Source organism: Chitinophaga horti, from assembly GCF_022867795.2.
Classification (GTDB): domain Bacteria; phylum Bacteroidota; class Bacteroidia; order Chitinophagales; family Chitinophagaceae; genus Chitinophaga; species Chitinophaga horti.
In genome coordinates, this window is the sequence record NZ_CP107006.1 from 2,536,749 (window position 1) to 2,594,419 (window position 57,671).

Consider the following 57,671-nt stretch of genomic DNA (forward strand, 5'->3'; position numbering starts at 1 on the left):
ACCCTCCCCGTAACACGCAAGTTCTTTACTACCTCCCATTCACCATAAAAGTTTTCGATGATCGTTGTGTAGTCCGTCTGGTCCTTGATGTTCAGCGTAGCATTGTACAGTGGATTAGCCACATTCCCGTCGAATACCGGGATGAGGTGGTTGGCGGAGTCTTTGATGCGCCAGTAGGGATTCAGTTTCGTATAGTCGCCGAACAAGCCGTAAGGCGAGTTACGGGAAGTGTTTTTATCGATCGACAGGTTATTACGGAAAGACACGTTGTTCTTACGGTAAGAAAGGTTCAACAGGCCCGAGATCGTGGTACGGTCAGAACCTTTCATCACACCGGCGATGCGGTTATAGTTGAGGCCCGCGGCATAACGCATGGCTTCATCACCACCATCCAGGTAGATGTTGTGCTTCTGCCCTACGCCGTTCTGCAACGGTTGTGACAACCAATAGGTATTGACCCCATCCAGCGCCGCCTGCCTGTTTTTACTGTACAGTTGCATGAGTTCGTACTGGCGTTCGGGATAGGCCGAGTAGTATTTGCCTGCGAGCAATTCCGCTTCCAGCTTTTGCGAGGAGTTGGTCATGTTGTAGCTGTTGAGGTCGGGCGCTGTAATATCCATGCTGCCTGTATAGGACAAGCGCAGTTTACCCGGCATGGGGCGCAGGGTTTCGATTACTACTACCCCATTGCCTGCTTTAGAACCGTAGATCGCTTTTGCAGAGGCGTCTTTCAGCAGCGTGATGCTGGCTACGATGTTCATGTTCAGGTCATATATCTTTTGGAGCGTTGTTTCAAATCCGTCCAGGATGAAGAGCGGCATGTTCGGCGCGTTCTGGTAAGTAGCGTTCACGTCCGGCAAACCGGTTGGACCACGCAGGATGATTTCCGGCAGTTTATTCGGATCAGACCCCAGTTGTACATTATCGACAATGCGGATCGATGGGTCAAGGATGGCCATGGCGGCCAGTACGTTCTGGTTGCTCACTCTTTTCAGTTCTGTACCACTAAACGTAGATACAGCACCCGTGAAGCTTTCGCGGGAACGGGTAAATAAACCGTTGCTGATCACCACATCCTTTAAAGATGCCGTAGCCGCGCCCAGTGTGATCATACCTAACTCCAGCGGCGCGTTGCCTGTTACGGTAATGCGCCTTACGAACGAATGAAAACCGATAAACGAAACCGCGATATTATAAGTACCTGGTTCCACTTTCGGGATCACGAATACGCCGTCGCTATTGGTAGATGCACCCTTACCGCCAGGCTGCAGCATCACCGTAGCACCTGGAATGGGCCTGCCGGAGCTGTCTTTCACAGTGCCGGATACGTTCTGCACGACCACCTGCGCCGGCCCCTGTAAGGGCTGCTGTGATAGTGGTTTGCGGGAAATCATGATCGTTTTATCCGCGATACGGTAGTTCAGCGGTAAATTCTTCATGGCAAGGTCGAGAAAGTCTTTCAACGGCATATCATACACCGTGAGTGTTACAGGCGTGCCTTCCTGTATAACATCGGCATTGCCGAAAATCACATAACCGGTTTGGTCTTTAACGGCCGTAAATACTTTTTTCAGCGGTACATTTTTACCCGAAAAGGTAATCGACTGGGAAACTCCGGTAGCATAAACATTTAGAAAGGCGACAGTCAGTATAAATGCGGTCAGCTTCATTACTAACGAGATTTTGGTTAGGCACCGGCGCCACTTTGGCTGGTCTGGACAGACCCCGCCCACGGCAAAGCCAGTGCAATTAGCGATTTTTTGCATACATTGCATTAGTTTGGTTGTCAAATAATTAAAGTTTACACGAACCGATATTAAAAGCATCCGAACTGTTCACCGGGAGTGCTGCAACATTCCCGGTTTTTTATTTCGGCGCCTTTATGTTCAGGCATAGTTTGCCCTGGAGCCTGCCTATTGCCTGCTCCGGACTGTTTAATACAACTCGTTTATTGGCTGCTACTAAAGTTTATAAATGGTTGACCTCTTATCTCGTTTTATGGTAATACAGTAAGTTTCCGTCCGTCTAACTTGAAATGCACCCCTGCGCCTTCCAGCCCTGCCAGTACATCGGCCAGCTTTACATTACGGCTCATTTCGCCGAAGAAGTGCAGGTTGGGTATACCTTTTTCGTATACCACTTCTATATCGTACCACCGTTCCAACTGGTTCATCACCTCTTGCACGCCCGCCCCTTCGAAGTTGAACAGGCCGTTTTTCCAGGCTAAAACCTTGTCGGTATCGGCATGGTTGATCAGTTTAATATTGTCGGTTACTTTCGCCTGCTGACCGGGCTTAAGTAACATGCTGTTTCCTGCGTGTTCCACTTTTACACTGCCTGCGAGTAAGGTAGTGTGCATAGCCGCCTCGTTCGCATAGGCGTTTACGTTAAAGCTCGTACCCAACACCTGTATTTTCGTATCGCCTATATTCACTAAGAACGGGCGTTGTGGATCTGCGGCCACTTCAAAGTAAGCCTCGCCGGTAATTTCAACGCTCCTTTCGCTGCCTGTAAACGCAGTAGGGAAACGTAATGTGGAGGCCGAGTTCAGCCAGATTTTCGTACCGTCGGGCAGCAGTAACTGGAACTGCCTGCTGCGGGGAATTGTAATAGTATTCATGCTTACCGCACCGGCATGCTGCGCATCGTAGGCCAGTTGCCCGTTCGCCAGTGTCACTGTTGTTCCATTCTGGGTGGCGATGGTGCCATTGCCCAGGCTGTCCAGCACTACCTGCGATCCGTTGGCCAGGGTCAGGATGGCGCCCTCCCTTCCCGGCTCAATTTCGGTTGGTTGCTGTGCGGTATTACCCGCTATGGTTGGTTGGTTTTTAACGGAATATTGATAGGCGAAGTAACTGCCCGTGCCGAGCAGCAATACGATAGCGGCCGCATAACGCCACCAGCCACGATTGATCGACCGCACCGGCGCTTCCACCATCCTTGCCTGCACGGCGGCCAGTGCGCGGTCCTCGCGCGCAGCGTCCGACAGCCCAGACACCTGCAGTTCATCCATCGCCTGTAACCACGCGGCTTCTGATTCCGGCTTGTCCAGCGTCTCCCAAAGTCGCCTGAACTCTGCTTCGGTCAGCTCGTCCGACAGGTATTTATCGATTAAATGTTGCAGTTCGCTGGATGTCATATCGCGGGAGTTTTATGCCCTTGTACCTATTAGTACCGCGGGGAAGTAAAAAGGAAGTGCCGGTCTTAAAATATTTTTTCACCGCTTCGTCAGCCAGTAGATCGTCAATATCACCGGCAGCCTGCTGTACTGCCCCAGGTGCACCCGCAGGAAGGCGATGGCCCTGACGATATAGTCCTTAACAGTTTTAGCACTCACGCCCATCTGCAGCCCGATCTCCTCATGCTTTAAGCCCTGCTCGCGGCTGAGGCGAAAGGCCCGTTGTTGCTGCGGGGGCAGCAAACGAATGCCTTCTTCCAGCACTTGCTGCAACTCTTTCAGCTGCATACTGGCTTCGGCATCGGTGGATTGAAGGCGGTGAGACTGGTAATGGAGATAGGCATCCTCCACCTTGAGGCGGCGGAGCTTTTTGTGTACGGCAAACTTGACGGCATTGAAGAGGAAAGCCTTCACGTTCAGGACGGCGGCCATCTTTTCCCGTTGCTTCCAGAAATCGACGAATACATCCTGGGCGATATCATCTGCCAGACCGGCATCTTTCATCATGACTAAAGCAAAGGAAAATACGGGGTCCCAGTAGTGGCGGAACAGCGTTTCGAAAGCCAAAGCATCCCCGGCTGCAATCATTTGCACTAATTCTCGCTCGTTATGCAGTTCGTTATTTCCGGGCTCGGGCATGCTTTCATTCACAATTTGGTAGGTTCGGCACGTGCAAAACTACCTAAAAATGAATTATTTTAATGAAAATGGCAAGAAGTATCGTCTTTCAGACAACGTTTAGAATTATTGATATAACTATTTTGCGAGGCGCTTGCGGTAGTCCGCTTCAATTTTGGAGAGGCGGGATTTAAATTCCGCTTTGTCCGTGAACAACGTTGGATTATAAGCATCCTGCTCCTTCCGTTTTTTGTGTAAGTCGAACTGGCTGGCGTGAGCGGCCACCCATATGTCGAAGTCGAGTTTCGGCATTGCTGCAAGTGTGTACGCGTAGTCCGCTGCCATGCCAGGATAGCTGTGTACCGCCTCGAAAGAACTATCGATAATGATAGTGGGCATGTTGGCAATCAGCACTTTGTACATCTTGCTTTCATCCTTCACATTCAGCATAAAACTACAGGAACCCTTCGTATGGCCGGGGTGGTGCAGCAGTGTGAGCGTCACATTTCCCAACTGAATTTTATCATTGTTATTTAACAGGCGATCGGCCTTCACGGGTGCGAACGCCGCCTGTTTCCCACCGAAGTAATAGTCAGACTTGCCGCCGTCTGCCAGCACGGCTGCATCTTTTGCATCGACCATTACTTTGGCGCCGGTCGCCTTTTTCAAAGCTGCCAGCGCGCCAACGTGGTCGAAATGCACCTGGTTGGTAGTCAGTATCTTTACATCCGTGAGCTTAAAGCCTAAAGTTTTAATATTCGCAGTGATGATCGGCGCAGAGTTGGCCAGACCAGTATTAATCAAAATATGCCCTTCCGAAGAAGTAATGAGATAACTGGCCAGATCGCGGGTGCCTACGTAATACACGTTGCCTGCAATACGAAACGGCTTGTACGGCTGGGACCAGTCGGCGCTCTGGGCTTTGGGTTCTTTTACCTGCTGCGCGCTGGTAATGAGTGGCAGCATGGCCAGCCAGGTAAGGAGGACAATGGTTTTAGTAGTCATATGTGCATGGTTTTAATAAATCAACCTGAGTCTCACCGTATCCACCCCTTCCCTTAATTCCTTCAACAAGCCAGGCTTGTAGCCGGTATCGATGTCTGTGATCACATAACCGATCTGCCGGTTGGACACCATAAACTGGGCAACAATGTTGATCTCATGCCGTGCAAACACAGCCTCAATCTTCGCCATCACGCCCGGTGCATTACGGTGGATATGTACCAGTCGGTGCGCATTTTCTGTACGCGGCGGATGGAAGCCGGTAAAGTTACAACTGCCGGAGGTACTGCCTTCGTTCATAAAGAAAACCACCTTTTCAGCGACGTCCCCGGCGGTTTGGTCAAATACGATGATGCCTTTTTCGCAGGCTGCCACCGCGAAGTCCGGCGAAGCCGCCTGTCCGAACAAGCCGATCGCTTTTAATCGTGTTGCCTGTTCCAGCGGCACCGCTACCCCTTCACCACAAAGCAGAATGCCCGCCGAAGCGATCGTTACCTCGTCCACATGCGCCCTTTCGATCACATTATACCCCTCTGCACGAAAACGTTCCGCCACCCGGGCATCGACCTTACCTATCACGAGGCAATTAATCCGGTGTTTGGGGTACGACATTGCCCTGGGCAGGTTATTGATATATAAGAACTCGTCGAGGCTGGGCGTAATGTAGTCCGCCTTTTCAACCACCGACTTCCGGGCGATATTTTCTGTAAAGGCGAAAAACTTCTTTACCAATCCCGATTCCTTCAGTTGAAAGTCGGAGTAACCGTCGCCGATACCATATACATCGCCGGGCAGCGCCAGCTCTTTCAGCAGGATCACCTTGCCGCCTTCTTTAGAAAGCGGGTTGTTACGATCGTAGCCGATAATGTTGCCGGCTTCGTCAAAAACGAAGGTATTGGCGTAAATATTTTCCGGTTTGATGTGATATTCCGTTACCACCGGCGTAATAAATTCTTTGAACCCGCCGGATACAATGAGCACGCCTTCCTGGTGATTCCGGAAAAAGATCGTGTTACGGGCGAAGGAAGGTGATACTTTACCTTTGAGGTGTTTCACCAGCTGTTCGAGGTGTGTGCGGTTAGCCTGTAGCAGCTTTACGCGGCCTTCCAGGCTTTCGCTAAAAGACAGTTTACCTTCCATGGCCAGGTTGGTAAAGTCTTCTATCTGTTTATAAATAGCTTCGCGGTCGGGATTATTTTCCAGGGAAATGCGGGCCAGTTCGTCGAGTGCCTCTACCTGTGTGAAGGTGCTATCAAAGTCAATTACAAAAAAGTCCATCTGATTTCGCTTTTGCGGATGCGAAATTTGCAAATTTTAGCGACTATTTCAGACTTATTTGTAAGGTGCGAGGTTGGCGAAGCCGGCTATTGATAACATTCCCCTGATCTGCCTTTTCATTTCGGCCATGGTATCCACTTTGCGCAGTACGGGCACTTTGCGCAGGGCGAACATACGTTCGGTGTGGCCGGTGGTGAAAATAACGGCGGGGATGGCCGACAGTTCGGTGTCACGGCGAATGAGATCGAGGGCTTCCATGCCGTTCACGCCGGGCATGTTGTAGTCCAGTACCACCAGGTCGGGCAGCGATTTGTTACGTTTGGCTTCATGAAGGCAGGCAAGGGCCGACTGCCCGCTGATCGCGTGCAGTAATTCAAATTGGCCTCCCATGGATTCCAGGGCTAGTTCGAAAAAGTCATAATCGTCGGCATCATCTTCGGCATACAGGATCTTAATCGGTGCTTCTGGCTGGGTTAAGGAATGGAAAGTGTCAATATGCATCGGGTCTACTTCAATTTTACTCATATCACAGCTGTTCAATCTCATGTATAACGACAGAATGGGGGCTTAGGGACCATATCAGGCAAAAAAACATCAGTATCGGCAGGAGTGTAATATCACGCTCCCGCCGATACCATAAATTATGGCTTTACCACCACGCAGTGCGTTACCAGGTGGGTTACGGACTTATACGATTTTCCGTTATGCGTACCGGGTGTTTTTTCGGTGCGTACCGCTTCCAGCAGGTAACGACCGCTTTCCAGTGGTGTGAAGCTGGTTTCGCCCGCCTTGTCGCTGTGCAGCGTTCTTACCCAGCCTGCAGGGGAAGATATTTCCACTTTCGCGGCATCCAGCGGCTGTTGCTCGTTCGATACCTTGAGGCCTACTTTCTGCCCCTTCTCAGGCGATTCTGTAGCAGGCGCAATAGCGAGCGCACTGGCAGCCTGTAATCCGGAGGCACTTGGTTTACCCGCGATCGTCGTTGCGGTAGCATAATAAATGATCTTCACCTCGCTGTATACTTCAGCCACGGCATGCGTTACAGACAGCGTATAGTTACCGTCCATCTTCGGCGTAAACGTACCAAGATAGTGGTTGCCGTTAGCTTTGAGGGTAATTTGCTGACGGTCGCCGTCGGGAGCGATCACGAACAACTGCACGTCCTTCATATTGCTGAACCATTTTTCTACCTGGTCGCGCTCATTGTCGGCAAACTCACCCAGGTACACCCGTACTTCCTGCGGCTTATTTTTGGTGGCGATAAGAGACGTTTCGATCCAAACCGCGTGTGCGGAGGCAGAAAGTGCAGATAACAGAAAGGCGATACTCAATAAGATGTTTTTCATCATGATGATTTGTGGTGTGAAACAGGCAGGCGTACTTTACACCTGCGGATTTGCGCGCCAAACTACATCACGCCGGCAGGAAACTACACGCCAATCGGGAAAATCTTTTACGTGAACAGGAAATAATGGTGAAATCTTTGCTGTAAGTTGCGGTATGGAACAATTACCAGCCGCTACCGACGGACCACGCAACTGGCGGGCCCGCCTGCATGAAGTAATTTATGAATCCCATTCACCAGCCGGCAAAGCGTTCGATATTACGCTGCTGGCTTTTATCATTACGAGTATCGTGGTAGTAATGCTCGACAGCGTTGCCTCGCTGCATGCCCGGTACGGACAAGTCTTCTTTATACTCGAGTGGTTCTTCACCATCACCTTTACCGCTGAATACATACTCCGCCTGGTTTGCATCCGCCGGCCGGCAAAATATATCTTTAGTGTACTGGGGCTCATCGACCTGCTGGCGATTATCCCTACCTACCTGAGTTTCATCATCGTGGGCTCACAATCCCTCATCGTATTCCGCGCGCTTCGCCTGTTAAGGGTGTTCAGGATATTCAGGCTGGTGCATTTCCTTTCGGAGATGCGTTTCCTGCATGTGGCCATCATCAACAGTATCCGCAAAGTGAGCATCTTCATCCTCTTCGTACTCAGCACCGTTGTCATACTCGGCTCCATCATTTACCTGGTAGAGGGGCCCGAAAATGGTTTTACCAGCATACCGCAGTCGGTGTACTGGGCCATTGTGACCATTACCACGGTGGGGTATGGCGACATTGCCCCGGGCACGCCGTTAGGGAAACTGATTGCCAGTTTCATCATGCTGCTTGGATATGGCATTATTGCGGTGCCTACGGGCATCGTAACGACAGAGATGGCCCTGGCGGCGAAAGATCAGCACCAGAACCACCAGGCCTGCCCGAACTGCGGCCGCGAAGGCCACGACCTGAATGCGAAGTTCTGTAAACACTGCGGCGCCAAATTATAGCTTTTGTACCAACGGCCATTTGTACAGCCAGCGATAACCGTAAGGACCCAGCTCAAACGAACCATTCGGCAGTTCGTATGGACGATCAGCCAGAATTTCCGTCAAACAACGTTTATCCTCTTCCGATAGTGGCAGCTCGACGCGACAGGCTTCGCCGGTGAAATTATGAAGTGCCATTGCCAACGTATTTTCACTCCGGCAGATGTGCGCGAGCACGCCCGGGTGGCCCGTCTCCACGATTTCGTACTCACCCCAGCCAAAAGCAGGGTAAGCCTTGCGAATGGCGATCATGTTCGAGATCGTATTCAATAACGAATGAGGGCGATTTGCCTGTGCAGCTACATTCACCTTCATATAGCTATAGGGGCCTTCGGTGACGAGCGGCCACACCCAGCCTTCCGATCCGGAGAAGCCGCCATGCCGGGCATCCGTCCATTGCATGGCCGTACGTACGCTGGCGCGCTCTTTCAAAGTGAGCAGATCGCCCATTCCTATTTCTTCCCCATAACGCAGCACGGGCGTACCAGGCATGGAAAACAGCAAGCTATAAGTGAGTTTGATGCAGTGTTCGTCATTATTGAGCATCGGCGGCAAACGCCGGCGGATACCGCGTTCGTATACACGCATATCCGGATCGGGCGCGAAGGCGGCCAGTACATCCTCCTGTTGCCCGGGCTCGAGCTGCGCAAGATTCAACTCATCATGGTTACGAACGAAGTTGGCGAACTGGTTACATACTGCCGAATGCGGCATCAGCTCATCCAGCGATTCGCATAGCGGCGCGGATTGTTTACGGGCCAGGGCCAGGAAGAGGTGATTGTTTACGTGAAAGTTGAGCAGCATATGCAGCTGATCGCGGTTACCGAAAAAGTCGTCATAGCTTTCATGTTCGGTGTCTGCCTCACCCATCAGCACAATGTCTTTCCCGTGCTCGTCGGTAAACCGGCGCAGGCGACGCAGTAGATCATGCGGATCGCCCTCCCGCCCTGGTTGCCCTTTTGCGCGTAACATATGTGGCACCGCATCTATCCTAAAGCCATTTACGCCTAAACGTATCCAAAACAGGATGATTTTTTTTATCTCTTCTTCTACGGCAGGATTAAATACATTTAAGTCTGGCTGAAAGTGGTAAAACGTATGGTAGAACCATGACTGCGACAACGTATCGTATGCCCAGTTGCTGGTTTCCACGCCTTTGAACACGACGTGCGCATCATGATTTGCCGGCCGCTCATCTGCCCAAATATAATAATCGCGGTATTTGCCGTGCTTATGCTGACGGGCGTCGCGGAACCAGGGATGCTCGGCCGAGGTGTGGTTCAATACCAGGTCCATCATAATACGAATGCCGCGTGCATTGGCTTTATCCACCAATTGCGTAAACTCCGCTAATGTTCCCAGTCGCCTGTCTATCGTAAAATGATCGGTAATGTCATAACCACCATCTTTCAAAGGAGAAGGGTGCATCGGCTGTAACCAGATGCAGTTGATACCCAGGCAGGCCAGGTAATCGAGGTTTTGCATCAGCCCCTGTAAATCGCCAATGCCGTCGCCATCACTGTCCGCGAACGTTTTCACGTCCAGCGAATAAATGATCGCATTTTTATACCAATACTTCGTTAACATGTTTCCTTTAGTTACTGTGGCTTCAGCAGTGGTAATACCTGCTGGCCGAAATCGTCAATAAATACTTCCTGGTGCGTGTTCACATTGTGCAGGATCACCGTATCGAAGCCAAGCTCCGCGTACTGCGAAAGGCGATCGAGGTGTTCCTGCGTTGAACTGGAGATATGCACAAACGGGTCGAGGTCTTCCGGCCTTACGAACATCCCCGCCTGCTCAAACTGGGCTACACTGCGCAGTTCCGACAGCAGCGCACTGCCAAATATGTTTGAGCGCCATTGTTCATAAGCGTCTTGTCGTGCAATTTTTATATCCGGGTGATACGACAACTGTATCTTTAAGATCATCTGTTTACCCTCGCCACCATTCTTCCGAAAAGCCTCCACCACCTTTTTAAGCGCGGGCAACGGCTGCGATACTGTAATGAGCGCATCCGCCCAGGTAGCGACCCAGCCGGCAGTTTCCGGTGTGATGGCCGCACCGGCGATCATGGGCGAACGCTTTGGCAGCGTATATAGTTTTGCTTCGGATACCGTCACCAAACCGTGGTGCGATACTGTTTCGCCATTCCACAAAGCGCGGATAATGGCAACACATTCTTCCAGCCGCGCATTCCTTTCCGCCTTCGCCGGCCAGCCCTGCCCGGTAATCGCCTCGTTCATCGCCTGCCCGCTACCCAGGGCCACCCAAAAGCGGTCCGGGTACATCTCGGCTAATGTAGCGCAGGCCTGGGCAATGATAGCAGGATGGTAGCGCTGCCCCGGCGCATTTACAATGCCGTACGACAGGCCTGTGGCCTGCAAAGCAGCGCCCAGCCACGACCAGGCAAATCCAGACTGTCCCTGGGCACCATTCCAGGGATGAAAATGATCGGACGACAAAGCCGCCGTAAAACCAGCCAGATCCGCCCGCATAGCATAGCGGAGTAATGCGCTGGGGGTATGTTGTTCGTGAGAAATGTGATAACCTACGTTCATGCGAACGATAGCTGCAAAATTGCGACCAATTGAGATGTGGCGGTTTTAACTCACCTTGCGGATCTTGTTGACTTCCAACCAGGAAAGGAAGTCGAACATATCCTCCGGGTAAAAACGGACGACCACCCGGTTCTTGAGCGCGAGCAAAAATAGTCCTTCGCCGGATTGAAAAAATGCAGAGATGTGTTGAGCGGTGTAGTCTAATCCAGGGTAATAAGTTGATACAGTGGATGCGGTTGTGGTTTTCATTGGTTTCCTTCAGTTAACGAAAACTCAGCTGCAAATTCCGTTCCGGAACACTATCGTTAACAAATACACGTAGTTATGCGGAAATGCTTTACTGTATTGTATTTTAACACACTAACAGTACATAAATTAGTGGTTTTACATACAATGATTTTAAGATCTTCCTGATAATCAGCACCATCTGGCTTCAAAGCTTTTTGCATGTGCCGGAGAGGATAGTTATGTTCATCTCCGCTACTTCGTACGCCCGCCGCCACCGGGCAGCATAAAAATAGCCCGCCATGGCTTACCATGACGGGCTATAATATAAAATTCTATTTAACTCTTCTTCGGTTGCTGCGCAAGTTCAACCATCGCTGCCACCTCTTCCACGGCTGCATCTTCACCACCCGCAAAACCTACAAAGCGGAAACGAATGTTACCTTCTTTGTCGATCACGAACTTAGTCGGAATACCTTTGACGCCGTAATCGCTGCACACTTTGTTTTTGCCCTGGTCATCCTTCAGGTCCATGAGTACCGTGAAGGGGAAACCGTTGCGTGTAACATATGCTTTTGCGCTATCGGTCGCGTTCTTCTCCTGTTCGAGTGTATGGATGAAAAGGAACTTCACATCCGGGTTATCCTTGTAACGGTCCTGCGCCATTTTCATGGACGGGAACGAGCGTTTGCAGGGTCCGCACCACGTGGCCCAGAAGTCGAGCACCAGTACTTTACCTTTCAGCGCGGCCAGCGATACCGTGTTGCCGTCTACATCCTTCAATTCGAAGGCCGGTGCCGGTTCATTGATCATCTGGCGGGCCAGCGTTTTACGCGTGGTTTCGGCCAGGCTTTTATTGACCGCTACGATGTAGTCGTCGTAACCGGCAGCACTGCCTTTTACTTTAGGGTACAGCGTTTTCAGGCTTTCCTTCATACCTGGCGTCGCCTGCCCGGCACGTACCGCAGCATCAATGAGATCGAACGCCTGCTGGTCTTTCCCCTGTTGCACCAACACCTTCGCGTAAGTAGAATATAAATCGCCGCTCACCCCTTTCGAGCTATCGAACGCCGCTTTAATATATTTCTCCGCGTTCGCGTAATCCTTCTTGTCGATATACAGGGCCGCAGCGCGGGTGCTGTAACCTACGTAACCCATGCCTGCAAAACCGGCACCCGGCTCGTTGCGATGCGTGGTGAGGTATTTGAAAGAGTTAGCCTGCGCTTTCTTATACAACTCCAGTGCTTCGTCTTTATGTCCGCGTGCTGCCAGGCGTTGTGCGGCACCCGCCCAGCCCTCACCTTTCCAGATCGGCGTTTCTATCATATTAGCGTATTCCACCGCCTTTTTTACGTTGTCCACATCCGCATAAGCGCTGGACACCGCGTTACGCACATAATCGTAAAGGATCGACTCCGCACCTGGTTTATTTGGCGGAAACTTCTTCACCAACGCTTTATACAGTGCTTCTTTCTTCACCGGGTCTTTTTCTGCATACACCTTTTTCGCTTCTTCCTGCAACATTTCCATACCTAAAGGAAAACGAGCTTTCACCGCGGCGTTGATAGAATCTACCACCTTGCCCTTGCCCAACTGGTAAAAGTAATTACGGGCCACCAGCCAGTCCTTTTCCTTATCGCTTTTCAGCAATTTATACAGGTGAGATTCGAGTGTCGCATGGTCGGCTGCATCTTTCGATGCTACCAGCCGGCTGTAATAACGCATGGTCGTGTCGCCGGCGGGTTGCTGTGCGTGGGCAACAGTGTAAGAGGCGGCGGACAGCATGCCTATCATCATTAACTTTTTCATGTATTGCTGCTTAATTATGATTTAACTAGTTATATCCCGGGTTGTCGGGTGCGAGTTTCGGGTTAGCCTGTAACTCCAGCGTTGGCAATGGATACAGCTTTTGCGTAGCGGTGTAGGCAGGTTTGATCAGCGGCAACACCACATCTGCCCTACCTGTTCTTTTTAAGTTCAGCCAACGATCACCGTACTCGGTGAACAGCTCTACCCAGCGCTCGTGCTCCAATGCCGCCAGCAAGGTAGTTTTATCGATCGTTTTAGCCAAACCGTTTATCCCTGCCCGTTGCCGTACCGCGTTAATATCGTCCACCGCATCACCGATCCTATCCTGATTAGCGCGGGCTTCCGAGCGGATGAGGAACATTTCGGCGAGGCGTAGCATCACAGCGTATTCGTTAGCAGCCGTGCCTGCGCGCACGCGATATTTATAAGGATAAAAATATTCTTTACCGCTGAACGTGATCGGGCGCGTCCATTGGGCTTTACGTTTGTCGCCCGGTTCAAATGTGCGGGCCAAGGTGTCGTACAATACTACGTTTGGCGTGGAGGCAGCCGGAATAAACTCCGCTCCGAAGCTGGTTACACCCGTTACATTCGCCGCCTGCAAAATCACTTCGGGGCTGGTGCGAATGAAAACAGAATCCATTCCATTCACAAGGCGATAAGTACCAGTAGTGCCTAATACCTCGCCAGCCTCTTTCTCAGCCTCCGGCCAGTTTTGCTGGTAGAAACGAACACGTGCCAGCATGGCGGCAGCCACCTTTCTGTTTACGCGCGCTCGTTCAGCGGAGGGATAAATATCAGTGAGATGGGCTTTGGCTTCTGTAAGATCTTTTACAATCTGTGCGTATACGTCCGCCGCGGTAGAACGTGGCAGCTGCGCATTGGTGAGCGCATCGGTATTTAACACCAAAGGTGCGGCGCCAAAGTAACTCGTCAGGTAAAAGTAATGCCAGGCTCTCCAGAACTTAGCTTCGCCCAACAGCTGGTTACGCACGGTTGGCGTGAGTTTGCTTTCAGCTTCCAGGTTGGTAATGATATAGTTGGTACGGCCGATATTCGTGTAAGCGGCCGCCCAGAATCCCTGGAGATCGTTACCTGACGCCAGCGTATTGTTTCGGAAATTATCCCACAAGCTGTTGGTGAGATAGTAAGCCTCATCGGCGCTCATCATCCCGTACTTCGTGACATTGAACAACACCGAAGTGTTTTGCGGATTCGTATTGGCCGCCTGTGTATACAATGTAAGCACAGTACTGGTAGCAGTGGCGGAGTCGGCAAATGCGCCTTCTTCACTTACAGCGTTTGCCGGCGTGCCTATTTCCAGAAACTTTTTGCAGGAGGTAAGCGAGAGGCTTCCGATAGCCACAATGGCGGCCAACCTGCTGAATATATGGTATGCTTTGTTTCGCATCGACTTAAGAATTAAAATGAACAATTAAGACCGGCAGTAATAACCCGCAATGGTGCCATCACCACAGACGCCTGGTTGATGGTAGATACTGTTTCCGGATCACTTACATATTTGTTCTTAGTCCAGGTAAACAGGTTCTGCCCCTGCAGATATACTCTCATATTGCTGATCTTTAAGGCAGAAAGTGCACCCTTGGGCAACGTGTAGCTAAGGTTCGCATTACGTAGCCGAACAAAAGACGCATCGCCCCAAATTGCATTGGAACTGCCATAGGAAGAATAGATACTTGTCGTCGTTGTGGCCCTTGGCCATGCAGCATTTTCACCCGGCTGTTGCCAGCGGTCCAGCCATAGGGTGGTCATGTTGCCGCTACCCAACGAACCTGGCGTGGAGGACGGATAAATATTGCCCTCCTGTTTCGTGAACTGGAAGAAGAAGCTGAAGTCGAAGTTCTTGTAGGTAAACGTATTACTCAGGCCTCCATACCACTCGGGAGCGGTGTAACCGATCACACGCCTGTCGGTGCTGAAGTTGGGCGTAAACGTGAGGCTGTCTTTCGAAAAGTCCTGGTAAAGCGGCCGGCCTGTTTGCGGATCTACACCTTTGTAAATAAAGCGCTGTTGGAAGCTTAACGGCTTGCCCAGTGCCTGTTGGGTGAAATAGAAATACTGCGGACTGGCCTCCAGCAATTTAGATTGCGGCACGGTGAGGTTGAACGCTGTTTTCCAGGTGAAATCGCCCTGCGAAATGTTCGTGGTATTGAGCTCAAACTCCCAACCGCTGTTCTGGATGAGCGCATCGAAGTTAGATGAGTAAGCGTTAAAACCGGCTTGCGAAGCCAGCGTGAGGAAACCGAGCTGGTTACCGGAACGATTGCGGTAATAATTCGTATTCAGCTGCAAACGATCGTTCAGGAAACCCAGTTCCAGTGCAAATTCCAGCTTCTGGTTCGTTTCCCAGCGCAGGTTCGGGTTGTTGATGCGGTTTGGCGACAACGTAGCACTACCCTGGTAGCCGAGGTTACCGGACGATACGCTGAACTGCGTTACGTACAGGTAATCCTGTATCTGATCACTACCGGTAAGACCATAGCTGGCGCGTAACTTACCGAACGACAGCCATGGCATTTTATCAGCCACCCATTCTTCATTACCAAATAACCAGGCAGCTCCCACGGAGCCAAAGTTACCAAAGCGGTTGTTGGAGCCGAAGCGGGAGGAACCGTCACGACGACCATTCAGGTTCAGGATATATTTTGAACGCCATTCGTAGTTAATCCTGGCGAAAACAGAGTTGTAGCGGTACTCTGTGAATGGGTTCTGCACCGAAGTGTAAGTCCCCGCACCTTGTAACGAACCCAGTAAAGCAGCATTGCTGTAGTTATTACCGGTGATGCTTACCGAGGTATTGGAAGATGCCTGTAACGTGCTACCCAAGAGTAAATTCAGGCGGCCTCCCCAGAGATTGCGGGTGTAAGTCGCCTGCGGTTCAATGGTGTACACCTTCTGATCGATATCTGCAAAACGTGCAGAGTTCGTAGGTGTGCTGCCGATCGGTGTTTTCGATATAGCAGGCGATTGCTGGTTCTGATTCATCCCCAGTGCGCTGTAACTTAACGAAGCCTTGAGGTCGAGCCCGGGCAACACGGTGTAACGCAGTACGGTATTGGCCAGCAGGTTGGAGGTTTTGCCGATATACATCTGGAGCAGGTAGGCATCCGGGTTCTCGAAGTTCGCATTCCAGAACAAAGAACCATCCGCATTACGGACCGGCATATTTGGCGGCAAATAATAGTAGTTGGCCAGGTCGGTGCTGGGCAGATTTGATTTATTGTAGGAATAGTTTGCGGAAACGGCTGCATTGAATTTTTTATCGAGCGAAGTATGGTCAGCATTAAAGCGAACGGATATACGCTGATCGGCAAAGTCGCCTGGATATACCGTTGTTTCGCGGTGATAACCTGCACCAAAGAGGAAACGTGTTCTGGCATCGCCGCCGGAAACGGTCGCTTGTGCATCGGTCGTTTGCGCCGTACCACCCAGGTATTTTTCCTGCCAGTTCGTGTTTTTGGTCGTATCCCACACGAACAGGTCGGGTGCCGTTACTGCGTTAGGCGTAATGCCGTCGTTGGCAAAGGCTTCGCGACGCATTTGCAGGTATTGCGAAATGTTCATCATAGGAACGAAACGGCTTACCTCCCCGGCACCCTGGTATACGTTCACATCTAATTTCGTTTTACCAGATTTACCTTTCTTAGTGGTGATGAGTACTACACCATTCGCTGCTTTTGTACCATAAATCGCCGTCGCATCCGCATCTTTCAATACGTCGATGCGTTCGATGTCGGAAGGGTTGATCAGGCTAAAAGGACTAATCCCGCGGTTAGCGGCAAACAAGGTGTTGATATCATTCGTAGCCGGTACGTTTTGGTCAATCGTATTAAACGGTACACCGTCGATGATAAACAATGGTTGCTGCCCGCTATTGAGCGAGTTCACGCCACGGATCTGTACTGTTACCCGGGAGCCAGGCAAGCCATTAGATTGATAAATAATCGCACCTGGTACGCGGCCCTGCAAAGCATTCAGCGGGTTGGCGACTGGTTGCTTTGCAATTTCTTCCGCCGTCACGGAAGCTACCGAACCGGTGTTTTTGCGTTTGGTGGTAGCACCGTAACCGATGATCACCATTTCATCCAGCCCCTTTGGTGCAACTTTCAACACCACGCTGATGCTGGTACGGCCGCCAATCTTCAGGCGCTGGGTTTCAAAACCTACATAACTGAAGATGAGGTCTGCAGAAGCAATGGCGTTCTCCAGCCGGTATTCGCCGGCATCATTGGTCATGGTGCCATAAGGCGTGCCTGGTATGACCACCGATACAGATGGGATCGGGTGACCCAATTCGTCCGTCACGCGGCCAGTAACGGTAATTCTCGGTTCCTGTTCTTCCGTTTTGGCCGGACGTGCCTGTACGGCGATGATGCGTCCGGACATGGCATAAGTAAACGGCTGGTTGCTGAAAATGGCGTCCAGCGCAGCCTTAAGCGTACCGTCCTGCATGGCTAAGGTGACAGGCAGCGCATCTTTCAACTGACTTTTTCCATAAACAATACTGTAGCCGGTTTGCTTTTCAATATCACGAAAAGCCCGGGCGATGTTGGCCGATTTCAGGTTCAGGGAAACTTTTTGTGCAGCCAGCGTAATCTGGCCTCCAATGAGCATCAATGCCATCAGCAGCGATACCCTTGTGCCTTTAAAGGCCAGGGATGCCATGCGGCTGCTTCGTAAAGACGAGATGCTTCGAAACACGACAAGCATAATTGGTTGATTTTGGTTAAGGAAATAGATTTTGCCCGTATTATTTATCTGATATGGTGACGGTGCGACCCGTTATCGTAAAACGGACCAGCTTCGTCATTTCGAGCGCTTTCAACACTTCAGACACCGGTACGTTACGCGGCATCCGCAGCACAAAGCGCTCATCGATTTTACTGTTATTGTTCACTGATATATCATAATAGCGTTCCAGTTCCTGCATAATGGCGGGCAGCTCCTCCCCTTCAAAAAGAAACAACCCCGACCTCCAGGCCATTACCTGTTCCAGGTTAGGCTGCTGCTGTAACCGCAGACCTTTACCGTCGCGCACAACGACCTGCTGCCCCGGCTCCATGACCAGTCCCTTCAGTTTAATGGCGCCGGACAACAATGTGACCATCGCATCGCGGCCGCCGGGGAAGCTTTTTACGTTAAAGGAAGTACCTAACACCTCCAGCCGGGTCTGGTCGTTTTCACTATAAACAAAGAAAGGTTGACCCGCCTTTGGCGCTACCTCGAAATACGCTTGTCCGTTCACCGTTACCTCCCGCGTTTTACCGGGAAAAACAGTAGGAAATTGCAGGGACGATCCCGCATCCACCCATATCTTAGTTCCATCTGTGAGCATCAACACCATTGGCCTGCTGCCTTTCGGTACGGAGAGCGTGTTGATGCTCACCTCGTCGTCGGTGCCCGAATATTGCAATTGTCCGCCAGCGCCGCCCGATACCGTTACATCGCCCTGGTGCGACAGCATGCCCGTACTGTTACTATCCAGCAGTATCTTTTGTCCGTTCGCCAGTGTTAACACCGCACGGTTGCCCGCAGGCGGCTGCACATCCTGTAATTGACGTTTAACTTTCACCACCTGCTTTGCAGGCTGCCTGTCTCCCGCTAACCAATAAATGCCTGCGCCGAGCAGCAACACCATACCGGCAGCCAATACCAGCCTGCGACGTACCTGCAAGCCAGCTGCCCTCCGGTAGCCTGTTTTAGCCAGGATGCCCTGGTGCAGGCGCTCCTCTACCTGGAGACGACTGCCTAGTACCGCAGTGTCCCAATCGTTGGTCGGCGGCGTAAACGACTGAAACACCCGGTTGTATAAAACCAGTTCTTCGTCCGTAGCGGTGCCGGAAACGACCTTGTCGGTAAGTGCGATGATCTCTTCTTTCGTCATAAACATTCATTTGCAGAGGGGCTGCATACTATAGGCACCTGGAAATACAGGAACCCTACCGGCGTGCCGGCATATTTTTTTTCCTCATATAATATTGCACTCCATGGGAGGAGACAGACGATAGAAAAAGGCTGAAAACTAGGGATGTAAGGCCCCCACCGCGCTGGATACCAATAACAGTTCGATGAGGTGAGGTTCAATGGCTGCACGGATAAGGCGCAGGGAAAGCGTCATTTGTTTTTCTACTGCTTTCACGGAGATCCCCAGCTGTTCGGCAATTTCCCGGTTAGAGAAATGTGCTTCCCGGCTGAGCAGGAACACCTCGCGTGCGCGGGCAGGCAGCGCATCGATGGCCTGCTGCACGAGCAATTTCAGATCGCTGAGCGCGATGAGTTCCTCCGTACTATTTCCTGCTTCTAATGGTTGCCTGGAGAGGTCTTCGAAGAAAGAGTCGCGTATTTTACCGGAACGGACCAGGTTTGCGACCTTAAACTTAACGGCAGTACGCAGATACGGTTGTAAGAGGGAGATGTCGAGACTTCTGCGTTTTTCCCATAACCATACGAAAATATCCTGCACGAGGTCGGAACAAGCCTGTTCGTCGCGAAGGATGTAGAAGGCAGCCCTGTACATCATGGGCGAATGCCTCCGGTAAAGCGTTTCGTATGCGTCAGGATCGCCGTTCTTCACCAGTTCCAACAACTGCTGATCACTGTATGCACTGAATGTAGCCAAGCGTTAGATTGTTCTGTACTGCGAAGCTAGAGAATTTAGGGGAGAATGCCTTATCCCCGTTACAAGATTTTTGCCTTACGGTACATTTCCGCCGCCCTGCCCAGCTGCTCTGTAAGCACCGCTTCGGAGGGCAGTACAAGGCTGTATTCGGAAGCGAACAACTGTTTGCTCTCTTCGAGCATGCTGTATTTGATCATACTGTGGTCTTTTTCCGAGCAAAGGATGATCCCTAATGTAGGCTTGTCGTCTGCCCTCCTTTTCATGGCTTCAAACATGCGCACATACATATCCATCTGCCCGATGTCCTGGTGCGTGAGTGCGGTGATTTTCAGGTCGAGCAGTACGAAACATTTCAGGATGAAGTGATAGAATACCAGGTCGATGAAAAACATCCTTGTATCCGTTTTAATGCGGTATTGACGGGCAACAAACGAGAAGCCAGTGCCCAGTTCGAGCAGGAAGGACTGGATATTGTTGATGATCGCAGCTTCTATATCGCTTTCGGAATAAATGGCCGGTTGTTCGAGGCCGAGAAATTCGAGGATGTAGGGATCGCGGACCACCTGATTAGCGGCAGCATGGTCTTTATCCAGGATCACACTGCCCGGGGATAATAAACGTTCGTAATGTTTGGTCGTAATATTTCTTTCCAGCAGCCGGGAACTCCACGCATTGTCAGCAGCAGCCAGCATGTACCAGTTCCTTGCGACAGGGTCTTCGACGCGGATGACGATACGGTAATGCGTCCAGCTTAATTCGGGACGCAGTGCGTCCCGAATTGGGAACGCCTGGTAAAACTGGCGTATACGGCGTAACTCCCGCTCTTCGAAACCTTTGCCAAATTCGCCGGTCAGATGAACGGCCAGTTCTGCGAGCAGTGCATCGCCGTAGCCCGCACGGTTGCTCCCGTGTTGTTCTTCTTCGAGGATGCGGTGGCCAATACTCCAATAGGCCTGCACCATGGCGAAGTTGATCGCGCGGTAAGTATGCCGGAGTGCGCCTTGTAGTATCTGCCTGATTTCTGAGATGAAAGTTTTCCTGATCATAGTTAAGTGTTTTACATAAAAAATCCGGGGCGTGGATACGCCCCGGTGGTTTCCGTTAGTAACGTTATGCCAGCACCACTTCGGTGGTGGTAATATTGCCCGGCATGTCGACCGCCGTTGCTACTACCCGGCAACCCGCCACATCTGTGTTCGGCAGCGTGGTGGTGTAAGTCCAGTCCTCCGCATCGGTACCGCCTGTTGCCGCACCACTTTCCAGCAGGTCGCCTGCCGGGCTGAAGATTTCGACGTTTACACCAGTTACCCGTACATCATCTGTGGCTTCGACCATGATGATGTCGCCGGCATTACCCGTGTACGTTTCTGTGAGTACGCCGGTAATTTTTGGGGCCTTGCAATAATCGGCTACCGCCGCATTGTACGCAGTAGCACCGGCTTTGGCTGCTGCCTGGTACAGTTTGCGCAGGTCGAGATCCCTGATCGCCTTTTTAGCGTATGCCGCAGCGCGTTTGAACATACTCATCACGCCTTGCTGGGCCTCGGTGGGGGGCACACTGCTCGCACCCTTGTTTTTGCAGATAAACAACTTACCCGCTTTGTTACGCAGGGTTACCTGGTTGGAAAACTTACCGCTTGCGCCGGTGGAAATCGCATTGAACTCTTTCTGAATCATAAAACATGGTTTAAAGGTGAAAAAATAATTGGGGATGCAAAGATGGGGTGGTGCAAGGCGTTTTCATGCGACACTTTCGGGCAGAAAAGGGACAGTTTCGGGCAAAATAAATCAGGGCATAAAAAAAGCACGCTAAGCGTGCCTGATGTCTATCGCAAATTCCAGTTGCCGAAATATATAATTTAAACCGGAAGATGGCCAGTTTCGCCAGTGTGTATTGGGTGGCAGCGAGGGTTTATATGCTTCCGGGTTGCCCGTTGCCAGTACTTCCGCAAACAGCCACCAGGCTTCGTCCAGTTCCGGAAAATTAGCAGGTAGTGGTACTGCCTGCCAGACAATCCGTTCCGTTTCTCCACGCAGGAGTGCTGCTTTCGCGTTCTCAAGGGCTATGTTCATTTCCTTTAAGGAAGTACCAACGGTGCCATAACATACATCCGGAGATTCATACCTGTTAACGAGCTTAAATTCGCGATGATCGCGGTGATGCCATTCGTCCAGCACCAATATTTTTTCCATATCAGCAGGTATCTGGCGGTGCAGCTCCTTATCGGTGGCATGAAACAAAGCACCGTACCTGTCAGATTGCAAACGTAGCGCCTCGTGCAGGAGAATATACTCCGGATCCAGCAGCTGTATGCCTGCTTTAAAGTAGGCATCCCTATCAAGGATGATTGGTATACGCCAGCGACGCACCTTTAGGAAACGTTCATCGCCCGTTACCATTTCATAGATTGCTACCTCATCGTAATCCTCATCGTCTACGGGGGACACCCTATAATAATTAGGCATTCCGGGTTTAAGACAATTGCCGAAACATTTCAGTTCCAGTACCAGATTATAAACTACATGATCGAATATCAGCTTTTCGAATATCACGGCCCACTGATCACGGTCGTTGCGAAACAGGTTTACCCTTGCGCTGATCAAAAAAACATCCGGGCTATTGAACTGTGGCCAGAAGTTTTGTTCATTGCTTTTCATTTCTTTTAGCGTTTCAAATATTTGGTTTACTGTAAGCATAAAACAGATTTTTGGTGTATTGTAAAGATGACGAAACCTATGTATGCTCCGCAGGACACTTTCGGGCATAAAGGATACATTTTCGGGCAAAGAAATTTTTTGGCTGATTCATGACCGATGATTAACTTCGGACTCATCAACAAAGTCTGACCTAACCGTATAAGCAGTTATCCCATTTTAAAAATAACTGCCCATGATTTTTGAGTTCCCCATTGCCGTGCACCCCGATGTACGTGAATATTCCAGGAGTTGCCCACATGGCTTTTCCAGCATGATCGATCATGCCCCGATTTCCGAAAGCGTATGCGCTGCCGGACGCCTGTTGCAACAAACTGAAAACGCTATTTATACAGCGCTCAGCCAACACCGGTTCGAGCTCGGCTTGTCATCTCCTTTAGTGGTAAGGTGCCCTGCCCCTGTTATCGTGCTATTCTACATCGTTAGAGGAGAGGCACAGGTATCGCAGGAGCAGCTGGGTAGTTTGCTTATGAAGGAGGGCACCTATTGCCTCTACTTCGTACCGAAGGGCGAGCACCAGTTGCAGGTAGAGGCCAGCCATTTTACCGCCGTAAAGGTGGAGGTAGATCTGAAGATGGTCGAAGTACTGGCCAGGCATCAACCCTATTTCCGAAAGCTATTGATGCACGCGAATCGTACACCCGATAGCGGATGGAGGCTTCCTGCCTTCGAAACGCCCCCCGGGGCGCGGCAACTGTTGACTGATATTGCCCAATGTATAAAAGAGAAAGATAAGCGGGCCATGTTTATGCATGAATGTGTGGCCAGGCTGCTGGCGGCGTCGCTGTATGACATCAGGCGTACACAGGCTAACAAACGTCAACGATATAATTATACAGAACACGAAATTGCTGCCGTAAAAATGATAGAATCTATACTTGCTGACGACAAACATCGAAACATCCCCTTGTCTAAACTGATTAAAAAATTCGGCATCGGGGCCAACAAAGCCAGGGAGCTGTTCTTTTTGCAATTTGGCCGGGATATGCGCACCCACAGAACGGAAAAGATAGCTAAGGAAATATGCGAGCGCTTACTGAATACAGACCATTCGGTGGAGCAAATTGCTATCGATATGGAGTTTAAGGAACCCTCGATTATGAGAAGGCTCTTTAAAAAGAAATGGGGTTATACACCGTCGGCTTACCGGAGAATTTTTGGCCGGCGCAACCAATAGCGCCGGCTCAAACAGCTGTTACACTACAAATTCCCTGACGGTGATGTTGCCGGGCATATCGGCGGCTGTCACTTCTATGCGTCCGCCTCTGGCCCCGGGGTTCCTTTCCGTGGCCGTATATACCCATATCGGGCTCTCTCCTTCTATGATGGCCGGTCCACCTTCAATTAATTCGCCCTTTGCGTTATAGATACAAACACTCACCGCGGTTACCATCGTATCATCTTCCACCAGCATGCCAATCCGATCGCCCACCTCTCCCCTGTACCGCTTCAGCCTGGCCTTGCGAATGACGGGTACGTTGAAGAAATCGGAGATCGCGCGGGCATAAGGGCTACGCCGCCCCCGGCACAGCGAACTATAAATGGACTTGAAATTGAAGTTGGCGATCACATTTTTCGCATACGCCACCGCCTTCGCCAAGGTGCGTGTTACCTTGCCCTTGTAATCGATTACCGGGAGCACACATTCGAGCGGCAGTTCGCATACCAGCATTTTGCCTTCCCGGCCGCGGTATACACATTTGGTGCTGTGGTTACGTAGAGGGTTATTCATATCAGTCCGATTTTAAAAGTGGCCAATGTATAGTTATGCGTCATGTCGGCCGCCAGCACTTCTACGCGGGAGCCCAGGAATGCCGTGTTGCGACGTTTAGTCGTGTAGATGAAAAAACGGGAATCGTCCTGCAGCAGCGCCTCCCCTTTTTCGACCAGCTTGTCCTTGGCATTGTAGATACTTACCTGGACGAACCGCACGATAAAATCGTCCTGTACATCGAGCAACAGGTGCTCACCCGGCACACCGGTGTAGTCGCCATCTACGCTTAATACATCAGGCGGTACATTGTAGTCGGATACAATGCGGTCGTACGTATTGGAACCAGGGCGCACCGCCAGGTCGTACAACGCCTTCAGCTCCTTTAATTCCGGCCTGAATACCTGTTTAGCGTAAGCGGCAGCTGTGAGATAGCGCCTGTTGAGCCAGCGTTTGCCTTTTCTTTCGATCACTTCCTGCCCACGTTGGCTGAAGTCGAGTACCTGTAAGCCACATTCGGGATTGCGGTACAATACCCTACCAGACACCACGTGGCTGGAGATGAAACTTGAAACAGTCATTGTCATAAGATATGTTTTTGAGGTGAAGAATTTCGTTGGAATCATGGGGGGCCGCATAGTCAACGAATTCGCCTTCCAGCGCCAGTTCCTGCACTGTTTCGTTGCCGGGAAGATCATTCGCCGTCACCACCAGGCGGCAGCCTCTTAAATCGCGCCTTTCTGGGTTGTAGCACCAGGATTTTTCATCGTCCTGCGTGGCCACACCGGTTTCTATCAGCTTGCCATTGGAGTTGTATATGCTGACTTTCACCGCTGCTACTTTCACATTATCCGTTGCCGTGATGATGATACCGGCATCATTCAGCTCAATGTCGTGGATCACCGGCGCCTGCAGGAAGTCCGCTATCGCCAGGTTGTGCACATTGAGGGCACCACGGCGTTTTGCTTTATACATTTCGTTTAGAATAACCGATTTACGCACCTTCGCGGACCATTGTGCGCCATTGCGGAAATTTGCTTTCGTACGCTCCTGCGCATCCGTACCACGGCCGGGACGTTTACGCGGCGCCTTGGCGATAATAAGCGCGCCGTAACGTACGTAAAGCACCACCTGCCGGCCGAACTGGCCGCGGGCACCGGTGGATATGGCGTTGTAAGAATGCTGGATCATGGTTTTTTCTTTTTTGCAAATATGCGGCAGCCGAAGCCGGATGCAAGAGACACTTTCGGGCAGAAAAGAGACAGTTTCGGGTAAGGTTTCTAATCGGATGGTTGCGTGACGGTTGGGTGTGGGTTGCGTGTTGGTTTTATTTGGTGGATTTGTAGCCGTTTGCTACATTCGTCCTCTCCATTTTAGCTCGCAACCCGACATTGTTACGATCAACCTCACCTTTTCAATCTTTTATTTATGGCAGATAATCTCAAGAACACTGGTAAACAGGATGATATTCGTATTAATGTAAACCAGTCATGGGAACTACGCGACTGGTGTCAGAAATTGGGCGTAACGCCCGAGCAGCTGAAAGATGCGGTGAGGGCGGTTGGGCCGGTGGTAAAGGATGTGAGGGCGTATCTTAAGCGATAGAAATTTTTTTTCTTTAGGGGAAATGATGACTGGGTTGTCTTGCCTGGTTTGAATTGCATGGAATCTATATCCTGGCGGGTATAGATTTATTTAGGTTGTTAGGGCCGGGTAGTCTTGCCTGGCTGATTATTTTTTGAAGTCAATGTTTACGAGGTCGGCCACTTTGACTTCCAGGGCAACCGCTAGTCTATACAGTGTCGTGAACGTTGGGTTTATCTGCCCGCTTTCAATTTTACTAATGATGCCTTGATCGATACCCGTGCGATCGGCAATTACCCTTTGTGTTACTTTCCTGAGCTTTCGGTGAGATCGGATACTCTCTCCCAAGGGTATCAAAATAAGCAAGTCATCCTCCTGAATCATTTAGTTGAATTTGATAGATAAATGAATATAATTTTATGGTAAATAAATCATAATTAGTTAGAAATTCAGTATATTCGTTTATACAAATAACATATTACTATGCCGACATTTGTTAACCACGAAGCCAATTATGAAAACCAGACAGCGAATATCATGGACTCCTTGACTCGTATCAAACTCCTGAAGATGCCAAACGCAAACTTTGGGAATTGTTGATCGCAGCTATGGGCAGTAGGCATGCGGATATGTGGAGCGGGGACGAACGGGCTGACATGCTTTTTTTCGTTGAACAATGTAATAATGTGTTTGATGCTGTTTATGTCTTTAAACGGCAATGTGAGGGGTGAAATTAGTGAAATTAAAGTGAATGGTGAATTTGGATAAGGAAATCGCTTGTTGGTAACAAAAGTAATGGATTGGTTTTAAATTACCAATACCTATTTGTTTTGCATAGCATCAATAAGTAACTTAAATTTGTTAACCCCTGCATTTACAGGGCATTTAAAGCACTTTTTTATGACTTTTGGCGAACGGATTGCCCTGCAACGTAAGCAGCTTAAACTATCTCAGGACGACCTGGCTAAAAAGGTCGGCACTTCCGCCCCCATCATCGGCAGGTACGAGCGCGGTGAGATTAAACCATCTATTGAGATAGCAAAAAAAATTGCTGACGAACTGGAGGTAACAATAGATTACCTGATGGGAGGAGCAGCTAACATGGTGCTGGATAAAAAGCTGCTTAAAAGAATGGAGGATATTGAGGCCCTACCGCCGGATGAGAAGGAGAAGATTTATTACTTCATTGACATGGCCATCACTTATAACAAAACTAAAAAAGCATATTCCAGATAAAAGCAAAAACCGCGCAGACTGGGCGGTTTTTGCTTTATTATATGCTATCTACATAAAGTTTACTTGCTGACCCTGGTAAAAGGCTGAAAATTTATGCGTCTCTGCCCAGATAACAATACTCGGAGAGCCATCAACATCAAACTTATACTCGACATTTACCCAGTCACTACCTACCCCTGCGTCTTTCTCATAGGGTAAAATCCTTAAGATCTCTCCAGGTGGTAAAGCAAAGATATCTCCTACAGGCTCAAAAACAACGAGAATATTCCTATTAAAGCCATTGGTTATTTTTAATCCTTCCATTCTTTTGCTAATTAAATAAAGTTAAAATTTCGCTCAATTGCTGATAACGTATATAAGCACTAGGATTATTGGAGCTATACTGGGCCACCTGATAATATGCCTTCGCTAAAGCCTCTAAAGCACTTTTTGTTATACCCGCATCTTTTAATGATTGCACCGTAAAATCAGCAGCAGTTTTAGTGTTAACACCACTACCCCAACCAAAAAATTTTCCCGCAGCTGCATTTGTCATATTTAACGCCTTAATGCTTGCATTAACATTTGCCGCGGCAATCATTGTGGAATTACTTGTACCTGCAGTCCAAACTACAGTTCCGGTTAACGCTCTGGTCACACCAGCGGCTCCCATACCTTGTAACCCCCCGCCGGCCACAGTTGTTACAACAGGGGCAAAGTAATTATTAATAAACTTAAATGACCGCTCCTGGCTTCTAACCCCATCTTGAAAAGCATTCCAACTTCCTTTATAGTAATTATACCCTCTTGCTTTCAAAACCATTTCGGCAGGAAAACCGCCTATTAAGCCCGGACTAACTGTTACTCCAGATAAAGTCACTGCACCCTGAGTTATTGTTCCATCGGAGTTATAATGATTGATATACCCACTCGATTCATCAATTCCGTATCCTTCTTGCCCTAAGTACGTTCCACTAATACCCTGATCTGTTAAATCTTTCTGACTATTGACTGTAGGACTAAAAACTGTAGCTCCAGTAGAATCTCCATACCAACCTTCGGAAAGGCCTAAATTATCAATAAAGCTAATTGGATTATTATAGCCATATCTAAACGGCGTAAGACTTTCTGCAAACTCAGCTAACGGGTCAATCACGTGCCACCTCCCAATTTGTGGGTCCATCATCCTTGCCCCGTAATCATACCATCCTAATCCCCCGGTCGAAAATTCTTTGCTTTGCAACTCTTTCCCATTATACAAATACCTATTCTCCAACGGCCCAAGCGCCTTAGTCGATATCCCACTCATCGTCAACCCAAACGGATAATAATGCGTTTCCTCCAACACCGGACCACTGGCCATCATTACCACCACGTCATCGAAATAAACGTCCTGCGGGGCTTCGTTACTGGCGTAAACATACAAAAATCCACTTTCCTTTATCACCATTTTATCGTGTGCCAGCACCTGCACTTCGTCGGGTGTTTCCTTTACTTGTTTGGTACCACTATTCTCTTCCACGAGCTTGAACTGATCGTTGAACAGCACATAATTCAGGTAGGCTTTGGGCCGGGTTAGTGACTTTCGGGATTCAGCATCTTTATCTTTCAGTCGCTGGTATTGACCATCGTAAAACTGGCCGCTGAAAGGTGATCTTCCCTCCGCTCCTGTTCCGCCGGCGTGTTCGCCCGTGCTTCCCGGAGCGCCGGCAAAGGCACTTAACAATGCGGCGGCCATGTCGCGGCCTGTTACTTGTTTACCGGGATCTTTCGGCGCCATTGATTTATAAAAAGCCCTGGCACCCAGTGATATGGTGTCGCCAGGCATTACTTTCAACACGAGCGATGGCCCGATACGGCGTGCGGGATCTTTGCCATTCAGCCTGGATACGAACGTGCTCTTTTGCTCGCCGTAGCCTACCGGGGCAGCGTTTCGTGTGGCATCGATATTGGAGAATAATGCATTCTCTAACGGGGCCGCGGCGGTTTCCATAGTGGCCAGGTAAAGTCCCTGGGTGGTGGCTTCCGTCAGCACCTGCCGGACGCTGCCCAGGTGATCTTTCACAAAATAATCGTAGATAAAAGAACGGGTACCGCCGGTGTAATCTGCGCGGATGCGGCCTTCCTCATGGGACACCAGGCGAAGGGTATCGTTCTCGTATACCATACCGGAAATATAATCGGTGCGATGGTGACGCACTACACCGCCGGTACTATCCAGTACCAATTTTGCATGCTTAACGCCTGCCGCGTCGTATACGTATTTTATCACACCTTTTCCGTCCATTGCCACCTTGTCCGGAAGGTTCAGATGGTTATAGAGGATGTCCGAGATTCCCTTATTACCATCCCCGATCATGTTGCCGCTGCTGTCGTAAGCATAATCATTCAAACCACCGGTTATGAGCTCTTTGAAATCACCCAAGGTGGACGTAGCGTTATTGAATGCATCTTTCACACCGGCCAGCTTATTGCCGCCGCCGATATAGGTATATCTGAGGTCGTCTATCTGCGAACTGGCTCCGCCGCTATACCCCCACTGCTGCATCCGGAGGATGTTGCCATTGGCGTCGTAGGCGGAGTCGTGGTGAAGACCATCACCCATTTTTATGTCGTAGTTGATATTGGCAGACTTATTCCAGGCACCGCCGGTCAGCTGATTAAATTCGGCGCTCATCAAACGGTTGCTGCGATCATAGGTGAAGCCATAGGCACGGCGTTCTCCCCCTGCTCCTCTCCATTTTGTACCTGTGATATTACCATTGTACTGCACTGCTTCAAAACCGTAATTGTAATTTAATTCCTGGCCAAAAAAGTGAGTGCCGCTGCCATTCGCGTAATCTTTATTGATGCCCGTCAACCATCCACGGATGTTGTAATGGTAATCCAGCGACTCCAGAAAGCTCCCGGATGACTTCTTAAAGGTCTTTTTATTAAGCTGACCTGCATTGTCGTACTCATTAGCGGCTATCTCTACAAGGGGACCAGTGTTTAATTTTTTGCGCATGCTGGCTACGCGGCCGGCATGATCGTAAGCATACATCGTAAGCAGGGTATCCCTGGTGGCCACGGCACTGCGCGGGTTATGATGAAAAAGTTGCGAGCGTAATGGCCGGTTGCTAAAATCGTATAATGTCGTGAGCACCTCGGTACCACTGGCGGCATTGTCTGCCAACACTTGTTTAATGCGGCCCTTGCTGTCATAATAGCTAGTTGTTACAAGCCATTGGTTACTTCCGTCCAGCAGCTTCACTTTAGTCCCGGTGATTATTCCCTTCACAGCCAGAGCAGTCGGCTGTACGTCGGGATTGTCAGCAGCATCGGCCGACAACGTTACGGCCTGCGAGGCTTTGGCACCCGCGTAGGCATAGTTGTCATAATAGGTATAGGTCAGTGGCTCTAACTGGGCCGACGGCAGTACTGGTGCCAATGACGCCACTATGGTTTCTGTGGTGGCGATGGCGTTAGGGTCCAGTAAAGTTTCTGTCTCCGCCCCGATGCCAGTATCAAAGCCATCACCGAAAACGATCTCCGTGCCGGCCTGGTAAACCGCCCGGCCATCGTGCGCGTCTACGGCCAGGGAAGAGGGTACTTTCACCTGCGAAGTGATGGTTTGCGAGCCCGTCGCGCTATTCATAACAAGTTGTAATGCGGCTGCCGTTTGGGAGGAGGTATAAAGCGCGGTCATCACCGAACGGTTTTGTTCGTCGTAGAAAGTAACCAGCCACTTGCCGGCGAACTTTAGGTTACCGTCCTGGGTAAACACCAGGCGATCACGTATATCATACACCAGGTAAACGGGATCTGCCCCGGGAACTTGCTTCAGGCGCATGCGGTTTCTGGCGTCATACTCATAGCGAAAACATAATTGTTTACGGAATACCGGGTCGGCCAGGCTCCAGCTGTTCGCTTTCACCATATCTGCAACCGCCTTAGGCGGGATCACAAAGCGCAAACGGTTCAGCTGGTCATACACATAATACGTGCTTAGCCAGCCTGTGTGATTATCGGCAGGCGTTGCATCTATCTGTACCTTCTTCAAAATGATCAGGCCCGACTTATCCTGGAACTCCACTACCTTGTTTCCCGCTTCATCGGTCGTTATGTGTTTAAATAAGCTGCCGGTTGCGTATGCCGAGGTGCTAGACGGATAACTGTCGTCTGCCAGGGCTATGTCCCAGCTACGTACATCGTCTGCCGCTGTGTTAACGAGGTATTGCTGTCCAACACCGCGATTACTGCCGGCCCAGCTGTTACCCGCTGCCATTTGCTTCAGGGGGCGATTAAGCGGCGAAGGTTCAAACTGTGTTTCGCTAAAAAAGACAGACTCGCCGGGGTACTGTAACTGCGCAAAAGAATCAACGCCCGCGAAAGGGTTCATTCTAAAAGCGCCGTTCCCTCCTGACGCGGCATAGGGAAGGTATTTGTACTCTTCACGGCCGTATGGGTCATATACCACTGGCGCTACAAGGTCTTTCTTACCAGGTGCCCCACCCTTAACAACGGTTTGCAACGGACGCCCCAGGCCATCGAGGTACTGGGTAGATTGTTTTACATCGGCCACATCTGTCGCGGCTATAACGCTCGCGGATACAGTGTAAGGCTTTGATGGTTCAAACGTCCGCACATAATTCACGCGGATCCCGGCAGGGTAAGCCGAAGGCGTGGCTGGCAGTTGACCGGCCGAACGTGTAGGAGCAGGGACTGTTTGTACCACTGGCTTTTGTGCCTTTACTGATGCGCAGCACAGCAGCACGACAAACAATATATTGATGAATTTCATAGCTTTTGCTTAGAGGGTTTACAACTGGTGATTATCGCACGTTTACTGTGCTGGTACACGGTATTGATATTCCATCAGTTTGAGGATATTGCCATGCTGATCTTTGATTAACTTTAGCCTGCCATGTTCATCATACTCATAGTAGATGATACGATGATTGGTATCAGAAACACTCGATATACCTGACATAGGCCGGTAGGTATAAGTACTCATCTGCGCATTGACCGGGCAAATCCTCACCTCGTCAATAATACCCGACCCACTCAATGTTGAAGACGTCACCCCTGTAACCTCGTGTTCGAAACAAGTCCAGGTGACGCCCCCAATCGTTACCGCCGCCCATTGCCGCGGCGAACCTGCTAATGAACCGGTTACATTATAAGCACCGTTACGGCTCCAATAGCTGACCTGGTATTTTTTACCCGTGGACAGCCCGGTTTTCGTTAAACTGAAGGCGCCGGAATAATACCGGTCTCCCGTAATGCCTGGCGTGGCCACAATCCCGCCTGTATTTACACCAGACCAGCCATTTCCCTGCTCCGTTTCGAAGCTGGTGTAAGCAATGTCGGCGGAGTCTGCATTGTTGGCTTCCGCTATCGGGTAGATACTTTTGTAATCCCAGATATAGGAGGTTACGATATCGTTTGTTTTCTGGATAGATACTACGTTGCCGAACCTGTCGTACTTCAGCATTTTTGCGCGGCTTTCATCGGGATTGGAAAGCGTACGGGCAAACATTTCAGAAGGATATATCCTGCCGCCAAACCAGCCGAAGTGGTTGCTGACACTGCTGAGCGGAGTGCCACTAAGCAGTTCCTCCGTTTTAACTACTGTGTTCAGCCTGTTGGCGTTTGTAAGCGCTGTTAACATACCCTGTTGTGCTACCGGCCATCCTGTGAGTGTAGCAGCGTCTGACGGATACCATATTTTCAGTTCCTTCGGCGCTCCTTTGCTGGTAGTAACGGTCTCTTTGTTACGCAAAAGCGTTACGGGATCGTACGTATAATTTTTAGCTACTATGATACTATCACCCAGGCCATCGTAGGTTGTTTCTTTTTCCTGCATAAGCCTGCGACCGCCGGTTTGTATCACGTAACTGATGTCATCCACCACATCGCGAATGTAGTTACCCTGGCAGTTATCGTACTCACTGTTGTTAACGGTTGATGTGTATTTCAGATAGGCGCTACCTGCCCGTAATGTATCTTTGTTGAAGTTGCCATTTATATACTCTACCTTCTTTATGAGCTGGTAAGTAGATGGACTGAGAGATTTATAGAAACTAACGCTTTGCAGGCCATTACGGCTCCATTCATCACGGTCCTTCACCTGTATGGGCGAGTTGGGTTTACGGCTACCGCCCGTTTGTACGTTGTACTTATAAACCGTTTTGCCCGGGCTTTGGCCAGGCTTACCGGTGTATTCCGTTACCTCGGGATAGTTGACCGCCGCACCTCCTGCGAACAACATACTGGAGAAGGGGTTAGACGTGATGGTCGTTACCTTTTGGACCACATTATCTATATCATACTGATTAGTACTATTAACCGTTTGCTGGTACACGAAATCCGACCGCTCGGGCAAAAACCGGATCAACCCATAACCACATTCATCTACGCCATAACGGTATGACTTCACTATTGAATCACGGTTCAGCGCGTCTTTGTAAGTGATTTGTTTGATCCGGACATTGCCGCCCTCTACGATCGTGGTATCCCAATACTGGAAACGATTTTTTTCATACAGAAAGTTGGCGCTGCCGCCGGTAGGTAAAGTAAGCGTCTTCAATAAAGGCACCCCAAAACTCGTAGGCTGACTACCCGGATTATATTTCTGGAAGGCCCTGGAACCCAGCTGAAGAATATTGGTCTCAACAGAATAAGGTGCATCCGGATGATACTGCCAGTGATAATTCTGTATTGGGTAATCCATTTGCGGGACCATGTCCGGCCGCTTGTACGAAGAAGCGAATCCGAAGAAATCAGATACAAAGTTGGCGGCCAGGTTGTGCGTACCGCCCGGGGTATAATCCATCTTGTATACTTCCTGCGGAGTGCCACTCTTATCACGTATCTGAACGGAGTCTAACAGAAAGCGGTTATCAGCGAACGTTGGGTCGACAGAGGGCTGATAGGTGTGGCCGGGCATTTGCGTACGAAACAAACGGGCACTTTTGATTATCTCATACTGATTATTCGCATTTTTGGTATACAATGTAATGGTAGATACCTTTGACGCGTCGTACGTAAGCGACACCTTTCCACCCCGGAACAAAATATCGGTAAGCTGGTGCTCGTCTACTTTACTTAGCTGGATCAGCCCTTCATCGACGTAATCTGAACCCACGTCTTCGGCGGTGGTGTTACCGGAAAGGCAAAGGTAAACAGACACATCCTTTGCTGTGGTAATTGTTGTACAATGGAACACCCCCCCAAGTGAGGAGCAAATCGTTTGATCATCCCACTGCGTATCGGTATACCAACCACAGCTCATTGGCATTGTACTGCCGCCGTAACAGGCCGATAGTGGCGTCGCCAGCGTGTACAACCCGGTAGGATTATACTCATAAGGCGGGAGATCATAAATATCGAACCAATTCACACTGCTGCTGTTCCAGGATGCGGCTCCTCCATAGGTACGCATGGCTGCCCAACCCGCCATTCCACTCATCGGAAAACAGCCGGACGTAAAACGAAACTCTGATTTATGAATCTTGGGTTGCATGTCGAAACGGTTCGGGTACTCCGTTATTCGCCACTGGTAATTATAGTACGGGATCTGCCGGCGGTTAGCGGTGCCTCCATATACAAACTGCACCGTGTCGGTTTTGTCATAGGAGATAATCTCCGTCAGCTTCCAGGCGGTCATCTTATACTTCTCGCTGGCATTGTAATTCTCGTCTTCCGTTACCTCTACCACATTCGTTGTGCCGGTCGAATAACGACCAAACTTATACAGCGTACCATCGTCATCAATGATCTCAAAAGCATTATCGTTAGGCCGCGATATTTTCACTGCCTCATAGGGATTCGGTGCAAAGCCACCGCCCCGCTTGTGCATAAAGCCACCGCTTTTACTAAGCAGGTTATAATAAAAATCATCGGGTTCTTCATCATACGCCCCTTTTGCCAGCAACGAAAGGTAGTAACAGTCGTTATGGATACCAAAATTCGAATTGGTTGCATTATAGCCAGTCCCAAGGTTATCGGACCGGCCATTTACCGAGCGACTGATCCCCAAGTTAGGCATGAGCGTCCAGCCAAAGCCAATAGGTCCATTCAGCTCACTCCCCTTCAGCCTGCCGATATGATAAGAAAGCGAAAAAGGGATTTTCCCCATTTTCGTGTTCACCTCGAACAGGGGAATATCTATCTGCGGCGCACCTGTCACAAAATCGATAGGATACTGCTGGTAGGTGGCGATGGCAGTAGCCGTAGGCGAGGCGGGTACAAACTTGCCGAAATTCTGCTTGAATATTTCGGTCTGGCCGAAAGCCTCTCCCGCTAAGCAACACACGCTTAACAACAACCAGGCAAAAGGGATAATTTTTTTCGCATAGTGAGTAGTGTCTTTAAATCCATTCAATATTTGGTTATCACTTTCTGGCGGCTTGCTGTAAGCCATTGAATTGTGGTAAGCCCCGTCGGCTTTGACTCCGGCCAGACGGCATCGTGGAATGTTACGGGGTAAAACTTATCGTAATCGCCGCTCACATTGAAGCTGCCGGATACCTGCGCCTTCGCCGGCAAATAGGTAAATAGGGTGATAAGCGCTATACATAATAGCACAACAAATTGCTTGTTCATATAAGGGATTAAATAAAATCAGGTAAATGGGCCGAAACAAAGTACATCATCGTTACGGCATCGGGAATTCATTTCATACTAAAAGGGATTACATCATATCACTAACAAAGATCGTTTTCGGGCATCACAGGTTAACATCTCGATCTTTATACAATTTTAGGAAAAAAAGCAGAGAAAGTCAAACACTTTCCCTACTTTTTTATGCAGCGCATTGCCGCATTTAAACTATCTACTACCGCAGCCTGCTCATTCAACTTTAACGTCAGCGATTCTATCTTTTTATGTTGATCGATCAGGTAAAGTGTTAGCTCTTCCACCTTCTGCAGCAACATTTTGTCCATTTCTCCCACATCCAACCCGTCTTCTTGAACTTCATTCCCGGAGGGAATATCCGGTAGATGCTGATGTGTTTTAATAAACGCCTCCACTTCAGGGATTGAACGCAATTTATACCCGGCGGCAAACACATAATCTGCCCAGGTGGCCTGGTCTACCTTAATCTTACGCGCTCCAATTGACCCCTCGACGGCAAGCCGGTGCCCGTTCAGCGATATCGTACCAATACCCAGGTTGCCGCCGAGATAGTTTAATCCGGGCCCGGTGTAAAACGCGGTGTACTGGCTATAAAGTCCGTTTTGATTAATATGCGGGTCTACTGAGGCCTTCGTATTCAGACTAAAGCTACCAGCCACGAATGGCAGGGCGTTTTGTATCCCATCATACACCACAGGATCGATATATACATTTGCGCGGTATTGATAGGTGGTATTTCCTCGCAACCAGACTACTATACGCTGCGACGCATTATCTGCGGTCACGTCCTGCCAGCCTGCAATCAAAGGGATGCCTGTAGAACCGCTGTTATGCGCTTGCGTGACATTGATGAACTGCGACCCATTTCCACCACTCGTGACATGGAAACTAAAACTGGCGATGACGCTGCCATGCCAACTGGCATCCTGGTGGGTAGACGAACGTCCCAAGATCATCTCGGATGGGATATTCATTGACCAGGCGGCATCGAGAAAACTGACAGGGTAAAATGTATTGGCGTTTCCATTCACGTGAAAGGAGCCAGTGGCCTGCCCCATCGTGCGGGCGCAGGCGAAGAGACAGATAACAAGAACAAATAGACGCATACTGTAAAACATAAGCTAAATTTTTGAAGATTTTAGTTCCTTCACCGCATCGAGTAGTGCGTCGATTTGCGCCTGTTGCCGTTGACTATTTTTATGCTGTTCCATGATGTCCAAGCTCAGCTCTTCCACCTTCTGCACTAACCTCTTGTTCATTTCGCCAACGTCAACGCCTTCAGTTGCTGTTTCGGAAGGTGTATCAACTTCTCTCCGCAATCCGTCTATCTGCTTTTGCTGTTCAATCATGTAAAGCGTTAACTCTTCAATCTTCTGTAAAAGTTTCCTGTTCATTTCGCCAAGATCGATACCGTCCGTCGCCACTTCACTTGCCGCCGGAATATCGGGTAAGCGCTTATGTTGTTTTATAAAAAATTCTAACTCGGGAATGGACCTGAGTTGATAACCGTCCTCAAAAACATAATCTGCCCAGCCATCTTGCGTTACGCGAACCTTTTTTGCGCCAATAGTCCCTTTCACTGACAATTCATGCTGGGGTTTAGACGTTCCAATTCCCACCTTCCCATCCCAGGTAATGCGCATCTTTTCAGTGAGTGACGCTATATCTCCCCCTGACGAAGTGCTAAAAGCAACGTCCATCGCCCGTATAAGCGCATTGTTAGGGGCGTAATTATTAATACGTTCTGCCCGGATGCGTGCACCCACTTGGTCAACATACATATCTCTCCAGCCATAGAAATCAATATTATAGCCGCCGCAAGCTGCGCCAAGTGGAACGTTTATGTTGCCGACATCATGCAGTTTACCGATCTTAATAGCAGTAGGCTGGCTCAGGAACGAGCCCACATGAAGGCTGGCCTGTGGATTACCCTCCGTAATGCCCATAAAACCATTGGAACGGTTGATCGTTAAGCGCTCCGCCAGGTAATTTCCATCGTCAGCATAAGCAAACATCGAAAAATTGCTACCGCTTCCTCCGCCCCCTTCCTCCGTACGTGTGCCCAGGCCCCACCTGTAAACGCCGGGCGTTTGCATCATCAATAAATGAACGTTACCGTGATTACTGGCCGCTTGTACCGTGCGGAAGTGATTCGCAGTCCCATAACCTCCAATGTTGAAATGAGCCCCGCCCTGGACGGTGTTAGGTTCGTTATCAATGTATTGTCCCATGATGGTAAGCGAAACCAGTGAACACGCAGTGAATGTGATAATATATTTCATAAAGAATGCGAAGATTTATTGTTTGGATGACTTCAACTTGTCAACGGCTTCTTTCAACGCATCGATCTGAGCCTGCTGTTGCTGACTATTTTTGTGTTGGCCGATGATATAAAGCGTTAACTCCTCCACCTTTTGCAAGAGTTTCCTGTTCATTTCGCCGAGGTCGAGCCCTTCCTCCGTCACTTCTGCAGCGGAGGGCATGTCGGGTAAGTGCTGGTGTGCCGATATATATTGCTCCACCTCCTGTATAGATGGGAGCCTGTAGTGCTTCGCAAAAACATAGTCTGGCCAGGGGTTTACAGAAGTAACCCTGACCTTCCGGGCGCTGATGGTTCCCTCCACCGCTAACTTACTTGTACCTGTATTTACCGTGCCAATCCCTACGCTCCCATCACTGTTGATCCGCATACGCTCTGTCATTTTGTGTGTACCTACATTATCCACTGCATTTGTATAGAACTTAATATTGGTATCCCAACTGCCCCCTCGGCTAAAACCAATAGCCGACGCACCACCACCAATAGCTGAATAGCCAACCGCCAGTTCACTTGCAATATCCGCTCCCTGCATCCAGATGCCTCGTACATCTTCAAAGCTGCCGGCGTACCCCGTTTTTTTTAAAGGCATGTAAATCGCCCCGGTGAAAATATCACTTCCCACATTCAAACCCAGTGGATCAGCTGACTGAAAGGGCTGAACATCCGAGACCATCTCGTTCGTTGCCAAAGACAGCACAGCATTTTCGGCATACCCGGTGAATGAAAAATAATAGAGGCTGGATGTATTGGCTATTTCCAGCGCCAGGTACCGCTCACCATTCATGAGTAAAGTCACTAAGGACGTACCCTCGCTGTAATAAATCAAGTTACCACGGGTGTAATCATAAGCACTACTCGTATTTACCTCCACCGTCCATTTCCTGTTCCAACCCGTCAAACCGCCCCGGGAAGCAATAATTTTGCCTGAGACTGCATGATCTAACATTAATAGCGTACCGGTGTATACCTTATGCAATACCAGGTAATTGATTCCCTGAGAATCTTCGGAACTGCCGGGAATGATTTTATTTACAAGGTAATTCCGGCTATTGCCAACTACATGCAACTGCGCTTTTGGATCGTTTGTTCCCACACCAACTGGTCCGGTCGGAGGAAAAACGTTTTGTGCTATGCCTGGCAAGGCCCAAAACAGCACGAGGATAAACAGGGAATGTTTCATATTGATCTGTTGCTTTATAAATGATTTGTTTTTTCTTTTCCAGCGCTTCCAGGCGCTTGTTAAGTTCCACGATATACAAGGTGAGCTCTTCAATTTTTTGCAGCAGCTTTTTATCCATTTCCCCCACATCAATGCCATCCTGCTTCACTTGTTCCCCGGTTGGAATATCCGGGAGATGGCCATGATGTTTTATAAATCTCTCCAGTTCGGGAATAGACCTAAGCCGATAATCCTTTTCGAAGACAAAATCGGCCCACGATGGCACCGAGGTAACCTTCAATTTCCTGGCTCCAACTGTTCCTTCCACGGCCAGCTTGTAATTACCGGTCTCGATCGTTCCTATTCCAACATTCCCATTTGGCCTAAACACCATCCAGGGCGATCCAAACGGCGATTCGGAGGTGGTATTGCCACCGATAAATCCATACTCCATATCACCACCATTACCCAGAACGCCCATCGCCAATAACTTTTTATTGCCACCGTAAGACAAGCTAAATTCCCTCACCCAGTTGGATGGAAAATTAACGTCGATATTGATTCCATAAGGATAAGGGCCAGGATTCTGGAGCCTGATATTACCACCATACACGTGTAGTCGTTCGGTTGGTGATGCGGTGCCAATGCCCACAGGACCACTGGTAGGGAAGGTATTTTGAGCGGAGACCGACAGCTTGCCTAAAAGCAGCAGCGTCAGCATAAGTTTGCATTTTCTAATCATAGGGAACGAGTGTATATGGGAATGAGTGATAGTGAATCAGTCAGCGACAAGGCTTATGATACAACAGGGGACAACCGCACTTTGTACAGTGATTATTTTCATGGTAAAGGGTATGTATTAAGGTCTATATGGATAAATCTGGTCAGGCTAACGGTATATGGGTAACAATTATTCCGACACCACAATTTTACTAATATTTTGGGGAATACAAAATAGCGCCTATGAAATTCTTGAAAAAGTGTCCCCCATAGGTTCGAACCCAATGAGCGTACATTGCAGTTCCATTCATTGCTATGACTTTACTTTGCACGCCGCGAAAGAAGCTTCTTTAACAGTACTATCTGCCCCAGGTGATAAAAGCTATGTTCGATCATGACATTGATATTCTGTTCATAATCCCCATATTTCTCATCCACAAACACCTGTTTCAGCCTTTCTTCCGGCATCTGTTCGATCAGGTTGGCAAATTCCGCGGCGTCATTCCAAAAGGTAGCTAAAAACGTGTCCCATTGTAGCTGTGATTGAACCGGAGGGAAATCGAAACTGTCTTTATCCCTGATATTGAGTGTTCCTCCTTTAAAAACCTCCTTCACACCTCTTATATAGTAATGAATATGTTGGGATAAGATAGCGATGGAGTTTAAGGTATCCACGCGGGACACGGCCAACTCCCAGCTTGTACCAGCTAGCTGGTCTTTATAGTTTGTGTTGGCGATCAGGGTTCCGTTCAGGATCACCTCTTTGAAACGTTTTGATATTTGATAAGATCCATTCATATCCTGTTAATTTAGGTTTTATATCGCGAGCCTCGGGTCCTGAGATGTGGTTACTACAACGGTTCAAAGTATATCTTTTCTTTCTAAATACAGATTGAATAATTTATCAAGCTCAAAAATAAATGTTATGCGTGAAATTATGGAACATCAAGATCCCGCTTAACATCGCCTCCTGTCTCTATAAACCATCGCGAGCAGACATCGGCCCAATTTTAATAATTATTTTAAGAATACAAAATAGCGCCGCTGAAATTTACCGCATAGTCAGATCCATCGGTGGACGTACATTGCTCCCTGCCAGCAGCCTCACCAGAGGTTTATCAAAGATAAAGGGGTGACTAACCTAAAATGCTTATCTTTAAGCCACTGTTACGAACGTATTAACCTCAATCTCTATGCGCATTCCCGTTTTCCTCATGCTGCTCGTGTGCTGTTTTAGCTGCACCCGTATTAACAAACTATACGTCAAATACGGCGAAGCCCGCCAGACTTTACAGTCTTACCAGGATAGTGTCATCCGCATCTACATGGACAGAAAAGGTCTCATTTACCCGAACATCCCTTTAAGTGACCAGCTGATCCGCACCAACGACAGTCGCCTCGAGCTGCTATATGCAAACGACGAAAATATCCTGCAACAGGCAGCAACGGCAGCCGGTGTGCCGGGACAGGAAGACAAATGGATCATCCAGGACGCATTGGCCAAGCAGATTGCCAGGGAGATAAGGGGTGCAGCCCAGGGTAAAACGCTGGTGTATCTTATACATGGATTTAACAAACACCCGCTTCGTCCCGACAAGAGCAGCGCCTATGCAGAAAACAAAGAAATGCGGGCGAAGATGATGGAGGTGTATCCTGACCGACGCTTCCAGTTTGTAGAGATCTACTGGGACGGTTGCACCTGGGCCAATGGCTGGGCGCCGCTCGCTGCCTTTAACTCCATGAAAATCTGGGATAATGCGCAACCTGCGTCTAATAATGTGGGGGTGGAATTAAGGCGCATACTCAATGCAACGGGCGTAGCGCAGAATTATGTGATCACACACAGTCTGGGCGCGAGCGTAGCCACCTGCGCGTTGTTCAATGCGGAAAAGTTTGCGGAGGGCGACTTTATGACGGGCATCCGCAGCCGGTACAACGACACAATGAATTACCGTACGCCAACAGGCCAGTACCGCCTGGGAATCATTGCCCCGGCCATACCGGGAGAAAACACGTTCGGCGAATTTTTCGACCGCACGCCGAAAGGCTCAGACACGACGAATGTAAAAGTAATTGTCGGGTTTAATCAATACGACCCGGTATTGCGGAAATATGTCAACCTGTCTGCCTATGCCGGTGCTACAACGCTTGGCTGCCGGCCTTCGGAGCTTGCACAGGTGAAGCGGCAGGTGAACAGTGCCTCGGCTACTTACCTGTACGACGTGGATTTCAGTCTTACTGCCAAGGATAAGAAGCAGGCGGTACATGCTTTCTCTGCATATGTGAAGAATGAGAAAGCGATGAATAGCTTTCTGGAGCAATTGTTTCACCTTTAATACCCCATCTCTATGCGTATCTATCTGTTGTTATTACTTGGACTATGCAGCCCACTACTACTGGCTGCGCAATATTTTGCCGAAAGCGAAACGAGGAGCTGCAAATCCAGGCCATTATGCCGCGATTGTTTTGCTAACAAATACACAGACGCTCAAAAGCGCACCTTAGACGAAAATTGGTCAGATTTTGAGGGCGCAGACCTGGATCAAACGCTTGCAGCAGACAGCCTGCTACATACGTTTAAGATCAGGTTCGACGGGATCGGCTGTGTGTATCCGTCATTTTTCAATGACAACCGGTTAAAGGAGATTTTTCTAAACGACAATGTGATTATCGGGGGATTCCGCCGCTATTCATTCCTGATGATCATGCATCGCTACCCGGATACGCTGGAAGTGTTTTATCCGCAGCTGAAAGGTAAACTCGATGCGTTAAAAAAGATCGCCACAAGGGAACGAAGCCTTTACACCCTACGGCCTGAACATACGGTTTGCTTCGAGTTCCGGGAGGCATGGAATGATGTGTTTATGCCGGAAATCATCGCGGCGGCCAACAAAAAAGTGCGTGACCATGAGCTTAAGCAATGTGTCTACTTCGTTCCCGGGTATAACGTACCCTATAGCCTTGCGCAGGTACAGGGCAATTTCATGTTCAGGGATTATGCAAATAATCTGCCTGACCGGAAAACAGGGGACAGCATTTTATTTCTTCGAATTTTCTGGCCAACGAACGATCAGAAGAAACATGACTTTACGTTAGAGAATTGCAACACGGATAACAAGCTGATTAAAGCCAATAAGACACTTTATGACTTCATCACGAATAGGGGATACAACGCGGCACTATCACTCCGGAAGTTTGTAAAAGCCCTGCCTGAAGACATGATCATCACCGGCATCTCTCATTCGTTTGGCGCTACTGTCAGTACTGCCCTTGTACTCAGCCCTGAAACAAAGATGGATGGCGACAATCACCGGGATTCGCTATTCGAGGCCGCATTCCGCAAAGAAACACCACCCAGACAGCGGTGCTACTTTTTTTAAGTGCGCCAGGCATCCCCGGCGTGGGTACCTTTCAGGCGATGGATGAAAAGCAAAATAAGGAGCATTACTTTTTCATCGGCCATAATAAGCGCGACCGTATACTGCGTAAACAACCTTTCCGGATTACGATCCCAAGGATTTTTACTAACGCCGCACGGGGTTGCCAAACTACGCTCGGCTGTGATTACAAGGGGGAAATCAGGGATGTGAAAAAATTTGTACGTGTCACGTTGAATATGGAGCCCAACTTCTACTACGCCCGCAATTCCACCCTTAATGTACACGATTACTTCTGCACCCGCCGCCAGCCCGGCTTCCAATCCCACTTCGTAAAATATGTGCATGACAGCTACTCCCGCGTAAATGATATCAGCATGCCAACGCCGGTAACTACGCCCCAAACTTCATCATCTCGGTCGAGTGGTTCAGCCCAGTAGTAGTACCCGCCGTCACATCCACGGTAACACCAGTAATCTTCCGCGCCAAGTCCGAGGCGAGGAACACACCTGTATTCGCAATATCGGCCATCATCGGCAACTGCTTTAACATGGTATCGCCTTCCAGCCGCTGAATGGCACGTTTTCCCTGTTCGCCGCCAAGTTCGATGGCTTCCCTGAACACACGGGTGTCCGGGGAGCCGCCGGAACGGATATTCACTACGCGAACGCCACCAGGGCCAAGCTCTGAGGCGAGGTTCTTTGAGAAGCTTTCCACGGCACAACAGGCGACGCCGAATCCGCCGGTGAGCGGGTACGCAACACCGCCTGGTGTGGCGGTCAAGGTAAGGATCACGCCGGAGCCTTGTTTCAACATGGTGCGGGCGGCAGCGGTGGCGGTAAGGAACTGTGTTTCTATAGCGATGTGAATGGGGCGCAGAAAATCCTCGGGGTGCATATCAATAAGTGGCACGTCCTGTGTATCCTTCCAGCCGATGGCGTTGAAGGAGATGTCCAGCTGCTTAACCTGCGCCAGGTGCCGCTGGATAGACGTAGCGCTGAGGGCATCTACGATCGCGATTTCGGCTTTTCCTCCTTTTGCAGTAATGCCGGCGACGACGGCTTCGAGGGCATCGGGGTTGCGGCCGGTAAGCAACACGGTGGCGCCCGCGGCGGCGAATGCCTCGGCAAAGGCTTGTCCCATGGAGCCGGATGCGCCGTAAATCACGGCGGTTTTATCGGATAAGGTCATAGTGACGATTTTTTATAAAGATATTGGGATTACGTCATTTGGGAGGGGCCGTAACCGGACAAATAGTGGGTGGATTACGACAAGCCAGCCATTATTACGTACTTTGTGTTCACATGAAAATCATCGCACTGTACGAAGGAAGTTATATCGTGAATAAGCAAAAGGTATTCACACCGATCACGCCCGGCATGGCAAGGGTTCCCGGCGATGGCACGAAGGTGGGCATCTGCCCTTTCCTGGTAGAAGCGGGTACGGATTTGATACTGATGGACACTGGTACGGGCGCGGAACGCGACGGAGTGAACGTAGTTGTTTCGCTGATACGGCAGCACGGTTACAGGCCGGAGCAGGTAACGCATGTACTGCTCTCGCATTTTCATAAAGACCATACGAATGGGATTGGCAGCGGCGCTACGGGGATTTATACCAACGCGAAGATCTATGCACAGCGGCGCGGGCTGGAGCATGCGTTGTCGCAGACAAACAATCCTTCCTTTAACCAGCCAGCCCTACAGCAATTACAGCAGTTGTCCAATCTCCAGCTACTCAATGAAGACAAGGGCCAGTTATCGGAACACATCTTTTTCGAAATGGATGGCGGCCACTGCCCTTTCCACCAGCACTTTTTCATTCGGGAAGGCGGGGAAACGGCCTTCTATGGCGGCGATAACCTCCCGCAGCGTTACTACCTGGAGCATAACTGGGCGTATAAGAACGATGCGGACGGTAAAACGGCGATGCACCTGCGGGAGCAATGGGAACAGGAGGCCCGCAAGGCCCACTGGTCGGTGCTTTTCTACCATGACACACGGGACAATGTAGTCCAGTTCTAGGATTTCCTCAGGTTTATCGCTTGGAAATGCCGACCTTTGGGCCGCCTTTCAAATAAATATGTGATGGACAACAGATCAGGTATACAGCGTAAAAAGCTGGCGGGTCTGGTGGGAGTATCTTTGCTGACCGGCCTGCTTTCCACCCTACTGGCCTTTTTACTCAAACATGCGACGGAAGAAGCCGAAACTTATGTTTTTACCCATTTATCCAGTGCCTCTTACTGGTTTATATTTATTCCTTCCGTGGGAATGACGGTGATTTACTTCACACGCAAATATTTGTTTCGCGGAAAACAGAACAAAGGGATCAAAGAAATTTACAGTACCATTAAGGAGCGCAAAGAAGAACTTCCTTTTTATAAAGTACCCTCCCACTTCATCAATGGCTTTATAACAGTGATATCCGGTGGGTCTACTGGCGTGGAAGTGTCGACGGTGGTGTCTACAGCGGCTATCGGCGCAACAGCACATCGGAAAACGGCCATCGCCAGGCGTTACAAAACAGAACTGATCGCCGCAGGTGTGGCGGCCGGTGTGGCTACGCTGTTTAACAGTCCGCTCGCGGGCATCTTGTTCGCGGTGGAAGTAATTGCGCGCAGGTCGCACAAAAGCATTTTGCTTGCCTGTATCGTGGCGGTTATACCCTCCATTGTGGCAGCGCACTTTTTGCCGCACGCGTATCTTTTCAACATTCCTGTTACGACCTGGAACCCTGCCGCGACGCCGGCCATCCTGGTGATTTGTGTACTGAGCGCGCTGATGGCGGTATATTTCACACGGGTGATGGTACTAATCAAAACGAAGTATGCGAAGATCACCAATAACTTCATGCGGGTGAACATTGCGGCCTTCCTCGTAGGCATCAGCATCTTCCTGTTACCACAATTGTTCGGTGACAGTTATCATGCGGTAAATTCTATGCTGCACCAGGGCGCGCCGGCTTTCTCTGTTAAACTGCTGGCATTATTATTTTGCTTTGCGCTGATCAAACCGCTGATCGCTTCATTGACCATCGGTGCGGGTGGCGACGGTGGTGTGTTTGCCCCCAGTATTATTGTGGGTGCGACGATCGGGGTGTTTGTGGCATTGATCTGCAATCACTATTTTCATGCGAACTTCTCTTTTATCAACTTCATGATATTCGGCGTAGCAGCAGCATTAAGTGCTGCCATACATGCGCCGCTGACGGCCCTGTTCCTGGCCTGTAACCTGGTGCCGGGCGGCTTTACGCTCTTCCTGCCGGTATTAGCGGTGGCCATGGTGTCGCGATACATTTCGCATTACTTCTGCGAATACACGGTGTATAGTTATGAAGACCCATCCAAGGAAATGTATCCGCATCTGCGCCTGATGAAATTATACCGCAAAACCAGGCAGCAGCACTAGTGCAGCAGTTTACGGTAAGCGAGCGGCGACAGCTTTGTTTTATTCCTGAACAATTTATTGAACGATTGCGGGTACTCAAACCCGAACGTGTAGGCGATTTCAGCTACAGACAGCTCGGTGGTGGCCAGTAATTCCTTCGCTTTTTCAATCAGTTTATCCTGGATGTGCTGCTGTGTACTTTTCCCGGTAAGGCTGTTTAATAAGTTACTGAGATAATTTGGTGAGAAGTGCAGCCTGTCCGTAAAGTAATGCACCGTGGGCAAGGGCATCTCCTGCTGCTCAGGGTGATCGAAATAATCGTTCAGCAAGGCTTCGAAACGAGATAACAAATCAGAATTCAATGTTTTGCGGGTGATGAATTGCCGGTTGTAAAAGCGGTCGGCATAACTAAGCAGCAAATCAATATATGAGATGATCACGGGCTCCGTAAAACCGTCGATATTCTTCGCGCTCTCCGCCTGCAGCATTTTCATAATGTTGATCACCGTTTCCTCTTCCTCTGCAGACAGGTGTAAGGCCTCATGCACGGCATAACTGAAAAATGCGTATTCTTTGATTTTCGCGCCCAACGGATGTTTGCGTATAAAATCCGGATGAAACACCAGGCACCAGCCTGACGGTTTATGATTTTCGGGAATGTTGGAAACAACCTGTTTGGGGCCGGTAAAAACCATTACCCCTTCATCGAAGTCGTAATGATTTTGCCCGTATTTCATTTTCCCATACACATTCCGTTTAATAGAAACACAGTAAAGGTCCAGGAGTATGTTACGGTATTGTTGGTCTGCATTATATTGCATTTCATCAAAATTAAACACGCTCACCAATGGATGATGAGGCTTTGGCAACGATAATATGCGGTGTTGTTCAGACACTGATTTAACGTGATAAGGAACTTCTTTCTTCATGATCATCCGGCTTGTCTCCTGTAAAAATAGGCGAATCCATAACGACTCGCCCGTTAAATGCCTCCTATTTACCGACAATGCTCATCGATGTAGCATCATATCTTTCACCATGGACGGCTCCAATCGGTACGATTGACTCCAATTTGCGCATATCTTCCATCGATAACTTTACGGCGGCGGCGGCCACGTTCTGTTCCAGGTTTTTAACTTTCCTTGTACCGGGGATGGGTACATGGCCGTTCGCCAGTACCCAGGCAACCGCCAGCTGGGCCGGGCTGATTCCCTTTTCCTTCGCCATTTCTCCAAGTGCGTTTGCCAGCGTTACGTTTTTCATCAGTTGATCCCCCTGGAAGCGAGGCATATTCCTGCGAAAATCACCCGGGGGCAAATCTTGTTCACGCTGGATGCTGCCTGTCAGGTATCCCCTGCCGAGCGGCGAATAGGCCACCAGGCCGATGCCCAACTGATTAAGCGTATCAATAATACCCTCCTCTTCAATACTGCGCTCGAAAATAGAATATTCTGATTGCAGCGCTGTAACGGGGTGTACAGCGTGTGCGCGGCGTATGGTATCGCTTCCCACTTCCGACAGGCCAATGTACTTCACCTTACCTTCCTTTACAAGGTCGGACATTGCCCCCACTGTTTCTTCGATAGGCGTATTAGGATCCAGGCGATGCATGTAATACAAATCTATATAGTCTGTGTTAAGTGCCCTCAAAGAGCGTTCTACCGCCGACTTTACATAGCTCTTTTTGCCATTGATCTGCCAGGTAAGCTGCTCGTCCGCATCGATTTCATAGCCAAACTTCGTTGCGATGGTGTACCGATGCCTTTTTCCTGCCACTGCTTTAGCAATCAGACGCTCGTTCAGATTAGGTCCATATGTGTCTGCCGTATCGAGGAAGCTCACACCCAGCTCCAGCGAGCGATGTAATGTGGCTATTGCTTCCGACTCGTCGGAGGCCCCGTATACTTCCATACCGCTCGTAAAAACAGTCATACCCATACAACCCAGGCCAATCTGCGAAACGGTTAATCCCTGGCTCCCCAGTTTCCTTTGTTCGATATTGCTCATCTCTTTTCGTTTTTGTTCACACAAAGGTGCGACCATGCGTGACGGGAAAAGTAGCGCGATCTACGGGAGTTGTATCCAAATCTATGTTTCGGGAAGACTTGCGCATTTTCCGAATATCGCTTAACTTGACCATACCGACAGGTTCCACTTTTATGATTAACACGTCGCTGTATGACCGAGAAAGAGATTGAAAACAAAAAAGGATCTCACAAAAACATCTGGTATGGTATTGGCCGACACCGTATCGAGATCCCAAAGACCGTTTTAAAAGCACAGGTGCAGAACAACAACCTGATGAAGCACCTGCACATCCGCTCCATCGGGTACTATCCGAAAGCGCAGGACCACTACACTTACCGCAAAAAAGGATTACCGGAGAGTTTTATCTTTTATTGCGTGGACGGCCACGGCTGGTTCCAGGTAAAGGGAAAACGATATGAAGTAGGGCCCAACGAATTCTTTATCCTTCCGCATAATACCGAACATGCTTATGGCAGTAGTGAAGATTCGCCCTGGAGTATTTACTGGATTCACTTTGGCGGGGAGTCGCTGCAGGAATTTAATGATATGTTAACCGTGCAGAAACACTTCGAACCGATGTATATCAAGAATAATGGCGATATTATCCCGCTGTTTAACAAGATTTACAAAACACTCGAACTGGGCTACAGCCTTGATAATCTGCACTTCGCCAACATGTGCCTGGTGCAGTTCATCAACCTGTTCATCTACAACACGCGCCATTACGAGGCGAGTATGACGGATAAGTCTGACTGCGTGGACAATGCCATCCTGTATATGCAGGAGCGTATTAATGATAAGATATCGCTGGACGAGCTGGTGAAACAGTTCAACTATTCCGTCTCGCGTTTCTCCAATCTTTTTAAACAGAAGACGGGTTATGCGCCCATTGATTATTTTGTGCAACTGAAAATGCAAAAGGCTTGTCAGCAGCTGGATTTTACGAACCGTTCGGTGAAAGATATCGCTTTTAGTATTGGGTTCGACGACCCGTATTACTTTTCGCGCCGTTTCCGGGCGGTAATCGGGATGTCGCCTAAGAAATACCGTTTACTGAACAACGACCAGCGTAAATCACCGGCCTGAGGCCACCAACACCGTTAAAACAAACACATGATAACCATTTTAAAGAGCCGTGCACTAACGGCTTTGTTACTTTGCTTTACCCTGGCTGCCGCGCAGCCCCTCGCCGCAAAAGTGCGGCTCCCCTACTTCTTTGGAGACAATATGGTGCTGCAACAACAAACAGATGCCGCCATCTGGGGTTGGGCGCAACCCGGTAGTATGGTAAAACTTACGACCTCCTGGAATAAAAAGTCGTACACGCAAAAGGCCGATGCCAATGGTAAGTGGAAGTTGAAAGTCGCTACACCCGTAGCGGGCGGACCTTACAACATTACGATTTCTGACGGCACGGCGCTCACCCTCAACAACGTATTGATCGGTGAGGTTTGGCTTTGCAGCGGGCAGTCTAACATGGATATGCCGATGAAAGGCTTTCGTGACCAGCCAATACAAGGATCGAACGACGCTGTATTTAATAGCGCTAATGATAAGATCAGGTTGTTCAGCATGCCTCGCTCCGTACAGCTACACGCCCAGGACACGGCTAAAAGCAGCAGCTGGAAGGCCGCCAGTCCGGAATCTGTCGCTAACTTCAGTGCAGCAGGTTATTATTTCGGGCGGATATTACAGCAACGTTTAAACGTACCCGTTGGACTGGTATGCATTACATATGGCGGGTCGCCGGCTGAAGCTTTTATGAGCGGCAAGGCACTGGAAGCATTCCCCGATATTCCTGTTCCGGTTGCAGACACCCCGAAGCTGACTAACAAGAACGCCACTACGCTTTATAACGGTATGCTGCATCCTTTCATTGGTTACGCCATCAAAGGCTGCCTTTGGTACCAGGGCGAATCGAACGCCGATCGCCCCGATCAGTATGAAACGTTGTTTCCCGCGATGGTAAAGTCCTGGCGCGAAGAGTTCGGGATTGGCGACTTCCCTTTCTATTTTGTACAGATTGCGCCCTTCCGTTACACGACGCTGCCTGATGCGGAACAAGGAAAACGTAATTCCGCTTACCTCCGCGACGCACAACGTAAAGCGGCGCATGCCATTCCGAACAGTGGCATGGTCGTAGTCATGGATGTGCCGGATGAAAAGAATATTCACCCTGCAAACAAAGAAGTAATCGGCAAACGTTTTGCCTATATGGCTTTGGCGAAAACCTATGGACACAAAGGTTTTGGCTACACCAGCCCGGATTTCGATTCGCTGTTGGTAAATGGGAATACTGCCACGATCAAATTTAAAGATGCGCCCAACGGGCTCACTTCATTTGGAAAACCATTGCAAGGTTTCGAGGTCGCCGGTGCGGACAAAAAATTCTATCCCGCGAAAGCGGTGATCAAAACCGGCACCGTGCAAGTGTCAGCGGCGGAGGTAGCTACACCAGTGGCCGTACGTTATGCGTTCAGGGATTTCACTGTTGGTGATCTGTTTAGCACAGAAGGTTTCCCAGTATCGAGTTTCCGGACAGATAACTGGTAGTATATTTTTCGGATAGCGTGGGAGTGAATCTCCCACGCTATTCTTATTTGAGCATCACCTCTACGCGGTGCGCCTCCGTTGCGGGCTCCACTTGCAGGTAGACGACCTTTCCATCTTTGAGTGTTGCTTCCACCGTTGTTTGTCGGGGTGCGTGTAGTTTGAAGTGGACATCCTTATCTCCCGGCCAGCCTGGGAATAGCAGGATACGATCTCCGTCCGTCTGCAACAGCATTTCCTGTAAACCGATCATCCCGCTGCCACCCCAGTTGTGATCGGGCGCCCAGTCGAAACCCGGGCCCCAGAATGCCGGGAAACGGCGGCTGCTATTTTGCAGTTTTAAGGCCGTCAGGCGCCAGGCTTCCTCCCGCAGGCCCAGGCGGGCAGCCCAGATGTTATCCTGTTTCCAACCAACATGACTGCGGAATTTAATGACGCTCGTGTCTTGGTGCCAGGTATTGAGTGCGGTATCCAGTCCGGGTTTGCCGACTCCATACATTCCCCAGGGGAATACCGGGTACAGCTGTGGCGATTCTACATTATTGATGCGCTCCCAACTTTTGGCGGGGGCAATGGTCGTATGGCCATCAATTTGAGTGTAAGCTATCGGTGGGATGCGTTGGAGGAATTGCTGCCACTTCAGCCGGGCTGTATCGTTCGCCAACACATTCACCAAACCTTTTGTGACCGTTGTTAGGGCGGCGATGGTGGAACTGGCGTTGTACGCCATCTTGTAAGTTTCCGCCGCGCTGCCAGGATACAGTACTAACTTGCCGTTCCCGTCGAGCGCTTTGCTGCCACGTTTGCGGGCAAGGTACTGGTAGTGTTCATCGAAGAATTGCAGGCAGCTTTCGATGAAGGGGATGGTGCGCGGGTCCAGCTTGCCGGTGTAACGTTGCCGTTCGAGCATCATGAGGCAAAACTCCAGCACCGTGTCCCACTCATATTCCAGCCAGGCGTTGAACTCCATCCCAGGATCGTACCCGGCAGGGCGTTTCTGGCCGTATTCGGCGAAGTTGGGCAGACCGAAGTTTTCCATCTGCTCCGTAAAACAAGCACCGTCGTGATTCCAATAAACTTTTGACCGAAGTTCCGCGGTGCGTTGTATGCGATAGTAAAATTCAAAATGCGCCTGCATCATGTCCCAGTCGCCGGAGCGTATCATCGGGAAGTACACCAGTCGCTGGTTCTGCATAGTGTGCAGTCCGCCGCCCCAGTTGCGATAGTCTGGCGTGAGTTTCATGGCCGTGTCGGTATACACCGGATCGACGGTTAACAGGCCGCCGTTAAACTTCGTTGGCCAGTTACCGTAAGCATTACACGCAAGCATGTAGCGGAACAGCTGATAGTTGCGGCCTACCTGCCAGGCGGTGCTGTCTTTCTTGCCCGGATCAATCTCTATAAAACTACGCTGCCAGAAAGCCTGCCACCATTGACGATTTAGCGTTGCGCTTCGTTTATCGGTTACTGTTAATTTCTGCAATGTTTGCCGCCAGGCGCTTACATCGTTCGTTTGAGCCGTATGCAGCGCGAGGTGCAGCTGGTGGCTTTTAGCGGCCTGTTTAGAGATGAGCCGCCATCCTTTAAAGTCGGTATTCGCGTAAACGCCTTCGTACGTGCCGGACGGGATGAAGGCATCTCCGTAGAACAGGCCGCCGAAAGCGAGTTTTTTTAAGGGATTATACAGGCTGTCTTTGACCGGCTGCAGCTGTTGTTGCGCCACCGTGGCATCGAAGATCGTGGAGTCGCTATTGTGATGCACGAATAGTACGCCTCCTTTCTCAAACGTTACCGAATCTTTCCGGATGATGTTATTCTTCGGTGCTGCCCACTTCCAGGAGTTACCGAAGTTTTCGCGGGATGCTACTGCCCTGTCGCGGTAACGCCAGCTTTCATAGCCCGCGTCTACTTTTATTTGTTGATTCGATTTGATGGAAATATGCGCTACCGGCTGATGTACGTCGGCCCATATCTGAACGGTCGCCTGCGTGCCTTTGTGTTTGCCAGATATGCTCACATAGCCTTCCTGTAAATGCAACTCCTGCCGAAAGTCCTCTCCTTCGAATGGATTCGGAGTAAGGCGGATACGCAGGCGGCCGGCTTTCATTAACCCGTTATGTTCATCGAAGCTGCCACTGCGGGCGGCGTAGATGAGTAACTCTCCCTTTTCCACCCACACGTTCATCCCGATATCGCCACCACCGCAGGGCATGGAGGCGCCTGCATGGTCACTGGGACTATGCCATACGATATTATAGGATGGATCTGCCTGTGCAAATGCAGTTCCGCAGAAAAGCATGCTTAACAGGAAAAGGATTTTTGTCATCTTATGTCGAGTTGCACTTTCCCGGTGATGCCAGCAGGCAGTAATGGCTGGTCTTTCAGCCGGAAAGGAGCGGTGGTGTACGTTACTTTTTTTGCACCGGGCAGTTGATCACCAATCAGGCGATTGTGCCAGGTGTTACTTACTTCTATCTCAATTTGATTGTCGCCTTTTCGCACCGCATTCGTCACATCCAGCTCGTAGGGCGGCGTCCAGAGCGTGCCGCAGTCTACGCCGTTGATGCGCACGGTAGCGATATTGAATATACTATCTATTTCCAGGAAGATGCGTTTTTCGTTGGGCATGGATTGCAGCGTGAATGCTTGCGTATATTTTGCCGTGCCTGAATAGTATCGTACGCGCGGATCGTCAGCCTGCGACCAGGATTTGAGGACGGGCATCGTTACCGCAGTTGCTGGTCCGCCGTAGGCTGTGTCGAAATGAACGCGCCAACTGCCTGATAGCGGAATTTGAACATCATTACCGCTGCGATCGACGTTCGCCCTGGCATTGCTTTGATGTGGCATTCCCACAGCACTTCCGGTAACGGCGCTCGTCCTAACATTGCCTGTAGCGGAAACTTCACCCCGTTTGGTACCGACACCTTGCCGTACGACCAGGAAAAGCGACTGCGCAGCTGCCATCTGCAAACGAATGCGTTGATCCGCACCAACACCGACCGAACGTATGCTGCCATCTACCGGATCCATCACCTCTACCACGCTGCCCGTTGCCCGCAGCGACAGGACGAACAGTTGGGCGCTGTCTTCCTGGTTCGATATGAAGTAGATGTCGGCATCGCTTGTGGCCCGGTGCGTCCAGGCAAAACGGCCGCCTGTATTATGACGCTCCACGTCTCTTTTTACGGGCAGCGTTGTCGCCATGTATGGAAGCTGGATAAACTTCCCCTTCCCGGTGTTTGCTATCAAATCTGCAAACACCTGTTTTACGGCGGCATCTTTGTCTTTGATGCCGATGCCTGTAACCGGCGTTTTCGTATCCATCAAGACAGTAGCCCCTTCGCGCACCAGCCTGGCGAGTTGTTTTGCGGATGTGACCGACCAAAGTCCGGCGTCGGCCTGTAAAGGATGGACCAGCGGAAATACCAGCACCGTGTAACTCGCGCCACCCGGCAACACCACGCGGCCGTTCTTCACGGTCATTTGCATCAGCACGTCCGGGTTAAAAGAATCATACTGATAGCCGTTGAGCGCATTCACCCAATCCTCCGGATCAGCCATGTTTGCTGAGTGGTTAACGCCTGCCGGTTTCGTGCGCAAAGGCTGGCCGTCATTCGCCAGGCGCTTTTGTTCCGTAGTCATTCTTTCAGGCCCAAACAGCCCAGGTAAACTGCTCACTAACCTGTCGGGCAGCAAAGCGCGGCGAGGCAGTTGTTCGCCGGCGAATACGGCTATATCCGTCACCGGCCGCCCCAGTTGTAACAGGGACTGGCAGCGCGCGAGGTAAGCTATCCACGCCTTACTTTGTTTAAACCAGGTTTGATCACGTTGATAGTAAAGCCCGACGCCGTCCAGCGTCATGCCGGGCTTTTTTTCCGTCCAGGGATTATGTGTGAATACGTGAATGACCATCTTATTAATGCCCAACGCAAAGTTGCGGTCACCTACGATCTTAAGATTGCCGGGGTGCTCGCCCCAGTTCATACGCACAGAAGTAAAGGATTCCGCGGCGATAACGTTTTTACCATAGATACGGCCGCCACTGATCGCATCGAGCATATCGTTCGGCTTGTCGTGCGTCGGGCTATTCAGCCAAAACTCACCCATGGGCAAATCTGCATGCTGGTAGTGCAACAGGTTATCGCTCTGCATAACCGGAGCCACGCTCTCCATACTGATTTCGCAACCTTTTGCATGGGCACGGGCGGCCAATGTTTTATAAAACACATCGCGCACAAGTTCCGCGATCGTTCGGCGCACATCATACAACACCTTTTCTGCCATGGCTGCACTCCCTACCGGGATGCCCGCCATTACTGGCAGGTACGGCATCAGGTCATAACCACGGCGTTTGCGAAATTCGGCTGGAAAGGTGGCCGACCAGTTCTGGCTGCCGCACTCCCAGCTATCAATGTGAAAGTATTTAAGCACATCTTTGGCGACCCCAGGATCAGTTTTAGCGAATGCCTGTCCGAACCAGCTGTCGAATTGCAGGTTGATGGCGGCTTCACTGAACTTATCGCATTCCAGTCCACTAGCAGCACCGCCCGTAGCATTACGATGCCCGGTAGATGTATGCCCGATGCGTAATATCACCCAATCGCCGGGCGGCGGCGTCCAATGCAGGCGGCCGTCGTTATCGAGTTTGGCGTCGAGTTTTCGCACCTGGCTTAGCGGCACCGCCTCTTTTTCGGGAATTTGCGTTGTGGTGGTAGTATGCGCTACGCGCCACATGCTGCCATTTTTTGCCTCGTATTGATGGATCTGCGATTCATCACTTAGATAGATACCCGTTACTTTCAGGGACGGTTTCCATTTCGCAGCATCGAGGTCTTCTGCGCCTGGCTCCGTGCCGGACTTATCATACACGAAACGGAAATAAGAAGCGGTAGTGGGCGGAATAGCAAAGGTATAATCGATGCCTGTTTCCTGCCATCCATGTCGCGGTGGGTCGAGGCGGGTGATATGGCGGAAGTTGATACCGTCATCGCTGGCTTGCAGCATCAGTCTCAAAGCCTGAAACGTATTGCCTCCCGTACGAATCATGAGTGAACGTAAAGTGAATGGGTCTGTATACCGATATTGGATCCAGCATGTGGAGTCACAGCGGAAAGAGCTGGTTTGAGGAGTGGCGAGGAATTGTGCAGGCGTGCCGTTGCTCGTAGTTACCACTGGCTGTTGCTTGCGGACCGTATGCGCTAAAGGATATGCATATACGGCAATGTCTATATAGAAACCCTCACGATGTTCCGGTTTCGGAAGATAAATAGCGTTATTACCCCCACGTACATACGTTTTGGTCCATACGAGTTGCTGCATCGATTGCTCCGGCTTTATCCACGGACCGCCGCCTAGTGCAAAGCCGTCACTGAAGTGCATGCCGATCTTGAGTTGCAGGCGCTTTGCTTCCTGCATGGCGTAACGTACCATTTCCCACCATTCGGGTGAGAGTTGCCTTACCGTCGGGGCAAAAGGAACTCTTGAGGAAGTGTCTTTGATGGGCATGAGATAGGCACCGGCAATACCGGCTTCGCGCATCGCTTCCAGGTCGGCTTTGATACCTGCTTTTGATACGGCACCATGCATCCAGTACCAGAATACCCAGGGGCGTGCCGCTTCTGGCGGCTGGCGGAATACGGCTTCCGGCGACTGCGCGGAGGCAGTCAGCATGGCGAACAGACAGCCTATCAAACTAAAAAAATACTTTCCTTTCATGCCTACAGTTTACTACTGCCTTTATCTTTGGAGGTGGCGACCGCAATCCCTCTCCTGTCCTTCTTATCCACGGCGCAATAAAAATGATATACAATGCCATTGTGCTTTACGACGAAGCTTTTATGCGCATACTTATCATCGAATGGCGCAGAGGGGCGGATCAGGTCTTCCCCCTGCCAATCGGTCCAATGTACGAGATCGTAACTGCAGGCGAAACGGTTGAACGCATCTTTGCGGCCTTCCCAGAATGCACCGAAGTAAAACATCACCCACAAATCACCCATCTTTTGTAAGACCGCATCACCTGTAAGGCCTATCCTGTGGTGCATCACCGGTTCTATACCAAAACGTTTCCAATGCACCATATCGTCAGAAACAGCCATTCCTATTCGCTCGAACCAGCGCCACTTAGGCGTATTGTTGCTCGTATCCCCGTTTGCGTTATAATACATTACAAACGGGTGACCGGTGTTTTCTTTTCGTCCCATATCACACTCGACTTGTACAGCTTTTTATTCTCCCACCAGCGAACGTCCGCATCCGCAGCTTTCAAAACCGGCGCTGGCAAACGCTGCCACTCATGCGGCTTCGTTATGTCCCGGGAGGTATTGGCCATACCGATTGACAACACACCTGTCTCATACCCTCTCTCCTTGCCGCCGATATAACTCATCCAATACTTTCCGTTGAACTTGTTCAATTTATAGGAACCTCCCCATTTCGGATCCTGTAAGGCAATGTAACCAGCCTTCTGATGAACGTCCCATTCGCTGCCCGTGCTATCCGAGAAAGATAACAGGCGGCCGAGGTTCGTCCACTGAAGCAGATCGCTGCTCTTTGCCAGCCAGGTTTCGTAACCCCGGCCGTCAAAAACGATGT

The 57,671-nt window shown here is 50.0% G+C and carries 47 protein-coding genes (2 of these 47 cut by a window edge); 10 read left to right on the forward strand and 37 right to left on the reverse strand.

The window, feature by feature from the left end:
- The 7 genes from MKQ68_RS10285 to MKQ68_RS10315 all read right to left on the reverse strand — a co-directional run.
- Window positions 1-1,670 carry the 5' portion of a SusC/RagA family TonB-linked outer membrane protein gene (locus MKQ68_RS10285; RefSeq protein ID WP_264283213.1) on the reverse strand. The gene continues 1,645 nt to the left of window position 1, outside the view, so only the first 1,670 of its 3,315 coding nucleotides appear in the window; the start codon lies at window positions 1,668-1,670; its stop codon lies beyond the left edge, outside the window.
- Between the two features lie 326 nt (window positions 1,671-1,996).
- Window positions 1,997-3,139 (reverse strand): FecR family protein, encoded by a 1,143-nt coding sequence (locus MKQ68_RS10290; RefSeq protein ID WP_264283214.1) that lies wholly within the window; start codon window positions 3,137-3,139, stop codon window positions 1,997-1,999.
- Window positions 3,140-3,217: 78 nt separating this feature from the next.
- Window positions 3,218-3,817, reverse strand: coding sequence for an RNA polymerase sigma-70 factor (locus MKQ68_RS10295; RefSeq protein WP_264283215.1), 600 nt, complete (start codon window positions 3,815-3,817; stop codon window positions 3,218-3,220).
- Between the two features lie 117 nt (window positions 3,818-3,934).
- Window positions 3,935-4,801: a subclass B3 metallo-beta-lactamase gene (gene bla, locus MKQ68_RS10300; RefSeq protein ID WP_264283216.1), complete on the reverse strand. Its 867-nt coding sequence runs from the start codon at window positions 4,799-4,801 to the stop codon at window positions 3,935-3,937.
- A gap of 12 nt (window positions 4,802-4,813) precedes the next feature.
- Window positions 4,814-6,076 (reverse strand): HAD-IB family phosphatase, encoded by a 1,263-nt coding sequence (locus MKQ68_RS10305; protein ID WP_264283217.1) that lies wholly within the window; start codon window positions 6,074-6,076, stop codon window positions 4,814-4,816.
- A gap of 54 nt (window positions 6,077-6,130) precedes the next feature.
- Window positions 6,131-6,601: a response regulator gene (locus MKQ68_RS10310; RefSeq protein ID WP_264283218.1), complete on the reverse strand. Its 471-nt coding sequence runs from the start codon at window positions 6,599-6,601 to the stop codon at window positions 6,131-6,133.
- Window positions 6,602-6,717: 116 nt separating this feature from the next.
- Complete coding sequence (locus MKQ68_RS10315; protein WP_264283219.1) at window positions 6,718-7,425, reverse strand: DUF4198 domain-containing protein; 708 nt, start codon at window positions 7,423-7,425, stop codon at window positions 6,718-6,720.
- Between the two features lie 151 nt (window positions 7,426-7,576).
- On the opposite strand from MKQ68_RS10315, the gene MKQ68_RS10320 reads away from it, so the two are divergent.
- Window positions 7,577-8,410, forward strand: coding sequence for an ion transporter (locus MKQ68_RS10320; RefSeq protein WP_264283220.1), 834 nt, complete (start codon window positions 7,577-7,579; stop codon window positions 8,408-8,410).
- Here MKQ68_RS10320 and MKQ68_RS10325 read toward each other — a convergent pair.
- The 11 genes from MKQ68_RS10325 to MKQ68_RS10375 all read right to left on the reverse strand — a co-directional run bounded on the left by MKQ68_RS10325 (window position 8,405) and on the right by MKQ68_RS10375 (window position 22,381).
- Window positions 8,405-10,036, reverse strand: a complete 1,632-nt coding sequence (locus MKQ68_RS10325) for an alpha-amylase family protein (RefSeq protein WP_264283221.1) — start codon at window positions 10,034-10,036, stop codon at window positions 8,405-8,407. The genes MKQ68_RS10320 and MKQ68_RS10325 overlap by 6 nt on opposite strands.
- A gap of 11 nt (window positions 10,037-10,047) precedes the next feature.
- Window positions 10,048-11,010: a TIGR03885 family FMN-dependent LLM class oxidoreductase gene (locus MKQ68_RS10330; RefSeq protein ID WP_264283222.1), complete on the reverse strand. Its 963-nt coding sequence runs from the start codon at window positions 11,008-11,010 to the stop codon at window positions 10,048-10,050.
- 45 nt (window positions 11,011-11,055) lie between these two features.
- The gene (locus MKQ68_RS10335; RefSeq protein WP_264283223.1) at window positions 11,056-11,259 is read right to left on the reverse strand and encodes a hypothetical protein; all 204 of its coding nucleotides are present in this window, start codon (window positions 11,257-11,259) and stop codon (window positions 11,056-11,058) included.
- A gap of 315 nt (window positions 11,260-11,574) precedes the next feature.
- Complete coding sequence (locus tag MKQ68_RS10340; protein ID WP_264283224.1) at window positions 11,575-13,044, reverse strand: TlpA disulfide reductase family protein; 1,470 nt, start codon at window positions 13,042-13,044, stop codon at window positions 11,575-11,577.
- Between the two features lie 25 nt (window positions 13,045-13,069).
- Entirely contained in the window at window positions 13,070-14,455 is a 1,386-nt protein-coding gene (locus tag MKQ68_RS10345) for a RagB/SusD family nutrient uptake outer membrane protein (RefSeq protein ID WP_264283225.1), read from the reverse strand.
- A gap of 11 nt (window positions 14,456-14,466) precedes the next feature.
- Window positions 14,467-17,775 (reverse strand): SusC/RagA family TonB-linked outer membrane protein, encoded by a 3,309-nt coding sequence (locus tag MKQ68_RS10350; RefSeq protein WP_264283226.1) that lies wholly within the window; start codon window positions 17,773-17,775, stop codon window positions 14,467-14,469.
- Window positions 17,776-17,815: 40 nt separating this feature from the next.
- Window positions 17,816-18,949, reverse strand: coding sequence for a FecR family protein (locus MKQ68_RS10355; RefSeq protein ID WP_264283227.1), 1,134 nt, complete (start codon window positions 18,947-18,949; stop codon window positions 17,816-17,818).
- Between the two features lie 138 nt (window positions 18,950-19,087).
- Entirely contained in the window at window positions 19,088-19,684 is a 597-nt protein-coding gene (locus MKQ68_RS10360; protein WP_244838960.1) for an RNA polymerase sigma-70 factor, read from the reverse strand.
- A 59-nt stretch (window positions 19,685-19,743) separates the two neighbouring features.
- A complete protein-coding gene (locus MKQ68_RS10365) occupies window positions 19,744-20,730 on the reverse strand; it encodes a PDDEXK nuclease domain-containing protein (RefSeq protein WP_264283228.1) in 987 nt (328 codons plus the stop codon).
- Between the two features lie 64 nt (window positions 20,731-20,794).
- Window positions 20,795-21,361 carry a hypothetical protein gene (locus tag MKQ68_RS10370; protein ID WP_264283229.1) on the reverse strand — a complete coding sequence of 189 codons (567 nt, stop codon included), beginning with the start codon at window positions 21,359-21,361 and terminating at the stop codon, window positions 20,795-20,797.
- A gap of 132 nt (window positions 21,362-21,493) precedes the next feature.
- Window positions 21,494-22,381 carry a DUF7003 family protein gene (locus MKQ68_RS10375; RefSeq protein ID WP_264283230.1) on the reverse strand — a complete coding sequence of 296 codons (888 nt, stop codon included), beginning with the start codon at window positions 22,379-22,381 and terminating at the stop codon, window positions 21,494-21,496.
- Between the two features lie 193 nt (window positions 22,382-22,574).
- Between MKQ68_RS10375 and MKQ68_RS10380 the strand changes: the two genes are divergently transcribed.
- Window positions 22,575-23,576 (forward strand): helix-turn-helix domain-containing protein, encoded by a 1,002-nt coding sequence (locus MKQ68_RS10380; protein ID WP_264283231.1) that lies wholly within the window; start codon window positions 22,575-22,577, stop codon window positions 23,574-23,576.
- An 18-nt stretch (window positions 23,577-23,594) separates the two neighbouring features.
- Here the strand turns inward: MKQ68_RS10380 and MKQ68_RS10385 are convergent, their stop codons facing one another.
- From MKQ68_RS10385 to MKQ68_RS10395, 3 genes are read right to left on the reverse strand one after another with little or no spacing between them, the layout of a single operon-like run.
- Window positions 23,595-24,131: a hypothetical protein gene (locus MKQ68_RS10385; RefSeq protein ID WP_264283232.1), complete on the reverse strand. Its 537-nt coding sequence runs from the start codon at window positions 24,129-24,131 to the stop codon at window positions 23,595-23,597.
- Window positions 24,128-24,691: a hypothetical protein gene (locus MKQ68_RS10390; RefSeq protein ID WP_264283233.1), complete on the reverse strand. Its 564-nt coding sequence runs from the start codon at window positions 24,689-24,691 to the stop codon at window positions 24,128-24,130. Before MKQ68_RS10390 ends, MKQ68_RS10385 begins: the two co-directional genes overlap by 4 nt.
- The gene (locus tag MKQ68_RS10395) at window positions 24,648-25,301 is read right to left on the reverse strand and encodes a hypothetical protein (protein ID WP_264283234.1); all 654 of its coding nucleotides are present in this window, start codon (window positions 25,299-25,301) and stop codon (window positions 24,648-24,650) included. The genes MKQ68_RS10390 and MKQ68_RS10395 overlap by 44 nt, the downstream gene beginning before the upstream one ends.
- A 237-nt stretch (window positions 25,302-25,538) precedes the next feature.
- Between MKQ68_RS10395 and MKQ68_RS10400 the strand changes: the two genes are divergently transcribed.
- Window positions 25,539-25,715 carry a DUF3606 domain-containing protein gene (locus MKQ68_RS10400; protein ID WP_244838942.1) on the forward strand — a complete coding sequence of 59 codons (177 nt, stop codon included), beginning with the start codon at window positions 25,539-25,541 and terminating at the stop codon, window positions 25,713-25,715.
- A gap of 126 nt (window positions 25,716-25,841) precedes the next feature.
- Here MKQ68_RS10400 and MKQ68_RS25890 read toward each other — a convergent pair whose 3' ends face one another.
- On the reverse strand, window positions 25,842-26,078 hold the full coding sequence (locus MKQ68_RS25890) for a helix-turn-helix domain-containing protein (RefSeq protein ID WP_432803736.1): 237 nt from the start codon (window positions 26,076-26,078) through the stop codon (window positions 25,842-25,844).
- Between the two features lie 516 nt (window positions 26,079-26,594).
- Here MKQ68_RS25890 and MKQ68_RS10405 point away from each other — a divergent pair.
- Window positions 26,595-26,930: a helix-turn-helix domain-containing protein gene (locus tag MKQ68_RS10405; protein WP_264283235.1), complete on the forward strand. Its 336-nt coding sequence runs from the start codon at window positions 26,595-26,597 to the stop codon at window positions 26,928-26,930.
- A 48-nt stretch (window positions 26,931-26,978) separates the two neighbouring features.
- Here the strand turns inward: MKQ68_RS10405 and MKQ68_RS10410 are convergent, their stop codons facing one another.
- The 7 genes from MKQ68_RS10410 to MKQ68_RS10440 all read right to left on the reverse strand — a co-directional run bounded on the left by MKQ68_RS10410 (window position 26,979) and on the right by MKQ68_RS10440 (window position 40,528).
- On the reverse strand, window positions 26,979-27,233 hold the full coding sequence (locus tag MKQ68_RS10410; RefSeq protein ID WP_264283236.1) for a hypothetical protein: 255 nt from the start codon (window positions 27,231-27,233) through the stop codon (window positions 26,979-26,981).
- A 7-nt stretch (window positions 27,234-27,240) separates the two neighbouring features.
- Entirely contained in the window at window positions 27,241-31,692 is a 4,452-nt protein-coding gene (locus tag MKQ68_RS10415; RefSeq protein ID WP_264283237.1) for a DUF6443 domain-containing protein, read from the reverse strand.
- Window positions 31,693-31,734: 42 nt separating this feature from the next.
- A complete protein-coding gene (locus MKQ68_RS10420) occupies window positions 31,735-35,316 on the reverse strand; it encodes a hypothetical protein (RefSeq protein WP_264283238.1) in 3,582 nt (1,193 codons plus the stop codon).
- A gap of 373 nt (window positions 35,317-35,689) precedes the next feature.
- Complete coding sequence (locus tag MKQ68_RS10425; protein WP_264283239.1) at window positions 35,690-36,649, reverse strand: hypothetical protein; 960 nt, start codon at window positions 36,647-36,649, stop codon at window positions 35,690-35,692.
- 3 nt (window positions 36,650-36,652) lie between these two features.
- Window positions 36,653-37,813, reverse strand: coding sequence for a hypothetical protein (locus tag MKQ68_RS10430; RefSeq protein WP_264283240.1), 1,161 nt, complete (start codon window positions 37,811-37,813; stop codon window positions 36,653-36,655).
- 15 nt (window positions 37,814-37,828) lie between these two features.
- The gene (locus MKQ68_RS10435) at window positions 37,829-39,031 is read right to left on the reverse strand and encodes a hypothetical protein (RefSeq protein ID WP_264283241.1); all 1,203 of its coding nucleotides are present in this window, start codon (window positions 39,029-39,031) and stop codon (window positions 37,829-37,831) included.
- A gap of 1,020 nt (window positions 39,032-40,051) precedes the next feature.
- Entirely contained in the window at window positions 40,052-40,528 is a 477-nt protein-coding gene (locus MKQ68_RS10440; RefSeq protein ID WP_244838910.1) for a DUF1572 family protein, read from the reverse strand.
- Window positions 40,529-40,923: 395 nt separating this feature from the next.
- On the opposite strand from MKQ68_RS10440, the gene MKQ68_RS10445 reads away from it, so the two are divergent.
- Together MKQ68_RS10445 and MKQ68_RS10450 are read left to right on the forward strand one after the other, a co-directional pair.
- Window positions 40,924-42,066 carry an alpha/beta hydrolase family protein gene (locus MKQ68_RS10445; protein WP_264283242.1) on the forward strand — a complete coding sequence of 381 codons (1,143 nt, stop codon included), beginning with the start codon at window positions 40,924-40,926 and terminating at the stop codon, window positions 42,064-42,066.
- A gap of 12 nt (window positions 42,067-42,078) precedes the next feature.
- Complete coding sequence (locus MKQ68_RS10450) at window positions 42,079-43,110, forward strand: hypothetical protein (RefSeq protein WP_264283243.1); 1,032 nt, start codon at window positions 42,079-42,081, stop codon at window positions 43,108-43,110.
- Here MKQ68_RS10450 and MKQ68_RS10455 read toward each other — a convergent pair.
- Complete coding sequence (locus MKQ68_RS10455; RefSeq protein ID WP_244838903.1) at window positions 43,107-43,454, reverse strand: hypothetical protein; 348 nt, start codon at window positions 43,452-43,454, stop codon at window positions 43,107-43,109. The two genes, MKQ68_RS10450 and MKQ68_RS10455, sit on opposite strands and share 4 nt — an antisense overlap.
- Window positions 43,455-43,500: 46 nt before the next feature.
- Window positions 43,501-44,298 (reverse strand): SDR family NAD(P)-dependent oxidoreductase, encoded by a 798-nt coding sequence (locus MKQ68_RS10460; protein WP_264283244.1) that lies wholly within the window; start codon window positions 44,296-44,298, stop codon window positions 43,501-43,503.
- Between the two features lie 113 nt (window positions 44,299-44,411).
- Between MKQ68_RS10460 and MKQ68_RS10465 the strand changes: the two genes are divergently transcribed.
- Both MKQ68_RS10465 and MKQ68_RS10470 read left to right on the forward strand, forming a co-directional pair.
- A complete protein-coding gene (locus MKQ68_RS10465; protein ID WP_264283245.1) occupies window positions 44,412-45,131 on the forward strand; it encodes an MBL fold metallo-hydrolase in 720 nt (239 codons plus the stop codon).
- Window positions 45,132-45,194: 63 nt separating this feature from the next.
- Window positions 45,195-46,517 carry a chloride channel protein gene (locus MKQ68_RS10470; protein WP_264283246.1) on the forward strand — a complete coding sequence of 441 codons (1,323 nt, stop codon included), beginning with the start codon at window positions 45,195-45,197 and terminating at the stop codon, window positions 46,515-46,517.
- Here MKQ68_RS10470 and MKQ68_RS10475 read toward each other — a convergent pair.
- Complete coding sequence (locus MKQ68_RS10475; RefSeq protein ID WP_264283247.1) at window positions 46,514-47,425, reverse strand: helix-turn-helix domain-containing protein; 912 nt, start codon at window positions 47,423-47,425, stop codon at window positions 46,514-46,516. The two genes, MKQ68_RS10470 and MKQ68_RS10475, sit on opposite strands and share 4 nt — an antisense overlap.
- A 64-nt stretch (window positions 47,426-47,489) precedes the next feature.
- Entirely contained in the window at window positions 47,490-48,503 is a 1,014-nt protein-coding gene (locus tag MKQ68_RS10480; protein WP_264283248.1) for an aldo/keto reductase, read from the reverse strand.
- Between the two features lie 171 nt (window positions 48,504-48,674).
- Here MKQ68_RS10480 and MKQ68_RS10485 point away from each other — a divergent pair, with 171 nt between their 5' ends.
- On the forward strand, window positions 48,675-49,610 hold the full coding sequence (locus tag MKQ68_RS10485) for an AraC family transcriptional regulator (RefSeq protein ID WP_264283249.1): 936 nt from the start codon (window positions 48,675-48,677) through the stop codon (window positions 49,608-49,610).
- A gap of 27 nt (window positions 49,611-49,637) precedes the next feature.
- Window positions 49,638-51,077 carry a sialate O-acetylesterase gene (locus tag MKQ68_RS10490; RefSeq protein ID WP_264283250.1) on the forward strand — a complete coding sequence of 480 codons (1,440 nt, stop codon included), beginning with the start codon at window positions 49,638-49,640 and terminating at the stop codon, window positions 51,075-51,077.
- A 43-nt stretch (window positions 51,078-51,120) separates the two neighbouring features.
- Here MKQ68_RS10490 and MKQ68_RS10495 read toward each other — a convergent pair whose 3' ends face one another.
- The 4 genes in view from MKQ68_RS10495 to MKQ68_RS10510 are tightly spaced (at most 2 nt apart) and all read right to left on the reverse strand, a layout consistent with a single transcriptional unit that may run on beyond the window.
- Window positions 51,121-53,400: a DUF5703 domain-containing protein gene (locus MKQ68_RS10495; RefSeq protein ID WP_264283251.1), complete on the reverse strand. Its 2,280-nt coding sequence runs from the start codon at window positions 53,398-53,400 to the stop codon at window positions 51,121-51,123.
- A complete protein-coding gene (locus tag MKQ68_RS10500) occupies window positions 53,397-56,792 on the reverse strand; it encodes a glycosyl hydrolase (protein ID WP_264283252.1) in 3,396 nt (1,131 codons plus the stop codon). The genes MKQ68_RS10495 and MKQ68_RS10500 overlap by 4 nt, the downstream gene beginning before the upstream one ends.
- Window positions 56,793-56,794: 2 nt before the next feature.
- The gene (locus MKQ68_RS10505) at window positions 56,795-57,280 is read right to left on the reverse strand and encodes a glycoside hydrolase family protein (protein WP_264283253.1); all 486 of its coding nucleotides are present in this window, start codon (window positions 57,278-57,280) and stop codon (window positions 56,795-56,797) included.
- A protein-coding gene (locus tag MKQ68_RS10510) for a glycoside hydrolase family protein (RefSeq protein WP_264283254.1) crosses the window boundary here: on the reverse strand, window positions 57,244-57,671 show its 3' portion. 205 nt of this gene lie beyond the right edge of the window; 428 of the gene's 633 nt are visible here — the last part of the coding sequence; its start codon lies beyond the right edge, outside the window; its stop codon occupies window positions 57,244-57,246. The genes MKQ68_RS10505 and MKQ68_RS10510 overlap by 37 nt, the downstream gene beginning before the upstream one ends.

Coding starts and splice junctions, on each gene's coding strand:
- MKQ68_RS10460 (WP_264283244.1), bottom strand. CDS start 44,298: ATGACCTTATCCGATAAAACCGCCGTGATTTACGGCGCATCCGGCTCC.
- MKQ68_RS10470 (WP_264283246.1), top strand. CDS start 45,195: ATGGACAACAGATCAGGTATACAGCGTAAAAAGCTGGCGGGTCTGGTG.
- MKQ68_RS10380 (WP_264283231.1), top strand. CDS start 22,575: ATGATTTTTGAGTTCCCCATTGCCGTGCACCCCGATGTACGTGAATAT.
- MKQ68_RS10330 (WP_264283222.1), bottom strand. CDS start 11,010: ATGAACGTAGGTTATCACATTTCTCACGAACAACATACCCCCAGCGCA.
- MKQ68_RS10485 (WP_264283249.1), top strand. CDS start 48,675: ATGACCGAGAAAGAGATTGAAAACAAAAAAGGATCTCACAAAAACATC.
- MKQ68_RS25890 (WP_432803736.1), bottom strand. CDS start 26,078: ATGATTCAGGAGGATGACTTGCTTATTTTGATACCCTTGGGAGAGAGT.
- MKQ68_RS10345 (WP_264283225.1), bottom strand. CDS start 14,455: ATGCGAAACAAAGCATACCATATATTCAGCAGGTTGGCCGCCATTGTG.
- MKQ68_RS10410 (WP_264283236.1), bottom strand. CDS start 27,233: ATGGAAGGATTAAAAATAACCAATGGCTTTAATAGGAATATTCTCGTT.
- MKQ68_RS10335 (WP_264283223.1), bottom strand. CDS start 11,259: ATGAAAACCACAACCGCATCCACTGTATCAACTTATTACCCTGGATTA.
- MKQ68_RS10385 (WP_264283232.1), bottom strand. CDS start 24,131: ATGAATAACCCTCTACGTAACCACAGCACCAAATGTGTATACCGCGGC.
- MKQ68_RS10320 (WP_264283220.1), top strand. CDS start 7,577: ATGGAACAATTACCAGCCGCTACCGACGGACCACGCAACTGGCGGGCC.
- MKQ68_RS10370 (WP_264283229.1), bottom strand. CDS start 21,361: ATGATTCAGAAAGAGTTCAATGCGATTTCCACCGGCGCAAGCGGTAAG.
- MKQ68_RS10290 (WP_264283214.1), bottom strand. CDS start 3,139: ATGACATCCAGCGAACTGCAACATTTAATCGATAAATACCTGTCGGAC.
- MKQ68_RS10445 (WP_264283242.1), top strand. CDS start 40,924: ATGCGCATTCCCGTTTTCCTCATGCTGCTCGTGTGCTGTTTTAGCTGC.
- MKQ68_RS10375 (WP_264283230.1), bottom strand. CDS start 22,381: ATGCTTACAGTAAACCAAATATTTGAAACGCTAAAAGAAATGAAAAGC.
- MKQ68_RS10390 (WP_264283233.1), bottom strand. CDS start 24,691: ATGACTGTTTCAAGTTTCATCTCCAGCCACGTGGTGTCTGGTAGGGTA.
- MKQ68_RS10365 (WP_264283228.1), bottom strand. CDS start 20,730: ATGATCAGGAAAACTTTCATCTCAGAAATCAGGCAGATACTACAAGGC.
- MKQ68_RS10425 (WP_264283239.1), bottom strand. CDS start 36,649: ATGTTTTACAGTATGCGTCTATTTGTTCTTGTTATCTGTCTCTTCGCC.
- MKQ68_RS10505 (WP_264283253.1), bottom strand. CDS start 57,280: ATGGGACGAAAAGAAAACACCGGTCACCCGTTTGTAATGTATTATAAC.
- MKQ68_RS10490 (WP_264283250.1), top strand. CDS start 49,638: ATGATAACCATTTTAAAGAGCCGTGCACTAACGGCTTTGTTACTTTGC.
- MKQ68_RS10450 (WP_264283243.1), top strand. CDS start 42,079: ATGCGTATCTATCTGTTGTTATTACTTGGACTATGCAGCCCACTACTA.
- MKQ68_RS10355 (WP_264283227.1), bottom strand. CDS start 18,949: ATGACGAAAGAAGAGATCATCGCACTTACCGACAAGGTCGTTTCCGGC.
- MKQ68_RS10430 (WP_264283240.1), bottom strand. CDS start 37,813: ATGAAATATATTATCACATTCACTGCGTGTTCACTGGTTTCGCTTACC.
- MKQ68_RS10420 (WP_264283238.1), bottom strand. CDS start 35,316: ATGGCTTACAGCAAGCCGCCAGAAAGTGATAACCAAATATTGAATGGA.
- MKQ68_RS10400 (WP_244838942.1), top strand. CDS start 25,539: ATGGCAGATAATCTCAAGAACACTGGTAAACAGGATGATATTCGTATT.
- MKQ68_RS10500 (WP_264283252.1), bottom strand. CDS start 56,792: ATGAAAGGAAAGTATTTTTTTAGTTTGATAGGCTGTCTGTTCGCCATG.
- MKQ68_RS10465 (WP_264283245.1), top strand. CDS start 44,412: ATGAAAATCATCGCACTGTACGAAGGAAGTTATATCGTGAATAAGCAA.
- MKQ68_RS10495 (WP_264283251.1), bottom strand. CDS start 53,400: ATGACAAAAATCCTTTTCCTGTTAAGCATGCTTTTCTGCGGAACTGCA.
- MKQ68_RS10340 (WP_264283224.1), bottom strand. CDS start 13,044: ATGAAAAAGTTAATGATGATAGGCATGCTGTCCGCCGCCTCTTACACT.
- MKQ68_RS10440 (WP_244838910.1), bottom strand. CDS start 40,528: ATGAATGGATCTTATCAAATATCAAAACGTTTCAAAGAGGTGATCCTG.
- MKQ68_RS10435 (WP_264283241.1), bottom strand. CDS start 39,031: ATGAAACATTCCCTGTTTATCCTCGTGCTGTTTTGGGCCTTGCCAGGC.
- MKQ68_RS10480 (WP_264283248.1), bottom strand. CDS start 48,503: ATGAGCAATATCGAACAAAGGAAACTGGGGAGCCAGGGATTAACCGTT.
- MKQ68_RS10455 (WP_244838903.1), bottom strand. CDS start 43,454: ATGCACATATTTTACGAAGTGGGATTGGAAGCCGGGCTGGCGGCGGGT.
- MKQ68_RS10475 (WP_264283247.1), bottom strand. CDS start 47,425: ATGAAGAAAGAAGTTCCTTATCACGTTAAATCAGTGTCTGAACAACAC.
- MKQ68_RS10325 (WP_264283221.1), bottom strand. CDS start 10,036: ATGTTAACGAAGTATTGGTATAAAAATGCGATCATTTATTCGCTGGAC.
- MKQ68_RS10305 (WP_264283217.1), bottom strand. CDS start 6,076: ATGGACTTTTTTGTAATTGACTTTGATAGCACCTTCACACAGGTAGAG.
- bla (WP_264283216.1), bottom strand. CDS start 4,801: ATGACTACTAAAACCATTGTCCTCCTTACCTGGCTGGCCATGCTGCCA.
- MKQ68_RS10310 (WP_264283218.1), bottom strand. CDS start 6,601: ATGAGTAAAATTGAAGTAGACCCGATGCATATTGACACTTTCCATTCC.
- MKQ68_RS10405 (WP_264283235.1), top strand. CDS start 26,595: ATGACTTTTGGCGAACGGATTGCCCTGCAACGTAAGCAGCTTAAACTA.
- MKQ68_RS10315 (WP_264283219.1), bottom strand. CDS start 7,425: ATGATGAAAAACATCTTATTGAGTATCGCCTTTCTGTTATCTGCACTT.
- MKQ68_RS10415 (WP_264283237.1), bottom strand. CDS start 31,692: ATGAAATTCATCAATATATTGTTTGTCGTGCTGCTGTGCTGCGCATCA.
- MKQ68_RS10350 (WP_264283226.1), bottom strand. CDS start 17,775: ATGCTTGTCGTGTTTCGAAGCATCTCGTCTTTACGAAGCAGCCGCATG.
- MKQ68_RS10395 (WP_264283234.1), bottom strand. CDS start 25,301: ATGATCCAGCATTCTTACAACGCCATATCCACCGGTGCCCGCGGCCAG.
- MKQ68_RS10295 (WP_264283215.1), bottom strand. CDS start 3,817: ATGCCCGAGCCCGGAAATAACGAACTGCATAACGAGCGAGAATTAGTG.